63 protein-coding genes and 2 pseudogenes (1 of these 65 cut by a window edge) are annotated in these 53,122 nt (G+C 70.1%); 38 read left to right on the top strand and 27 right to left on the bottom strand.

What is annotated here, in order from left to right:
- The 7 genes from AB0I06_RS18995 to AB0I06_RS18965 form a co-directional block, all read right to left on the bottom strand.
- Positions 1-360 carry the 5' portion of a CbrC family protein gene (locus tag AB0I06_RS18995; RefSeq protein WP_363119954.1) on the bottom strand. The gene continues 225 nt to the left of window position 1, outside the view, so the window shows 360 of its 585 coding nt (coding positions 1-360); its start codon is at positions 358-360; its stop codon lies off the left edge, out of view.
- A gap of 109 nt (positions 361-469) precedes the next feature.
- Positions 470-1,939 (bottom strand): HAMP domain-containing sensor histidine kinase, encoded by a 1,470-nt coding sequence (locus tag AB0I06_RS18990; RefSeq protein ID WP_363119953.1) that lies wholly within the window; start codon positions 1,937-1,939, stop codon positions 470-472.
- The gene (locus AB0I06_RS18985) at positions 1,936-2,673 is read right to left on the bottom strand and encodes a response regulator transcription factor (protein WP_363119952.1); all 738 of its coding nucleotides are present in this window, start codon (positions 2,671-2,673) and stop codon (positions 1,936-1,938) included. Before AB0I06_RS18985 ends, AB0I06_RS18990 begins: the two co-directional genes overlap by 4 nt.
- A 250-nt stretch (positions 2,674-2,923) precedes the next feature.
- Complete coding sequence (locus AB0I06_RS18980; protein WP_363119951.1) at positions 2,924-3,109, bottom strand: hypothetical protein; 186 nt, start codon at positions 3,107-3,109, stop codon at positions 2,924-2,926.
- Between the two features lie 40 nt (positions 3,110-3,149).
- Positions 3,150-4,175 (bottom strand): trypsin-like peptidase domain-containing protein, encoded by a 1,026-nt coding sequence (locus AB0I06_RS18975; RefSeq protein WP_363119950.1) that lies wholly within the window; start codon positions 4,173-4,175, stop codon positions 3,150-3,152.
- A 106-nt stretch (positions 4,176-4,281) separates the two neighbouring features.
- Positions 4,282-5,304, bottom strand: coding sequence for a LacI family DNA-binding transcriptional regulator (locus AB0I06_RS18970; RefSeq protein ID WP_363119949.1), 1,023 nt, complete (start codon positions 5,302-5,304; stop codon positions 4,282-4,284).
- Between the two features lie 128 nt (positions 5,305-5,432).
- Complete coding sequence (locus AB0I06_RS18965) at positions 5,433-6,212, bottom strand: response regulator transcription factor (RefSeq protein WP_363119948.1); 780 nt, start codon at positions 6,210-6,212, stop codon at positions 5,433-5,435.
- 172 nt (positions 6,213-6,384) lie between these two features.
- Here AB0I06_RS18965 and AB0I06_RS18960 point away from each other — a divergent pair, with 172 nt between their 5' ends.
- The 9 genes from AB0I06_RS18960 (at position 6,385) to AB0I06_RS18920 (ending at position 11,837) form a co-directional block, all read left to right on the top strand.
- Positions 6,385-7,236: an alpha/beta fold hydrolase gene (locus AB0I06_RS18960; RefSeq protein WP_363119947.1), complete on the top strand. Its 852-nt coding sequence runs from the start codon at positions 6,385-6,387 to the stop codon at positions 7,234-7,236.
- A 39-nt stretch (positions 7,237-7,275) separates the two neighbouring features.
- Positions 7,276-7,530: a MoaD/ThiS family protein gene (locus tag AB0I06_RS18955; RefSeq protein ID WP_010036212.1), complete on the top strand. Its 255-nt coding sequence runs from the start codon at positions 7,276-7,278 to the stop codon at positions 7,528-7,530.
- A 2-nt stretch (positions 7,531-7,532) separates the two neighbouring features.
- Positions 7,533-8,615, top strand: coding sequence for a hypothetical protein (locus tag AB0I06_RS18950; protein ID WP_363119946.1), 1,083 nt, complete (start codon positions 7,533-7,535; stop codon positions 8,613-8,615).
- Positions 8,616-8,768: 153 nt separating this feature from the next.
- Positions 8,769-9,506 (top strand): DUF2993 domain-containing protein, encoded by a 738-nt coding sequence (locus AB0I06_RS18945; RefSeq protein WP_363119945.1) that lies wholly within the window; start codon positions 8,769-8,771, stop codon positions 9,504-9,506.
- 201 nt (positions 9,507-9,707) lie between these two features.
- Entirely contained in the window at positions 9,708-9,788 is an 81-nt protein-coding gene (locus AB0I06_RS18940) for a putative leader peptide (RefSeq protein WP_350310325.1), read from the top strand.
- A 136-nt stretch (positions 9,789-9,924) separates the two neighbouring features.
- Complete coding sequence (locus AB0I06_RS18935) at positions 9,925-10,770, top strand: sulfurtransferase (RefSeq protein WP_363119944.1); 846 nt, start codon at positions 9,925-9,927, stop codon at positions 10,768-10,770.
- 38 nt (positions 10,771-10,808) lie between these two features.
- Positions 10,809-11,096, top strand: coding sequence for a DUF1416 domain-containing protein (locus tag AB0I06_RS18930; protein ID WP_003991226.1), 288 nt, complete (start codon positions 10,809-10,811; stop codon positions 11,094-11,096).
- Positions 11,097-11,182: 86 nt separating this feature from the next.
- Positions 11,183-11,440 (top strand): DUF3099 domain-containing protein, encoded by a 258-nt coding sequence (locus tag AB0I06_RS18925; RefSeq protein WP_358279301.1) that lies wholly within the window; start codon positions 11,183-11,185, stop codon positions 11,438-11,440.
- A 22-nt stretch (positions 11,441-11,462) separates the two neighbouring features.
- A complete protein-coding gene (locus tag AB0I06_RS18920) occupies positions 11,463-11,837 on the top strand; it encodes a VOC family protein (RefSeq protein WP_363120006.1) in 375 nt (124 codons plus the stop codon).
- Here AB0I06_RS18920 and AB0I06_RS18915 read toward each other — a convergent pair.
- Complete coding sequence (locus tag AB0I06_RS18915) at positions 11,831-12,193, bottom strand: DsrE family protein (RefSeq protein ID WP_363119943.1); 363 nt, start codon at positions 12,191-12,193, stop codon at positions 11,831-11,833. The genes AB0I06_RS18920 and AB0I06_RS18915 overlap by 7 nt on opposite strands.
- Before the next feature lie 203 nt (positions 12,194-12,396).
- On the opposite strand from AB0I06_RS18915, the gene AB0I06_RS18910 reads away from it, so the two are divergent.
- The 3 genes from AB0I06_RS18910 to AB0I06_RS18900 all read left to right on the top strand — a co-directional run bounded on the left by AB0I06_RS18910 (position 12,397) and on the right by AB0I06_RS18900 (position 14,588).
- The gene (locus AB0I06_RS18910) at positions 12,397-12,972 is read left to right on the top strand and encodes an FABP family protein (RefSeq protein ID WP_363119942.1); all 576 of its coding nucleotides are present in this window, start codon (positions 12,397-12,399) and stop codon (positions 12,970-12,972) included.
- 202 nt (positions 12,973-13,174) lie between these two features.
- Entirely contained in the window at positions 13,175-13,612 is a 438-nt protein-coding gene (locus AB0I06_RS18905) for a transcriptional repressor (RefSeq protein WP_363119941.1), read from the top strand.
- A 10-nt stretch (positions 13,613-13,622) separates the two neighbouring features.
- On the top strand, positions 13,623-14,588 hold the full coding sequence (locus AB0I06_RS18900; protein ID WP_363119940.1) for a folate-binding protein: 966 nt from the start codon (positions 13,623-13,625) through the stop codon (positions 14,586-14,588).
- 19 nt (positions 14,589-14,607) lie between these two features.
- On the opposite strand, the gene dtd is transcribed toward AB0I06_RS18900, so the two are convergent.
- A complete protein-coding gene (gene dtd / locus AB0I06_RS18895; RefSeq protein WP_363119939.1) occupies positions 14,608-15,033 on the bottom strand; it encodes a D-aminoacyl-tRNA deacylase in 426 nt (141 codons plus the stop codon).
- A gap of 212 nt (positions 15,034-15,245) precedes the next feature.
- On the opposite strand from dtd, the gene AB0I06_RS18890 reads away from it, so the two are divergent.
- The 3 genes and pseudogenes from AB0I06_RS18890 (at position 15,246) to AB0I06_RS18880 (ending at position 17,363) form a co-directional block, all read left to right on the top strand.
- Positions 15,246-15,878, top strand: coding sequence for an aerial mycelium formation protein (locus AB0I06_RS18890; RefSeq protein ID WP_363119938.1), 633 nt, complete (start codon positions 15,246-15,248; stop codon positions 15,876-15,878).
- Between the two features lie 22 nt (positions 15,879-15,900).
- Positions 15,901-16,202: pseudogene (locus AB0I06_RS18885) on the top strand (sterol carrier protein domain-containing protein); the annotation flags it as partial.
- Between the two features lie 258 nt (positions 16,203-16,460).
- Positions 16,461-17,363, top strand: coding sequence for a winged helix-turn-helix domain-containing protein (locus tag AB0I06_RS18880; RefSeq protein WP_363119937.1), 903 nt, complete (start codon positions 16,461-16,463; stop codon positions 17,361-17,363).
- Positions 17,364-17,399: 36 nt separating this feature from the next.
- Here the strand turns inward: AB0I06_RS18880 and AB0I06_RS18875 are convergent, their stop codons facing one another.
- Positions 17,400-17,588 carry a hypothetical protein gene (locus AB0I06_RS18875; protein ID WP_363119936.1) on the bottom strand — a complete coding sequence of 63 codons (189 nt, stop codon included), beginning with the start codon at positions 17,586-17,588 and terminating at the stop codon, positions 17,400-17,402.
- Between the two features lie 147 nt (positions 17,589-17,735).
- Here AB0I06_RS18875 and AB0I06_RS18870 point away from each other — a divergent pair, with 147 nt between their 5' ends.
- The 6 genes from AB0I06_RS18870 (at position 17,736) to AB0I06_RS18845 (ending at position 25,208) form a co-directional block, all read left to right on the top strand.
- Entirely contained in the window at positions 17,736-18,626 is an 891-nt protein-coding gene (locus AB0I06_RS18870) for a GntR family transcriptional regulator (protein WP_363119935.1), read from the top strand.
- The gene (locus tag AB0I06_RS18865; RefSeq protein WP_363119934.1) at positions 18,626-19,369 is read left to right on the top strand and encodes an HAD family hydrolase; all 744 of its coding nucleotides are present in this window, start codon (positions 18,626-18,628) and stop codon (positions 19,367-19,369) included. Before AB0I06_RS18870 ends, AB0I06_RS18865 begins: the two co-directional genes overlap by 1 nt.
- Before the next feature lie 260 nt (positions 19,370-19,629).
- Positions 19,630-21,816, top strand: a complete 2,187-nt coding sequence (locus AB0I06_RS18860; RefSeq protein WP_363119933.1) for an aminoglycoside phosphotransferase family protein — start codon at positions 19,630-19,632, stop codon at positions 21,814-21,816.
- A 45-nt stretch (positions 21,817-21,861) separates the two neighbouring features.
- Positions 21,862-22,485, top strand: a complete 624-nt coding sequence (locus AB0I06_RS18855) for a TetR family transcriptional regulator (RefSeq protein ID WP_363119932.1) — start codon at positions 21,862-21,864, stop codon at positions 22,483-22,485.
- A 40-nt stretch (positions 22,486-22,525) separates the two neighbouring features.
- A complete protein-coding gene (locus tag AB0I06_RS18850; protein WP_363119931.1) occupies positions 22,526-24,562 on the top strand; it encodes an AAA family ATPase in 2,037 nt (678 codons plus the stop codon).
- 22 nt (positions 24,563-24,584) lie between these two features.
- A complete protein-coding gene (locus AB0I06_RS18845) occupies positions 24,585-25,208 on the top strand; it encodes an RraA family protein (protein WP_363119930.1) in 624 nt (207 codons plus the stop codon).
- A gap of 19 nt (positions 25,209-25,227) precedes the next feature.
- Here AB0I06_RS18845 and AB0I06_RS18840 read toward each other — a convergent pair whose 3' ends face one another.
- Together AB0I06_RS18840 and AB0I06_RS18835 are read right to left on the bottom strand one after the other, a co-directional pair.
- Positions 25,228-26,406: a GDSL-type esterase/lipase family protein gene (locus AB0I06_RS18840; RefSeq protein WP_363119929.1), complete on the bottom strand. Its 1,179-nt coding sequence runs from the start codon at positions 26,404-26,406 to the stop codon at positions 25,228-25,230.
- A gap of 177 nt (positions 26,407-26,583) precedes the next feature.
- Complete coding sequence (locus tag AB0I06_RS18835) at positions 26,584-27,093, bottom strand: DUF2269 domain-containing protein (RefSeq protein ID WP_363119928.1); 510 nt, start codon at positions 27,091-27,093, stop codon at positions 26,584-26,586.
- Positions 27,094-27,224: 131 nt separating this feature from the next.
- Here AB0I06_RS18835 and AB0I06_RS18830 point away from each other — a divergent pair, with 131 nt between their 5' ends.
- A complete protein-coding gene (locus AB0I06_RS18830) occupies positions 27,225-27,872 on the top strand; it encodes a class I SAM-dependent methyltransferase (RefSeq protein ID WP_363119927.1) in 648 nt (215 codons plus the stop codon).
- A gap of 156 nt (positions 27,873-28,028) precedes the next feature.
- On the opposite strand, the gene AB0I06_RS18825 is transcribed toward AB0I06_RS18830, so the two are convergent.
- Positions 28,029-28,328 (bottom strand): hypothetical protein, encoded by a 300-nt coding sequence (locus tag AB0I06_RS18825; RefSeq protein ID WP_363119926.1) that lies wholly within the window; start codon positions 28,326-28,328, stop codon positions 28,029-28,031.
- Here AB0I06_RS18825 and AB0I06_RS18820 point away from each other — a divergent pair.
- The 5 genes from AB0I06_RS18820 to AB0I06_RS18800 all read left to right on the top strand — a co-directional run bounded on the left by AB0I06_RS18820 (position 28,314) and on the right by AB0I06_RS18800 (position 30,979).
- On the top strand, positions 28,314-28,673 hold the full coding sequence (locus AB0I06_RS18820; protein ID WP_363119925.1) for a DUF6817 domain-containing protein: 360 nt from the start codon (positions 28,314-28,316) through the stop codon (positions 28,671-28,673). The two genes, AB0I06_RS18825 and AB0I06_RS18820, sit on opposite strands and share 15 nt — an antisense overlap.
- Positions 28,670-29,041, top strand: coding sequence for a VOC family protein (locus AB0I06_RS18815; RefSeq protein ID WP_363119924.1), 372 nt, complete (start codon positions 28,670-28,672; stop codon positions 29,039-29,041). The genes AB0I06_RS18820 and AB0I06_RS18815 overlap by 4 nt, the downstream gene beginning before the upstream one ends.
- An 81-nt stretch (positions 29,042-29,122) precedes the next feature.
- Complete coding sequence (locus AB0I06_RS18810; RefSeq protein WP_363119923.1) at positions 29,123-29,770, top strand: helix-turn-helix transcriptional regulator; 648 nt, start codon at positions 29,123-29,125, stop codon at positions 29,768-29,770.
- 90 nt (positions 29,771-29,860) lie between these two features.
- Positions 29,861-30,532, top strand: a complete 672-nt coding sequence (locus AB0I06_RS18805) for a hypothetical protein (protein ID WP_363119922.1) — start codon at positions 29,861-29,863, stop codon at positions 30,530-30,532.
- Positions 30,533-30,646: 114 nt separating this feature from the next.
- A complete protein-coding gene (locus AB0I06_RS18800; protein ID WP_363120005.1) occupies positions 30,647-30,979 on the top strand; it encodes a DUF2516 family protein in 333 nt (110 codons plus the stop codon).
- A 27-nt stretch (positions 30,980-31,006) separates the two neighbouring features.
- Here the strand turns inward: AB0I06_RS18800 and AB0I06_RS18795 are convergent, their stop codons facing one another.
- The 4 genes from AB0I06_RS18795 to AB0I06_RS18780 form a co-directional block, all read right to left on the bottom strand.
- Positions 31,007-32,356 (bottom strand): SpoIIE family protein phosphatase, encoded by a 1,350-nt coding sequence (locus AB0I06_RS18795; RefSeq protein WP_363119921.1) that lies wholly within the window; start codon positions 32,354-32,356, stop codon positions 31,007-31,009.
- Positions 32,357-32,655: 299 nt separating this feature from the next.
- Positions 32,656-33,744, bottom strand: a complete 1,089-nt coding sequence (locus AB0I06_RS18790) for an NlpC/P60 family protein (RefSeq protein ID WP_363119920.1) — start codon at positions 33,742-33,744, stop codon at positions 32,656-32,658.
- A gap of 198 nt (positions 33,745-33,942) precedes the next feature.
- Positions 33,943-34,761, bottom strand: a complete 819-nt coding sequence (locus AB0I06_RS18785) for a class I SAM-dependent methyltransferase (RefSeq protein ID WP_363119919.1) — start codon at positions 34,759-34,761, stop codon at positions 33,943-33,945.
- Positions 34,762-34,790: 29 nt separating this feature from the next.
- Positions 34,791-35,207, bottom strand: a complete 417-nt coding sequence (locus AB0I06_RS18780; RefSeq protein ID WP_363119918.1) for a CPCC family cysteine-rich protein — start codon at positions 35,205-35,207, stop codon at positions 34,791-34,793.
- A 214-nt stretch (positions 35,208-35,421) separates the two neighbouring features.
- Between AB0I06_RS18780 and mshA the strand changes: the two genes are divergently transcribed.
- Positions 35,422-36,759, top strand: a complete 1,338-nt coding sequence (gene mshA, locus AB0I06_RS18775; RefSeq protein WP_363119917.1) for a D-inositol-3-phosphate glycosyltransferase — start codon at positions 35,422-35,424, stop codon at positions 36,757-36,759.
- Positions 36,752-37,285: a YbjN domain-containing protein gene (locus AB0I06_RS18770; RefSeq protein WP_363119916.1), complete on the top strand. Its 534-nt coding sequence runs from the start codon at positions 36,752-36,754 to the stop codon at positions 37,283-37,285. The genes mshA and AB0I06_RS18770 overlap by 8 nt, the downstream gene beginning before the upstream one ends.
- Here AB0I06_RS18770 and AB0I06_RS18765 read toward each other — a convergent pair.
- Entirely contained in the window at positions 37,258-38,076 is an 819-nt protein-coding gene (locus AB0I06_RS18765) for an AraC family transcriptional regulator (RefSeq protein WP_363119915.1), read from the bottom strand. The genes AB0I06_RS18770 and AB0I06_RS18765 overlap by 28 nt on opposite strands.
- A gap of 49 nt (positions 38,077-38,125) precedes the next feature.
- Here AB0I06_RS18765 and AB0I06_RS18760 point away from each other — a divergent pair, with 49 nt between their 5' ends.
- Positions 38,126-38,551: a DUF2000 domain-containing protein gene (locus tag AB0I06_RS18760; RefSeq protein ID WP_363119914.1), complete on the top strand. Its 426-nt coding sequence runs from the start codon at positions 38,126-38,128 to the stop codon at positions 38,549-38,551.
- 130 nt (positions 38,552-38,681) lie between these two features.
- Positions 38,682-39,434, top strand: a complete 753-nt coding sequence (locus AB0I06_RS18755; RefSeq protein WP_363119913.1) for a hypothetical protein — start codon at positions 38,682-38,684, stop codon at positions 39,432-39,434.
- 15 nt (positions 39,435-39,449) lie between these two features.
- On the opposite strand, the gene AB0I06_RS18750 is transcribed toward AB0I06_RS18755, so the two are convergent.
- Entirely contained in the window at positions 39,450-39,869 is a 420-nt protein-coding gene (locus tag AB0I06_RS18750) for a nuclear transport factor 2 family protein (RefSeq protein WP_363119912.1), read from the bottom strand.
- A 183-nt stretch (positions 39,870-40,052) separates the two neighbouring features.
- Here AB0I06_RS18750 and AB0I06_RS18745 point away from each other — a divergent pair, with 183 nt between their 5' ends.
- Both AB0I06_RS18745 and AB0I06_RS18740 read left to right on the top strand, forming a co-directional pair.
- Positions 40,053-40,388, top strand: a complete 336-nt coding sequence (locus AB0I06_RS18745; protein WP_363119911.1) for a DUF6233 domain-containing protein — start codon at positions 40,053-40,055, stop codon at positions 40,386-40,388.
- 285 nt (positions 40,389-40,673) lie between these two features.
- Complete coding sequence (locus tag AB0I06_RS18740; RefSeq protein WP_363119910.1) at positions 40,674-41,210, top strand: GNAT family N-acetyltransferase; 537 nt, start codon at positions 40,674-40,676, stop codon at positions 41,208-41,210.
- Positions 41,211-41,287: 77 nt separating this feature from the next.
- On the opposite strand, the gene AB0I06_RS18735 is transcribed toward AB0I06_RS18740, so the two are convergent.
- Positions 41,288-42,565: an MFS transporter gene (locus AB0I06_RS18735; protein ID WP_363119909.1), complete on the bottom strand. Its 1,278-nt coding sequence runs from the start codon at positions 42,563-42,565 to the stop codon at positions 41,288-41,290.
- A 183-nt stretch (positions 42,566-42,748) separates the two neighbouring features.
- Between AB0I06_RS18735 and AB0I06_RS18730 the strand changes: the two genes are divergently transcribed.
- On the top strand, positions 42,749-43,510 hold the full coding sequence (locus AB0I06_RS18730) for a phosphoglyceromutase (RefSeq protein WP_363119908.1): 762 nt from the start codon (positions 42,749-42,751) through the stop codon (positions 43,508-43,510).
- A 94-nt stretch (positions 43,511-43,604) separates the two neighbouring features.
- Here the strand turns inward: AB0I06_RS18730 and AB0I06_RS18725 are convergent, their stop codons facing one another.
- The 3 genes from AB0I06_RS18725 to AB0I06_RS18715 form a co-directional block, all read right to left on the bottom strand.
- Entirely contained in the window at positions 43,605-43,784 is a 180-nt protein-coding gene (locus AB0I06_RS18725) for a hypothetical protein (protein WP_031113743.1), read from the bottom strand.
- A 479-nt stretch (positions 43,785-44,263) separates the two neighbouring features.
- Positions 44,264-45,517 carry a tyrosine-type recombinase/integrase gene (locus tag AB0I06_RS18720; protein ID WP_363119907.1) on the bottom strand — a complete coding sequence of 418 codons (1,254 nt, stop codon included), beginning with the start codon at positions 45,515-45,517 and terminating at the stop codon, positions 44,264-44,266.
- Positions 45,517-45,732: a DNA-binding protein gene (locus AB0I06_RS18715; RefSeq protein WP_363120003.1), complete on the bottom strand. Its 216-nt coding sequence runs from the start codon at positions 45,730-45,732 to the stop codon at positions 45,517-45,519. Before AB0I06_RS18715 ends, AB0I06_RS18720 begins: the two co-directional genes overlap by 1 nt.
- On the opposite strand from AB0I06_RS18715, the pseudogene AB0I06_RS18710 reads away from it, so the two are divergent.
- The 3 genes and pseudogenes from AB0I06_RS18710 to AB0I06_RS18700 all read left to right on the top strand — a co-directional run.
- A pseudogene (locus AB0I06_RS18710) lies at positions 45,641-45,930 on the top strand (ATP-binding protein); the annotation flags it as partial. The gene AB0I06_RS18715 and the pseudogene AB0I06_RS18710 overlap by 92 nt on opposite strands.
- A gap of 62 nt (positions 45,931-45,992) precedes the next feature.
- Positions 45,993-46,271, top strand: a complete 279-nt coding sequence (locus AB0I06_RS18705; protein WP_363119906.1) for a hypothetical protein — start codon at positions 45,993-45,995, stop codon at positions 46,269-46,271.
- On the top strand, positions 46,268-46,654 hold the full coding sequence (locus AB0I06_RS18700) for a hypothetical protein (RefSeq protein ID WP_363119905.1): 387 nt from the start codon (positions 46,268-46,270) through the stop codon (positions 46,652-46,654). The genes AB0I06_RS18705 and AB0I06_RS18700 overlap by 4 nt, the downstream gene beginning before the upstream one ends.
- Positions 46,655-47,319: 665 nt before the next feature.
- Here AB0I06_RS18700 and AB0I06_RS18695 read toward each other — a convergent pair.
- The 4 genes from AB0I06_RS18695 to AB0I06_RS18680 are packed head-to-tail and all read right to left on the bottom strand — an operon-like array spanning position 47,320 to position 51,602.
- Positions 47,320-48,237 carry a hypothetical protein gene (locus tag AB0I06_RS18695; protein ID WP_363119904.1) on the bottom strand — a complete coding sequence of 306 codons (918 nt, stop codon included), beginning with the start codon at positions 48,235-48,237 and terminating at the stop codon, positions 47,320-47,322.
- Between the two features lie 60 nt (positions 48,238-48,297).
- Entirely contained in the window at positions 48,298-50,031 is a 1,734-nt protein-coding gene (locus AB0I06_RS18690) for a diadenylate cyclase (RefSeq protein ID WP_363119903.1), read from the bottom strand.
- Positions 50,032-50,082: 51 nt separating this feature from the next.
- A complete protein-coding gene (locus AB0I06_RS18685; protein ID WP_363119902.1) occupies positions 50,083-50,718 on the bottom strand; it encodes a hypothetical protein in 636 nt (211 codons plus the stop codon).
- Positions 50,715-51,602 carry a nucleotidyltransferase gene (locus tag AB0I06_RS18680; RefSeq protein ID WP_363119901.1) on the bottom strand — a complete coding sequence of 296 codons (888 nt, stop codon included), beginning with the start codon at positions 51,600-51,602 and terminating at the stop codon, positions 50,715-50,717. The genes AB0I06_RS18685 and AB0I06_RS18680 overlap by 4 nt, the downstream gene beginning before the upstream one ends.
- A gap of 726 nt (positions 51,603-52,328) precedes the next feature.
- On the opposite strand from AB0I06_RS18680, the gene AB0I06_RS18675 reads away from it, so the two are divergent.
- Positions 52,329-52,640: a hypothetical protein gene (locus AB0I06_RS18675; RefSeq protein ID WP_363119900.1), complete on the top strand. Its 312-nt coding sequence runs from the start codon at positions 52,329-52,331 to the stop codon at positions 52,638-52,640.
- Positions 52,641-53,122 lie beyond the last annotated feature (482 nt).

The raw sequence follows: 53,122 nt of genomic DNA, 5'->3' as shown, positions 1-53,122 counted from the left end.
GAGCCAGCGCGGATCCTGCCAGGCATGGAAGCCGGGGGTGCGGCGGGTGACCTCGTGCAGGACGTCCTCGCTCACACCGCCGAGCCCGCATGCGTCGGCGAATTCACCGGTGAAGCGTGCGGCCGCGCTCCCGTCCGCGATGCACCACGGGCAGAACCGTCCGCTGACGTCCTGGGCGGTGTAGAAGGTGGCCGTGTAGATCCATCCCCTGTCGCGCTCGCAGCAGGCGCACGTCTCGGCGGCCGCGCGGATGGACCCACTGGCGAGGGGATCCGGGTGGTAGCGGAAGAAGGGCAGACCGGCACTCGTCGGCACCTTCCGGTCCGCGTCCTGGCGGCCACGCCCTGAATCGGAATCCATGCAGGGCAGTCTGTCCGCGGGCACTTCCTCGATCAAGCGAGGGGCCGGCGTCGTCCAGGTCGCCTTCTCCTGCCGATGCCGGCCCGCCCCGTGCGGGCGCGATCGTCCGTCAGTCGGAAGGGGGCAGCTCCTCCGGCGGAGGCACCGCCGCCCCCGGCAGCCGTACCGTCGCCACCGTGCCGCCACCCTCGGCCCGGGACAGGGACACCTCGCCGCCGGCCTGCTGCACCGTACGCGCGACGATCGACAGGCCCAGGCCCGAACCCGGCAGCGCACGGGCGCTCGGGGAGCGCCAGAAGCGGTCGAAGACGTGGGGGAGTTCGTCGGCGGGGATGCCCGGGCCGTGGTCGCGGACCGTGAGGACGCCCTCGGACAGACGGACCTCGATCGTGCCGCCCGCCGGGCTGAACTTGACCGCGTTGTCCAGGATGTTGACCACCGCCCGTTCCAGGGCGGAGGGTTCCGCCCGGACGAACCAGGGCTCGATGTCGGCCGTGATCGTCAGCTCCGGGCCGCGCAGCCGGGCCCGCCGCAGCGCCGACTCGACCGTGTCCTGCCAGGCGACGATCTGTGCCCGGCCCGCGTGCTGGCCCGTGTCCGGGCGGGACAGTTCCTGGAGGTCGCCGATGAGTGCGGCCAGCTCCGTCATCTGCGCCTTCACCGACGCGAGCAGTGCCTTGCGGTCCGCCTCGGGAAGGGGCCGGCCCGTCTCCTCGCTGCGGGTGAGGAGTTCGATGTTGGTGCGCAGGGAGGTGAGCGGGGTGCGCAGCTCATGGCCGGCGTCCGCGATCAGCTGCTGCTGGAGGTCGCGGGAGCTGGCCAGGGCCGAGGTCATGGCGTTGAAGGAGTGGGACAGACGGGCGATCTCGTCCTCGCTGTCGTCCTCCACGGGGATGCGGATGTTCAGGTCCTCCGTGCGGGCCACGTGCTCGACGGCGTCCGTCAGCTTGTCGACGGGGCGCAGCCCGGCCCGGGCGACGGCCAGTCCGGCGGCCCCGGCGCCCAGCACTCCCACGCCGGAGACGAGCAGGAGGATCAGCGCCAGTTCGTTGAGCGTGGACTGCGTTCCCTTGAGCGGCAGGGCGATGACGAGGGAGTAGTCGGCGGCGACGCCCGGAGGCAGGTGGTCGTCCTTGATGACGACCGCCGTCGTCAGGACGCGCAGCCTGTTGCCGTGGTCGTCCGTGCCGTCACGGATGCGGCCCTGGTTCGGGTCGGGGTCCCTGGCCACGGCCTTGTCGTCGCCGGTGACGCGGACCCGGGTCGTGGAGGACGGGAAGAGACACAGCTTGCCGTCGACGCGGACCAGCTGCCCGTAGGTCTTGGGCCGCGACCCCATGCCCAGCGCGTCCGAAGGCGTCTGACGGCAATCGCCGGTGAGCGCCTGGAACTCGTCCGGGCGCAGCGGCGCGACCGACGACTTCAGGTCGTTGTCGATCTCGTCGTACAGCTTGCCCTGCACGATGAACCAGCAGGTCACCGAGACCGCCGCCACGGCGAACGCCACGGCCGCCGCCACCAGCAGGGCCAGCCGGGAGCGGATCGGCAGGGAGCGGAACCGGCGTACGAGCTTGTTCACTCGGTGCCGCCCTGCCGCAGCACATAGCCGACGCCCCGCACCGTGTGCACCAGCCGCGGCTCGCCGCCCGCCTCGGTCTTGCGGCGCAGGTACATCACGTACACGTCCAGGGAGTTCGACGACGGCTCGAAGTCGAAGCCCCAGACGGCCTTGAGGATCTGCTCCCGGGTGAGGACCTGGCGCGGATGGGCCATGAACATCTCCAGGAGCGTGAACTCCGTCCGGGTCAGCTCCACCTGGCGTCCGCCCCGCGTGACCTCGCGCGTGGACAGGTCCATGCGCAGGTCGGCGAAGGTGAGCGCGTCCTCGTCGGCCGGGCCGGCCGCGCCCACGGTCGCCGCGTAGGAGCTGCGGCGCAGCAACGCGCGGATCCGTGCGAAGAGTTCGTCGAGTTCGAAGGGCTTGACGAGGTAGTCGTCGGCGCCCGCGTCGAGGCCGGTGACACGGTCGCCGACGGTGTCACGGGCCGTGAGCATCAGGATCGGCGTGGTGTCCCCGGTGGCGCGGATGCGGCGGGCCGCCGTCAGGCCGTCCATGCGCGGCATCTGGATGTCGAGGACGACCAGGTCGGGCCGGTAGGCCGCAGCCTTGTCCAGCGCGTCCGCCCCGTCGACGGCGACCTCGGTCCCGTACCCCTCGAACGCGAGACTGCGCTGGAGCGCTTCGCGTACGGCCGGCTCGTCGTCGACGATCAGGATGCGCTGCGGGTCACGGTCACCGTCTGCGGGGCTCATGGGTCGGGAGTCCTAGGGGGTGAAGGGGGACGGGGGTGCTGCGTTGACGCTCTCAGCGTCCCACGTCAGCGGGCGGTGACGGGAGGAGCGCCGGCCCGGCGGCGTGCGGCGATGGGGGAGGAACGTCCGCCGGTGGCGCGCTATGCCGGAGGCGCCTCGGCCCGGTGGCGGGCGGTGACGGGAGGAGCGACCCTCGTGGCCCGTGGCCCGTGGCGCCGGATGCGGATCGGTCCGGGCGACGGCAAGCGCGTCAGCCCCGTCCCGCGCGGCGTCGGGCCGTCGCCCTGCCCGACGCCCGGCGGGTCGCTGCCGTCCCCGTCGACGCCACCTCCGCCGCCCGGCCCGTCGGCGGGTGCAGTTCGTGCGCCACCGCCAGGGGCAGCCCGATCCCCGCCGGGTCCCCGCCCGGCTCCGGGTGCGCAACCCGCTCGATCATCGCCCTGCTCCTCGCTGTCGTCGCTGTCGATGGCCGGGACTCAGTCGGTCGCACCCGCCCGCAGCTTCGCGAGGTCGGCCTTGACCGTGTTGATCGGGATGGCGAAGCCCAGGCCGACGCTGCCCGCGTCGGAGGACGAGGAGGCCTGGCTCGTCGGCGAGTACATGGCGGAGTTGATCCCGACGATGTTGCCGTTCATGTCGATCAGCGCACCACCGGAGTTGCCCGGGTTGAGGGACGCGTCGGTCTGGAGCGCCTTGTACGTCGTCGTGCTGGACCCGGTGTCGCCGTTGAACTGGCGTCCGCCGAACTCGAACGGCCACTCGTCGCCCTGCCCCTGCCCCCACTGCTGCTGGCCCTGGCCCTGGCCCTGGTCCTGGCCCTCCTCGGTCGGCACGGTGACGTCGCGGTCGAGGGCCGAGATGATGCCGCTGGTGACGGTGCCGGACAGCCCTTCGGGGGAGCCGATCGCCACGACCTGGTCCCCGACCTGGAGCCCGGCCGAGTCGCCGAGCGTGGCCGCCTTCAGGCCGGAGGCGTTCTCCAGCTTGATCAGCGCCAGGTCCTTCTTGCTGTCGGTGCCGACGACCTTCGCGGTGTACGACTTGCCGTCGCTGGTCGTCGCCTTGATCTGCGAGGCCCCGGCGACGACGTGGTTGTTGGTGACGATCTCGCCGCCGCTGGTGATGATCACGCCGGAGCCGGTGGAGGAGCCGGCGTTGGAGTCGGCCTTGATCTCGACGATGCTCGGGCTGACCGCCTTCGCGACCCCGGCGACCGTGCCCTTCTGGCTGGAGGGGACCACGGTGGTGCTGGTGGAGCTGGAGGCGACGGTGTCGTTGCCGGTCAGTTCCTGGATGCCGTAGGCGGTGCCGCCGCCTATCGCCGCCGCGACGATCGCCACGGCGGCGACCAGGGCGAGCGGGCCACGGCCGCGCTTCTTCGGATGCGGAGCATGCGCCGGGGCGTACGCCGGCGGGGGCGGCCACTCGGGGTTCACCGGGGCCTGCTGCTGACCCTCGTAAGGGTTCTCGTACTCGCCACTGCGGTGGAAGCTCTCGGTCATGGAACAGAGCTTGTCGCCCGACCATGAGAGCTTCCTGAGTGCTCCCTGAGAAGCCCGACAGAACCTCGTATGCCCGATATAAAGAGCCGGGCTCGCCCGCCGGAGGCTACGCGCAGCCGCAGGACTGCCGGGTCACCAGCCGCGACGGGAAGACCTTCAGCCGCTCGCGCCGGGCCCCCGCGACCCGCAGCCCGTCGTCGAGGACGAGGTCCACCGCCGCCCGGGCCATCGCCGGACGGTCGGACGCGATCGTCGTCAGGGGCGGGTCGGTGAGCGCCGCCTCCTTGATGTCGTCGAAGCCGGCCACCGCCAGCTCGCCGGGCACGTCGATGCGCAGCTCGCGCGCCGCGCGCAGCAGGCCGATCGCCTGGTCGTCGGTGGAGCAGAAGATCGCCGGCGGCCGCTCGGGCCCCGAGAGGATCTTCAGGGCCGCCTGGTAGGCGTCGTAGCGGTTGTACAGGGCCTCGAAGAGGCGGCCCTCCGTGGAGATCCCGGCGTCGTCCATCGCGCGGCGCCAGCCCTCGACGTGGTCGGAGACCGGGTCGCCGACCGCGGGGGTCTCGGCTATGCCGCCCATACAGGCGACGTACTCGTAGCCGTGCTCCAGCAGGTGCCGGACGGCGAGCTCGGCGCCGCCCAGGTCGTCCGTGGTGACGGCGACGTCGTCGATGGCCTCGGGCCGCTCGTGCAGCAGCACCACCCGGGCGTCCCAGGCCTCGATCTCGGCGGCGGCCAGGTCGTTGAGCGCGTGGCTGACGAGGATGAGCCCGGAGACCCGCATGCCGAGGAAGGCGCGCAGGTAGTGGACCTCGCGCTCGCCCACGTAGTCGGTGTTGCCGACGAGGACCATCTTCCCGCGCTCGGAGGCGGCCTGCTCGACCGCGTGCGCCATCTCCCCGAAGAAGGGCTGGCGGGCGTCCGGGATGATCAGGCCTATGAGGTCGGTGCGCCGGGACGCCATCGCCTGGGCCACCCGGTCGGGCCGGTACCCCAGTTCCTTGATCGCGGCGAGGACACGCTCGCGCGTGGCCGGGGCGACCGGCCGGGGTCCGTTGTTGATGACATAGCTGACCACGGCAGTGGAAGTCCCTGCCAGCCGCGCCACATCATCCCGAGTCACCTTGGCCACGCGCGGAGTCTACGCGGATATACCCGCTCCGGGCAGGGCGTAAAGGAGGTTCCGTACGATATCCCGACCGCCGTCCGGGGCACCCCGTGCGGGAAGCGATGCCCAGGTCGGCGCCGTTGTACGCCTCGCTATGCCTTGGCGTTGGCGTCGACGGCCTCCCTGGCGACCGACTTGTCCGCGCTGTCCGGCTTTGCCTTGGCGGCCTTGGCCTTCGCCTCCTCGGCGGCCCGCTCCACCTTCTCCGGCGTAACGAATCGATAACCCACGTTCCGGACGGTGCCGATCAGCGACTCGTGCTCGGGGCCGAGCTTGGCGCGCAGCCGCCGGACGTGCACGTCGACCGTGCGCGTACCGCCGAAGTAGTCGTAGCCCCAGACCTCCTGGAGCAGCTGGGCGCGGGTGAAGACCCGGCCGGGGTGCTGCGCGAGGTACTTCAGGAGCTCGAACTCCTTGAAGGTCAGGTCCAGGACGCGGCCCTTGAGCTTGGCCGAGTACGTCGCCTCGTCGACCGACAGGTCGCCGTTGCGGATCTCCATGGGGGAGTCGTCGCCGACGATCTGCTGCCGGCCCATGGCCAGGCGCAGCCGCGCCTCGACCTCCGCGGGGCCGGCGGTGTCGAGCAGGACGTCGTCGATGCCCCAGTCGGCGGTGACGGCGGCGAGGCCCCCCTCGGTGACGACGAGGACGAGCGGACAGCCCGGCCCGGTGGAGCGCAGCAGCTGGCACAGGCTGCGGACCTGGGGGAGATCACGGCGGCCGTCGACGAGGATGACGTCGGCGCCGGGGGTGTCGACGAGGGCCGGGCCCTCCGCGGGGGCCACACGCACGTTGTGCAGGAGCAGGCCGAGGGCGGGAAGCACCTCCGTCGACGGCTGGAGGGCGTTGGTCAGGAGCAGCAGAGAACTCATATGTCTGGTTCCTCCTCGGTCCCTGCGAGGACGTTTGTTGGCACAGCACCGCTCTGCGATCCCGAAGGCCCCGTACACCTGCGGTTTCCCGCGTCGTATACAACGCTTCCGAAAGCACAAAAGGACCCGGGGGCTACGGTGCCCGAGTCCTCTGCCCAGCAGAATAGCCCACATGAGCTCTGGTCCGGCAGGTCATGTGGCGCGTTCCACCGATCGTCCGCATGTCGAGACGGGTGGGGGAAAGCCTGTGCGGATGCCGTCGAGGGCGTTTCTGCGGACGTCGGACGGTGTCGCGATCGACGCCGTGTACGAGCCCGGAGCGGCCGCGTACGACACCTCGGGGACTCCTTCCGCTCACCCCGTGTTCGTCGTCGCCCACGGGTTCACCGGCGCGGTGGACCGCCCGCACGTGCGGCGGATCGCGGAGGCGTTCGCCGTCCACGGAGGCGTGGTCACCTTCTCCTTCCGCGGGCACGGCATGTCCGGCGGGCACTCCACGGTCGGCGACCGCGAGGTGCTCGACCTGGCGGCGGCGGTGGCCTGGGCGCGGAGCCACGGGCACGCGCGCGTGGTGACGGTGGGCTTCTCCATGGGCGGCTCGGTGGTGCTCCGGCACGCGGCGCTGCACCCGGGGCGGACGGACGCGGTGGTGTCGGTCAGCTCGCCGGCCCGCTGGTACTACCGGGGCACCGCGCCCATGCGGCGGCTGCACTGGCTGGTGACCCGGCCCGAGGGGCGGATCGTGGGCCGGTACGGCTTCCGGACCCGCATCCACCACCGCGACTGGAACCCGGTGCCCCTCTCACCGGTGGAGGCGGTGCCGAGGATCGCCCCCACCCCGCTGCTGATCGTGCACGGCGACGCCGACGGCTACTTTCCGGTCGACCATCCGCGGATGCTGGCCGCGGCCGCCGGTGACCAGGGCGAACTGTGGCTGGAGCCGGGCATGGGGCACGCCGAGCACGCGGCGGGCGACGAACTCCTGGCCCGGATCGGGGAGTGGGGCGTCGGCCGGGCGGGCTAGCCTGACGGGGTTCACCGTCGGAATTCATTGAGGAAGCAGATGCCAAAGGTCACGGTGCGCTACTGGGCCGCCGCGAAGGCCGCGGCCGGGGTGGCCGAGGAGCCCTATGAGGCGGCCACGCTCGCCGAGGCGCTCGACGGGGTGCGCGAGCGCCACCCCGGGGAGCTCGAGCGCGTCCTGCGCCGGTGCTCCTTCCTGGTGGACGGTGACCCGGTGGGCACCCGTGGACATGAGACGGTACGGCTGGCCGACGGCGGCACGGTCGAGGTGCTCCCGCCGTTCGCAGGAGGATGACGATGACCGACCAGCCGAACCAGCCGCACCAGCCGTACGACGGCTACGACCCCTACGGGCAGCAGCCGCAGGCGTGGCCCGGGCAGGGCCACCAGGGGTACGAGGACCCGCACGCCGCGCAGCAGTACACGCAGCAGTGGCAGGGACAGACCTGGGAGACGCAGAACCACCAGGCGGTGTCCGCGCAGGCGCCGGATCCGGAGACGGCGATTCTGACGCCGCAGTCGCCCCGGCCGCCGCAGAGTCCCCGGACGCCGCGGGCATCCGGGGCGCCGGCCGCAGCCGACGCCTCCGCCACCGGCTACGGCCCCGCCACCGTCGGCGGGAACGCGCGCGTCACCGACGCGCAGCGGGCGCGAGCCGAGGGGCGCTCCCCGATCATCGAGCCCGGGGCGCAGCCTGCCGCGCTGACGGCGCTGCTCGGGCTGCTGCTGGCCGGTGCGGCGGCCGTCGGGACGTACGCGCTGCTCGTGCCGCTGGTGATCCTCCAGGCCGTCACCGCCGCGGGCTGGTTCCGGCTGAACGGGATGTGGCCGGCCCGGCAGGGCATCGCGCTGGGCTTCGCGGGCGCGCTGGCCGCGGACGCGGCGCTGCTGGTCTCGGGCCGCTCCCCCTCGGCGATCCTCGGCACGATCGGAGTGTGGGTGCTGCTCGCGCTGGTCCTCCAGCTGCGCTCGCACGCCGACCCGGACGAGCGGATGTACGGCCTGATGGCGACGGTCGCGGCCTCGGCGCTGGCGATCGTGGCCGGCGGCTACCTCGCGGCCGACGCGGACGCGGTGACGGTGGGCGCGGTGGCCGTGGCGGTGGCCGTCCTGGCCCGCGCGCTGCCGCTGCCGACACCGGTGTCGGTGGTGGTGTCCCTGCTCGCGGCGGCGGGTGCGGGCATCGCGATGGGCGCGGTCACGGACCTCGGCACCCCGGGCGCCTTCCTCGGCGCGGGGGCCGCCGTCTGCGCCCTGATCGGCCACCGGGTCGCGAGCTACGACTACCCGTCCCGCTTCGTCCACTTCACCGCGGGCGTGGCCCTGCCACTGGCCGCGGCGGCCCCGGCGGTGTACGTCCTGGGCAGGGCGCTGGCGTAGATCCCTCTGTGACAGGACGCCGGGCGCCCGCCCTGTCACAGATGATCAACAATCCTCCGGTTCCTCTTCCCCACAGGGTTACCCTCACGCAAGGGACGGCCACCCGGTCGTCAGGCACCGCCGTCTAACCGACTGGGTGGGGGAAACACCGCAATGCGCGCACTGCGAATACTGCTGATCTTCGTCGTGATCCTGGGCGGGCTCTTCGTGATCGCCGACCGCGTCGCGGTCGGCTTCGCCGAGGACGAGGCCGCCGACCGGCTGAGGACGACGGAGAACCTGTCGGCCACCCCGGACGTGTCGATCAAGGGCTTCCCGTTCCTCACCCAGGTCGTCGGCGGTTCCCTGGACGACGTCGAGGTCGGCATCAAGGACTACGAGGCCGCCGCGGGCAACGGCGAGCAGAAGATCCGCATCGACGACCTCCAGGCCGACATGAAGGGCGTGGAGTTCTCCGGCGACTACCGATCCGCCACCGCCTCCAGCGCCACCGGCACCGCGACCATCGCCTACGACGAACTGCTGAAGACGGCCAAGTCCGAGCCGACCCAGGTCGCCCCGGGCGTCACCGCCAAGGTCGTCGGCCTCTCCGACGGCGGCAACGGCAAGATCAAGGTCACCGTCGAGGCCACGGTCCTCGGCACCAGGCTGCCGGAGCCGGTGTCCGTGCTCAGCTCGGTGAAGGTCGTGGACGGCACGGTCCGGGTGCACGCCGACGGCCTGCCCCAGTTCGGCGGCGTCGACATCGCGGAGAACAAGGTCCGGGCGATCACCGACTTCCAGCAGAAGATCGACGGCCTGCCCGGCGGCATCGAGCTGGACACGGTCCAGGCCGCCCCGGACGGTGTCGAGATCACGGTGAAGGGTTCCGACGTCCGGCTGGCCGGGTAGGCAGGGGCACGGCGGACCCCGCCCTCTGTCCGGTGGGCGAGACGGCTATGTCCGCAGCGTAGATGTGACGGGGGATACGGGCGGCCGGACGCCATGCGGCGACCGGCGCGGCAGGCTCTTCATCCCATATGGCGGATTGTCGTGTCTCAGAATGCGACACACCGGTGACACGCCCGCCCGACCGTCCCTACGATCGACGTTATGAAGCGACAGGCGGACCTCACGAAGCGGCGGGCAGTAGACCTGTGCCGCGTCGCCGCCATGCTCTGTCGCACCTTCTGAGCGATCGCGTCGGCAGTCGCGCCGGCGCGCGCATCCCCGCAGCCCTGCATCCAGGGCACCCGTGCGCCGCCCTGCCTCAAGGGTGCGCCCTGCAGACTCGCACGCCCCGCCGTAACTGCCCCGGAGGAGAAGAAGCATGAGCCGCAACGACGTCCTGGTCGACGCCGACTGGCTCCAGGAGCACCTGGACGACCCGACCATCGCGATCGTCGAGGTGGACGAGGACACGTCCGCCTACGAGAAGAACCACATCCGCAACGCCATCCGGATCGACTGGACGCAGGATCTCCAGGACCCGGTCCGCCGTGACTTCGTCGACCAGGAGGGCTTCGAGAAGCTCCTGTCGGAGAAGGGCATCGGCAACGACCACACCGTGGTCCTCTACGGCGGCAACAACAACTGGTTCGCCTCCTACGCCTACTGGTACTTCAAGCTGTACGGCCACGACAGCGTCAAGCTCCTCGACGGCGGCCGCAAGAAGTGGGAGCTCGACGCCCGCGAGCTGGTCCCCGGCGACGAGGTGCCGGAGCGTCCGAAGACGGACTACAAGGCCAAGGCCCAGGACACCTCCATCCGCGCCTTCCGCGACGACGTCGTGGCCGCGATCGGCTCGCAGAACCTCGTCGACGTGCGCTCGCCCGACGAGTTCTCCGGCAAGCTGCTGGCCCCGGCCCACCTGCCGCAGGAGCAGTCGCAGCGCCCGGGCCACGTGCCCAGCGCCCGCAACATCCCGTGGTCCAAGAACGCCAACGACGACGGCACCTTCAAGTCGGACGAGGAGCTCAAGGAGCTCTACGCCGCGGAGAACGTCGACCTGGCCAAGGACACCATCGCCTACTGCCGCATCGGTGAGCGCTCCGCGCTGACCTGGTTCGTGCTGCACGAGCTCCTCGGCGTGGAGAACGTCAAGAACTACGACGGCTCCTGGACCGAGTACGGCTCCCTCGTGGGCGTGCCGATCGAGCTCGGCGCCAACAAGTAAGCAACCCGACCGACCTTTCCAGACTTCAGGAGTACGACATGTGCGGTGCGAAGGCCGGCGGCCCCGACGCCTCGACGATCAAGCCCGGTGAGACCACCATCCAGGGTCAGGTGACCAAGGACGGCGAGCCCGTGGTGGGTTACGTCCGTCTGCTGGACTCGACCGGCGAGTTCACGGCCGAGGTGCCGACCTCGGCGACCGGACAGTTCCGCTTCTACGCGGCCGAGGGCACCTGGACCGTCCGCGCCCTCGTGCCCGGCGCCACCGCCGACCGCACGGTCGTCGCCCAGCAGGGCGGCCTGGCGGAGGTCGCGATCGCCGTCTGACGGCGATCGGTCCCTGAAGGGCCGCACCCCTCGGGTTGGACGCCTGGGGTGCGGCCCTTCGGCCTGGCCGGACCTACGCTGGACGTATGTACGCACGGCGGCGTCACACGTACTTCGCGATGATGGGCCTCTGCATCGGCCTCTTCGTGCTGGCCTGGGGTGTCGTGCGCCTGTGGTCCGTCCCGGTCGCCGTCGGGATGTGCGTCGTCGCCATGGTCATCCCGCCCGTGGCGGCCATGGTGGCGAACCGGCGCGGACCGGAGGACCGGTGGTGGGACGACCCCTCCGGGGACCCGCAGTCCGACGAGTGGTGGGACGAGCTGGACGGCAAGAAGCGCCGGTGATGAACCGGCCCGGGGGATGGCCATGCGCTTGGCGGCGGCGACTCTGGACGCACCGGACGCCCGTGAACTGGCGGACTTCTACCTGCGGCTGCTGCCCGGCTGGCAGGTCCGGCCGGGCGAGGACGGCCCCGACTGGGTGCACATCCGGCCCCCGGACGGCGGCACGGGGCTGTCCTTCCAGACCGAGCCCGCGTACGTGCCGCCCCTGTGGCCGGCCACTGCGGAGCGGCAGCAGATGATGATGCACCTCGACATCGAGGTCGACGACCTGGAGCGGGAGACCGCGCGGGCCGTCGCCGCCGGGGCCCGGCTCGCCGGGTTCCAGCCGCAGGACGACGTGCGGGTGCTGCTGGACCCCGCCGGGCATCCGTTCTGCCTGTACACGGACTCTCAGTAGACGAGCGCCTGCGTCCCGGCCGCCATGGCCTCCTGGACGAAGACCTGCGCGCCCGCGATGCGGACCCCCTTGATGACGTCCTGCTCCGTGATCTCGCGGCGGGCCGCGCACTGTGTGCACAGGGTGACGCGGCCGGCCGTCAGGAGGGAGTCCAGCAGGTCGGGCAGGGGAGCCGCGTGCGGCAGCTCGAACTCGGCGGCGCGGCCCGGCAGGGCGAACCAGGCGGACTCGCCGGTCAGCCACAGGGAGACGTCGACACCGCTGGCCACGGCCACCGCCGCCACCGTGAACGCCTGGGAGCACCGCTCGGGGGCGTCCGCCCCGGCCGTCACCTTGATCACCAGCTTCTTCGCCATAGCCGGAATCGTAGTGCCGAAGGGGCCCGCGTAAGCTGGTCCCGGCCCTGTGCAACCGTTCGCACCCCGCTCAAGGAGCACCCCGTGGAGATCTTCTTCGAAATCCTGTTGGTCCTGGTCGCCCTCGGCGTCCTCGCCTTCGCCGGACTGACCGTGAAGAAGCTGTACCAGGGCCAGCGCTGACCCCCCTCTAGGAAGTTCTGATGATCGAGATCCCGTCCGACCTCCACAAGGACCTCGTGCCGCTCGCCTTCCTGCTCGGCAACTGGGCGGGCGCCGGAGTGCACGACTTCCCCGGCTCCGAGAAGTGCAACTTCGGGCAGGAGGTCGCCTTCACCCACGACGGCCGGGACTTCCTGGAGTACCGGTCCCACACGTGGGTCCTGGACAACGACGGCAACAAGGTCCGCCCGCTGGAGTCCGAGCACGGCTTCTGGCGGATCGACGCCGGCCGCAAGGTCGAGGTGACGATGACCCGCGACGACGGCGTCATCGAGATCTGGTACGGCGAGCTGGCCGACAAGAAGCCGCAGATCGACCTCGTGACGGACGCGGTGGCCCGCACCGCCGCCTCCCAGCCCTACACCGGCGGCAAGCGCCTGTACGGCTACGTCAAGAGCGACCTGATGTGGGTCGGTGAGAAGCAGACCCCCGAGGTCGAGCTGCGCCCCTACATGTCGGCCCACCTCAAGAAGGTCGTCACCCCGGAGGAGGTCGAGCGCTGGGCCAAGGCCCTGCCCGACGACATGCCGGACGACGGCATCGCTTTCTTTAAGTAGTCCTAGGGCCTGTCGTTTGGATCAGGTCGGCCGGGAGTGACTGGGCCTCTCGGCCGAGCCGAGCGGGGCGTGGTGCGTGCAGCTGCAAGGCGGAGGAGGGCGTCAACGCGGAGCGTTGACAACCGACGACAACGCGGCAGATGCGCGTACCACGCCCCGCGACGCCGGCATGATCCAAACGACAGGCCCTAGACTCTGGGGTGTGGTGAGCACCGACTGGAAGAGCGATCTGCGGCAGCGCGGCTACCGGCTGACCCCGCAGCGGCAACTCGTGCTCGAAGCCGTGGACACCCTGGAGCACGCGACCCCCGACGACATCCTCGTGGAAGTGAGGAAGACGGCGTCGGGGGTCAACATTTCCACGGTGTACCGGACGCTGGAGCTGCTGGAGGAGCTCGGCCTGGTCAGTCACGCGCATCTGGGGCACGGCGCGCCGACCTACCACCTCGCCGACCGGCACCACCACATCCACCTGGTCTGCCGCGACTGCCAGAACGTGATCGAGGCGGACGTCTCGGTGGCCGCCGAGTTCACCGACAAGCTGCGCGAGACGTTCGGCTTCGACACCGACATGAAGCACTTCGCGATCTTCGGCCGGTGCGAGGACTGCACGCTCAAGGCTTCAACTACCGAGTCGTAGGCTTACGGACATGAAGAGCCCTCTGCTGACCCTGCCCGGTGCCGTCCCCGCCGAGGGCGTGGACGAAGGTGTCGCCGCCCACTACGGCGATCTGTTCCGTGAGCAGCGTGCCCTCGCCGAGGGCACCGGATTCGTGGACCTCTCGCACCGCGGGGTCGTCACCGTCACCGGCGAGGACCGGCTCGCCTGGCTGCACCTGCTGCTCACCCAGCACGTCAGCGAGCTCCCGCCGGGCCGGGCCACCGAGGCGCTGATCCTCTCCGCGAACGGGCACATCGAGCACGCCCTGTACCTCGTCGACGACGGCGCCACGGTCTGGGCCCACGTCGAGCCGGGCACCGAGGAGGCGCTGATCGCCTACCTGGAGTCGATGAAGTTCTTCTACCGGGTCGAGGTCGCCGACCGCACCGCCGACATTGCGCTCGTCCACCTCCCGGCGGGCTCCATCGCCGAGGTCCCCGAGGGCGTCGTCGTCCGGGAGACCTCGTACGGCCGGGACCTGTTCCTGCCGCGCGCCGACCTGGAGTCCTACGCGGCGCAGGCCGGGCCGCCCGCCGGGGTCCTCGCCCACGAGGCTCTGCGCGTGGAGCAGCACCGGCCCCGGCTCGGCTTCGAGACCGACCACCGCACCATCCCGCACGAGCTGGGCTGGATCGGCTCGGCCGTGCACCTGCAGAAGGGCTGCTACCGGGGCCAGGAGACGGTCGCCCGGGTGCAGAACCTGGGCAAGCCGCCGCGCCGGCTGGTCTTCCTGCACCTCGACGGCAGCGAGGTCCACCTGCCCGCGGCCGGGACGGAACTGCGGCTCGCCGAGGAAGGCCCCGACGGCCGCAAGGTCGGCTTCGTCACGACGTCGGCCCGCCACCACGAACTCGGTCCGATCGCCCTCGCCCTGGTGAAGCGGAACGTGGCGGTGGACGCCCCGTTGATGGCCGGGGACACCGCGGCGGCCCAGGAAGTCGTCGTCGAGCCCTGACGCTTGTAGACCTTTCGGGTCAGATGTCGATCTGCACGGTGAACGGGCCGTCGTTCGTGAGCGATACCCTCATCGCCGCTCCGAAGCGGCCCGTGGCCACCGTCGCGCCCAGGGAGCGCAACTGGGCGACGACCTCGTCGACGAGGGGCTCGGCCACATCGCCGGGGGCGGCGGCGTTCCAGGTGGGGCGGCGGCCCTTGCGGGCGTCGCCGTAGAGGGTGAACTGGCTGATCACCAGGAGCGGGGCGTCGATGTCGCTGCAGGACTTCTCCCCGTGCAGCATGCGGATCGACCAGAGCTTGCGGGCCAGCTGGGCCGCCTTCTCCTTGGTGTCCTCGTGGGTGACGCCGACGAGGACGCACAGCCCCTCGCCCTCGATCGCGCCCACCGTCTCGCCGTCCACGACGACGCTCGCGCCGTCCACCCTCTGCACCACTGCTCGCATGTGTCCATCATGCCGGGAGGTGACGTCAGGGCCGCGCGTGGTGTGCGCATGGCCCGAAAGGGTGGTTTGCCCCGGACGCCAACGGCCCCTGCTGGACCGTATTTTGCTGCTTAACCGCCCATCTGGGGTCTATCGGGACCACTCGTTCCCATAGGGACCACTTGGGGTGGCACGATGCATGCACACACCGGTCGAGGGGACGGTTGAGGCACATGAGCACATCAAGCACCGGACAGCAGCAGGCGGCTTTCCGGTCGACGTACACGGGGATCGGCGCGCCGGAATACCACCGGCCGCCCACGCAGCGCACCGACAGCCCGCGGCTGCCCTCGGACAGCCCCGAGGACCGGCTGTCCGCGCTGAGCCTGCCCGAACTGCGCACGCTGCGCCGCGAGACCCAGCGCGACGAGGCCGACCTCAGCTATCTGCGGCGGCTGCTCCAGGGGCGGATCGACATCCTGCGCGCCGAGGTGGCCCGGCGTGCCCCGGCGGGCGCCGCCTGTGTCACGGCACCCGGGGAGACGTCGGTGGTGGAGCGGCTGGCGGACATCCTGCGGGACGCCCCGGCCCGGCACCGCTCCTCGGCCCGGCACCTGACCCTGGGCACCCCGAAGGGCGAGGAGTTCCGGCGGCTGGCCACGGAGATGCTCGACGAGGTCGAACTGTCCGACCTGGACGCGCGCACCGACCTGGAGCTGAACACCGCGATGGGCCGGCTCGAGCGCTACGAACAGCAGGTCTCCCGGCGCCGCCGGCGGCTCCAGCGCACGGCCGACGAGTGCGGCGCGGAGATCGCGCGCCGCTACCGCGAGGGGGAGGCGCAGGTCGAGGACCTGCTGGTGTGAACCGCCCCGGGGGAAGAGGGTGGCAGCCGGGATCACCACGCCGGCCCACTGGCTGTGGGTGCGGATCCTGGACGCCGACCGGGCGCTTGAGGCCCGGACCTACGACGGCCACGGATCGCTGGTGCCGGAGATCGCCGGGGTGGACGGGCTGACCGGCGGGCGCTACCGCGGGCCGGGCGAGCTGGCCGCGCTGTGGCTCGGGGACGAGTCGGCGGTGCGGCTGGCGGCGCTGGGGCGGGTGCGCGAGGAACGAGCGGGCGCCGCCCGGAAGGCCGACGCCCTGCCGCGTACGCCGGGCGGCCGTGGTGCCCGGACATGTTCTGAGCCGCTCCCTTCTGCCGGCGTGCTGGGACCCGCATCCGTAGCGAGCTGTTCAGTTGTGGTGGTGCGGCGGTGCCGACGGGCGGGACTCCCGGCTCCCCTCCGGAAGGGAGTCCCCTGGCGGGTGGCCAACCTTCCGAAGGTGTGACCATGTCCCCGAAGTTGGTGACCAACTCACTGTCTTTATCTCCGCCCCGAACCGGCTCATAACCACCTTTCCCTGAACTGCCGCAAGATGGCGGGAAGTTGTAGTGTTCGGCTGTGGACCCGGAACACGACTCCGCCACTGGGCGGAAGAGGTCGCAACGGCCACAGAGGACACATCACGAGGTGGCCGACGAGCTGCGCGCCCGGATCAGGTCAGGGGTGCTGCGGCCGGGTGCGCGCATGCCCACCCAGGCCCAGCTGGCCCACGAGTTCGGTGTGGAGCGCGGTGCCGTGCGGCAGGCGCTGCGCATCCTTCAGTCCGAGCGGCTGCTCACCAACGTGTCCAAGGGCAGCCCGGCGACCGTCGCCGCGGACCCCGTCGGCGCGCTGACCGGCCCACAAGCCCCGCCGCTGCCCACGACGGTGGCGCTGGCGCCCCGGATCGCGACGGCGTTCGCGGCGGAGCACGTGGAGATCGACGCCGTGTGCCTGACGTCCATCTCCCTCACCCTGGCCATCGGCGAGCCGCTGCGGCAGATCCACGCCGGACGGCTGAAACCGGCCAAGGTCGACGTCCGGGTGCTGTTGCCGAGCCGGGACATCGACCTCGCCTTCCCGGTGCCGGTCGAGGGGCGCGGTGCCGACTCGGTGCACGAGCGGTGGCTGGCGATGCGCAACGCCCAGGGGCAGGTCCTGGAGCACAACCTGCTGGCCCTGCGCGCCACGCACGGCATCGACGTGCGTGTCACGTTCCGCGCGCTGCCCTTCACCCCGCCGGTGAAGCTGTACCTGCTCAACGGCACGGAGGCGCTGTTCGCGTACTACACGCTGACGCGCCGGGAGGCCGAGATCGATCACGAGCGGCGGGCGATGTACGACGCCCAGGGCACCCGGTCCATGCTGTTCGCCTTCCGGCAGGGCGCCGGGCTGCGGGACACCACGTTCGTGGAGCAGTCGCACCTGTGGTTCAACGCGTTGTGGGAGACGATCAGTTCGGAGCTGGTGCTTACGGGCTGACGTCTCCCACGGGTGGTGCCGGGGCGGTGCGGTGACTCAACGGGCGGGCCCCGTCATCAGCAGCGCGAGCACGACCGCTCCGGCGGAGCTGACGGCCGGGCTCTTGGCCTTGACGCCCACGGTGAGAAGGACCAGGCCCACGATGCCGGCCGGGCCGTACTTCCACTGGACGAGCTGTTCGAAGGCGACGACGAAGGCGGCGGAGAGCAGAGCGAGGGCGGGCATCGGGGTTCCCCCTTCGGAAGTCCGGAAGCAAAACTTCCGCCAACTTCGAGAAGTTGGCAACCAACTCTGATTAAGTTGTCCCCACTTGGTCCCTAGTTATAAACAACTTTCAAGCAACTCCCGTCAGATGGATCAGAGTTGTAGCGTTTGGTCGTGGCCCAGGAGAGCGTGGCGGAGAACGTGGCAGTGAACGGCAGCAAGAGGTCCTCACCCCAGGAGATCGCCGGCAACCTGCGGGAACGCATCCGTTCCGGCGAGCTCCGGCCGGGAGACCGCCTGCCCACGCAGGCCGAACTCGCCGAGGAGTTCGGCGTGGAGCGCGGCGCCGTCCGGCAGGCCCTGCGCATCCTCCAGGAGGACGGCCTCCTCGCCGACGTCAGCAAGGGCAGTCCGCCCCGCGTCGCCGTCCCGGCCCCCGTCCGCGGCGAGCCCCAGCCGACCATGGTGGGCCTGGCCCCGCGTCTGGCGGAGGCGTTCTCGGTGCCGCATGTCCGCGTCGACGTGGTCTGCCACACCGCGGAGACGCTGATGGTCGCCCTCGGCGAGCCGCTGCGCCTGATCCACGAGGGCCGCATCCGCCCCGAGTCGATCGACGTCCGCATCCTGGTCCCCTCCCGGGACATCGAACTGGCCTTCCCCGTCCCGGTGGAGGCTCACGGGAAGGACAACCCGGTCCACACCCGCTGGCTCGCCATGCGCAACGCCCAGGGCCAGGTCCTCCAGCACAACCTGCGGGCCCTGCGCTCGACGCACGGCATCGACGTGCGCGTCACGTTCCGCGCGCTGCCCTTCACCCCGCCGGTGAAGCTCTACCTCCTCAACGAGCAGGAGGCCCTGATCGGCTACTACATGCTGACCAGGCGCGAGGAGGAGTGGGGCAGCCAGACCCTCGACATGTTCGACGTCCTCGGCTCCCAGTCCCTCCTGTTCGCCTTCGCCGGAGGAGCGGGCCGCCGGGACGGGGCGTTCGTGGAGGAATCCCAGAAGTGGTTCAACGCCCTCTGGGAAACCATCACGACGGACCTGACACTCTCCTAGTGACCTCTGATGCAGCGCAGACCGGTGCGGTGACCACCGAGAGCGAGAACGATCCGTACGGACTCCGCGATCTGACCGGACGCGCGCGCGTCGTGCTCTGGGACTTCGACGGGCCCATCTGCCGGCTGTTCGCCGGGCACTCGGCGGAGCAGGTGGCGAGCGACCTGGTCTCCTGGCTCGAGAGCCGGGGCCTGCACGGCCTGCTGACCGACACCGAGCGGGAGTCCATGGACCCGCACCGGGTGCTGCGCGCCGTGGACCGCCGGCACCCCGGCAGTGATCTCGTCGCCGAGCTGGAGGAGCGCCTGACCCAGGAGGAACTGCGGGCGGCGGCCTCGGCGATGCCGACGGCGTACGCGGATCCGCTGATACGCACCTGGACCGCGCTGGGTTCCCGGCTGGCCATCACCACCAACAACTCGCCCCGGGTGGTCCGCACCTACCTCGCCGGCCGCGGCCTCGTCGGCTGCTTCGCCCCTCACATCTACGGCCGGACCCGGGAACTGCGCCGGCTGAAGCCGGATCCGCACTGTCTGAACCAGGCGCTGGACGCGCTGGGGGCGGCGCCGGGCGATGCTCTGATGATCGGCGACACGCCCTCCGACCGGGAGGCGGCAGGACGGGCCGGGGTGCCCTTCCTCGGCTACGCGCGCAACGGCCGGAAGGCCAAGCTCCTGCGGGTGGCCGGGGCCGATGTGGTCCTGGACTCCCTGGAACCGCTGCTGCGGCTGCTGCGCGCGTAGGTGGCGAGAGGGCGCCGGAGAGGCGGGAGGGAGCCCAGGGGCGCCGGGTGTAGCATTCCCGCACCGTGCACCGATTGAGTCACTCGCCCGTCCTCGTTCGTATGTGAGAAGGCCGACCGGCCGCCGTCGAACACGTTCGCGCAACCTCACGCAGATGAGTGGCAGACCCCCCGTATCGGCTCACTCCGCCATGCGCGGCCCCGGCCGCGAACCTACGGTGTGCCTTACCGTCCCCCCTTCTCGTACTTCCGGAGCGGCCCGTGGGCGCACCCCCTCTTCCCGGACCTCTTCCCGGGGGACGCGCCTCGCACGACGCCACCTGCCGGGCCTTCGTGAAACGGGCGGCCGAGCTGGGGCGGGAGACCGGCGGCCACCACCGGAACTACGTCCTGCCGCTCACGGAGGGCATGGCCCGCCTGCTCGGGAGGGAAGCGGGGACGCCGGTGATCGTCCGGATCCGGCGTCCGGACACGCTGCCCGTCGCCATCCGGACCTGGCAGAACGAGGCGGACATCCTCGACGCCGTGCGCGGTGTGCTGCCGCACGCCCCGGAGTGCCTGGTCGAGCGGGACGGGTTCGCCATCCACAGCTTCGTGGAAGGCGAACCGCTCTCCCGCGTCTGCGGCGACGGCAAACCCGTCGACACCCTGCTCGTCGAGGCCCTGGCGGAGCTGCTCGCCCGGACGGCCCAGGTCCGGCGCGGGGCACTGCCCGCCCTGCCCGCCGTCTGGCCCCGCAACCACATGGACAGTCAGGGCTTCCTGCGGACGCTGGCCCACCTGGCCGACCGGCAGATCAGACGGCCCGACCAGGCGTCCTTCGGCGGGCTGTTCGCGGCGCTCGGCATCCCGGAGGACGCGCTCGCCGAGCTGGCCGGGCGGGTTCCGGCCATGGCCCGGCGGCCGTACAGCCTGCTCCACACCGACCTGCACCGCGACAACGTGATCGTGTCGTACGCGGGGGACCCGCCCCTGGTCTGTGTCGGCTGGGAGCTCGCCAGCTACGGCGACCCGTTGCACGACCTGGCCACGCACCTCGTCCGTATGCGGTACCCGGCGGACCAGTGGACCCAGGTGGTCGACGCGTGGGCCCGGGCCATGCAGGAGACCCGTCCGGCCGCCGTCAACGGCCTGGCCGGCGACCTGCGGCACTACCTGGCCTTCGAGCGGGCCCAGTCGGTGTTCCCCGAGGTGATGCGGGCCGCCCGCGCCCTTGAGGAATCGTTCACCCGGACGAGCCTCGCCGAGGCGGCCGCGCGGGTGCGCCGGGCCCTGGAGGCGGCGACGGAACCGCTGCGCCTCACGAGGGTGCCGCGCGAGGGCGAGATCGAGAGGGCCCTGTCCCGGTGGCTGGTGTCGCGCGTGAACGGGGATATCGGCGGCCGGGCCTGGATGGCGAAGGCGCTCGACTGGAGGCCCGACCGGCGTGTTCCGGAGCGCCCCGGCTTCCCGCCCGCCGCGGTGCGCGAGGCCCTGCTGGCGGAGGGGGCCGCTCCCGCGGGCAGGGTGTTCAAGGGGACCGCTCACCTGAACACGGTGGTGAGTGTGCCGGGCGTCGACACGCCCGTGGTCGTCCGGCGGAAGCTGCCCGACATGTGCCGCCGGGAGCGTGGCTTCCTCAGCGAGCACGCCGTGCTCAGGGCGATCGAGGAGTCGTCCACCGAGGTGGCGGCGCCGAGGGTGCTCGCACTGGGCGAGACGGCGCGGGGCGACACGGTCGCCTTCCACACCTACGTCGGGCCGCGGAACGTCGGCAGGCCCCCCGACCACCCCGTCCACGGCCTGCTGCCGCACGAGGCCGACAGCCTGGTGGACCAGCTCTGCGCGCTGACCCGCGTGCGGTACGAGCAGGTCGACCCCACGGCCGGCGAGGGACGGTTCCACCACTGGCTGCGGGAGCAGCTCATCGCCCTGGTGCGGGACCTGCCGGAGGAGTCGCAGCGACTGGCCCGGCATCTCGGCCTGCCCGACGCCGACCGCCTGCGGCTGATCCTGGCCCGGCACGAGCTGAGCGAGCGTGAGCCGGCCCTGCTGCACGGGGACCTGAACCCCTGGAACCTCGTCCGCCGCGAGGACCACCTGGCGCTGACCATCATCGACTGGGAGATGGCCGTCGTCGGCGACCCCCTGTACGACCTCGTCCGGCACCTGCACCTCACGCCGACCCGGCCGGAGATCAGGGACCGGATGTTCCGCCGCTGGGAGCGCCGGCTTCCGCCCGAGTACACCCACGACTGGCGCAAGGACCGGCAGGTGTACCGCTGGCTGGAGATCGTGCGCTCCGCCTACGTCGACCTGGACCGCATCGTGACGGGGGCGGGCCTGGACGCCCCGAACGTCCGCAGAGCGGTGGACTCCTACGCGGTGACCCTCGCCGCCGCCACCGCCTCCCTCGGCCTGCGCACCCGCTCCACGGCGAACCCGTCCCTCGGCCGCGCCTTCGCCTAGAGGCTGTTCCGCTGCCGCCTCCCGGCACTGCGTAGGCTCCCGGGCATGAGCACCCCGGGCCTGCGCGAGCGCAAGAAGCGGCGGATGTACGAGACCGTGTCGGACATCGCCGTGCGGTTGTTCCTGGAGAAGGGGTTCGACGCGGTGTCGGTCGCCGAGGTGGCGGCGGCTGCCGAGATCTCCAAGCCGACGCTGTTCCGGTACTTCCCGGCCAAGGAGGATCTGGTGCTGTACCGGATCGCCGACCACGAGGGCGAGGCCGCCCGGGTGGTGGGGCAGGCGCAGGAGCCGCCCGTGGAGGCGTTGCGGCGGCACTTCCTCCAAGGGCTGGAGCGGGGCGATCCCGTGACCGGGCTCAACGACCACCCCGACGTGCTCGCCTTCCACGCCCTGCTCTACGGCACGCCCTCCCTGGTCGCCCGGGCGTACACGCATCAGGAGCGGTCGGAGGCCGCGCTCGCCGAGGTGCTCGGGGGCGATCTGGACGCGCGGCTGGCGGCCGGGCAGATCATGGCCGTGCTGCGGGTGCTCGCGCTGGAGAACTGGCGGCGGATCGCGGCGGGGGAGCGAGTGGCGGACGTGCGGCCGGACGCGGTGGCGGTGGCGGAGCGGGCGTTCGGGTGGCTGGCGGCCGGGCTGCCCCCGCGCCTCCGGAGCGAAACTCGGTAATTTATTTAACTCAGTCACGTTTTCGCGTACGCTCGGTGGAATGACCTCCACCGAGCCTGCCCTCCAGCACGTCCTCGACCGCGAACGCGCCCACCACGAACGCTGCCGGACCGCCCTCGCCGCGATGGTCGAGGGCGCCGGTGAACAGGTCGTCATCGGGGAGGACGTCTCCGCGTCCGGCGCCGACGCCGAAGTCCTCGGACACCGGCTGCGCAGCCGGGCGAAGGCACTGCGCGAGCTGCCCGAGGGTCCGTTGTTCTTCGGGGCCCTCGTGGGCGGGGAGGCCGTCCGGGGCGGGGAGGGCCGGCTGCACATCGGGCGGCTGCGCATCTCCGAGCACCCGGCCGAACCACCCCTGGTGGTCGACTGGCGCGCCCCGGTCTCGCGGGCCTTCTACCAGGCCTCGGCCCGGGACCCGCAGGGCGTGGCGGTGCGCAGGCGGTTCGGATGGGCGCCCGGCAGCCGGGGTGACTCCGCCGATCTCACCGGCCTGGAGGACGAGCACCTGGAGCAGGGGGAGACGCGGGAGAGCGCGATCGTCGCCCGGGAGATCGAGCGGCCCCGGGTGGGGCCCATGCGGGACATCGCCGCGACGATCCAGCCCGAGCAGGACGACCTCGTACGGGGGGATCTGACGCTGTCGGTGTGCGTGCAGGGCGCGCCGGGCACCGGCAAGACCGCCGTCGGGCTGCACCGGGCCGCCTACCTGCTGTACACGCACCCGCAGCGCATCCGGCGCGGCGGGCTGCTGATCCTCGGGCCCAACCGCACCTTCCTTTCGTACATCGCCGAGGTGCTGCCGGCCCTCGGTGAGACGGGGGTCCGGCAGTCGACCCTGGGGGAGGAGATCGCGCGCTGCCCGGTGCGGGGCGTCGACGACGAGCGGGCCGCCGTCGTGAAGCACGACACCCGGATGGCCGAGGTGCTGCGGCGGGCGCTGTACGCACGGGTGCGGATCGAGGCGGACGGCGCGGAGCTCGCCCTGCCGGACGGGGCCTACCGGTGGCGGGTGCCGGCGCGGGAGCTCGCGCGGATCGTGACCGAGGTGCGCGAGGAGGAACCGCCGTACGGGGTCGGGCGGGAGCGTGTGCGGGCGCGGATCGTGCGGTGTCTGCGCGAGCAGGTGGAGCGGCGGGCGGGGCCGCCGCCCCACTCCTGGGTGCGGCGGGTCGAGCGGTCGCGGCCGGTGTCGGCGTACGTCGACGCGGTCTGGCCGCGGGTGCGGCCCGAGGAGGTCGTGGCCGCGCTGCTGGGCGACGAGGAGGCGCTGGCGTCGGCCGCCGAGGGGCTCCTCGACGACGGCGAGCAGCGGGCGCTGCGGTGGGTGCGGCCGCCCCGGTCGTGGAAGTCGGCGCGCTGGTCGGCCGCCGACCTGGTGCTGCTGGACGAGGTGGCCGGGCTGATCGGGCATCCGGAGGGGTACGGGCATGTCGTCGTCGACGAGGCGCAGGACCTGTCCCCGATGGAGTGCCGGGCCATCGCCCGCCGGGCCCGCTTCGGTTCGCTGACGGTGCTGGGCGATCTGGCGCAGGGGACGACGCCGTGGGCGGCCCGGTCCTGGCACACCGTCCTGACGCACCTGGGGAAACCGGACGCGGCCGTGGTCGCCCTGACCACCGGGTTCCGGGTGCCGAAGGCGGTCGTGGGGCTGGCCAACCGGCTGCTGGAGCGGCTGGACGTGGACGTGCCTCCGGCCCGTTCGCTGCGCGGGGACGGGGAGTTGCGCATGCGGGAGACGACGGTGGACGGCGTGCCCGGGGCGGTGGTGGCCGCCGTGGAGGACGCGCTGGGGCGGGAGGGGTCGGTCGGGATCGTCGCGGCGGACGCGGATGTCCCGCGGCTGCGGGCGGCGCTGGAGGCGGCCGGTATCCCGGCGGCGGGCCCGGACGAACCGGGCGCGCGTATCTCCCTGGTGCCGGCGAGCGTGGTCAAGGGCCTGGAGTACGACCATGTCGTCGCCGTCGAGCCGGCGGCGATCGCCGAGGCGGAGGAGCGGGGGCTGCACCGGCTGTACGTGGTGCTGACGCGGGCGGTGTCACGGCTGGAGGTGGTGCACGGGAGGCAAATGCCCTTCTAGGGCGGGGGGTTAGGTTCATGCCATGACCGAAGCAGACGCGTTCACCGACATCCCCACGACCACGCTGGCCGATCTGCTGGGCCGCGGCCGGGTGATGGACATCGGCATCCGGCCGCTGTGGGGCCCGGTGCCCCGGGTGGCCGGACCGGCCTTCACCGTACGGTGCCCTCCCGGCGACAACCTGATGCTGCACGCCGCGATCCACCGGGCCGGGCTGGGCTCGGTCGTCGTCGTGGAGTCGGGCGACCTGGACCACGCCCTGGCCGGCGGCAACGTCTGCGCCGTCGCCCGGCGCCGGGGCATCGCCGCCTTCGTCGCCGACGGGCTGATCCGCGACCTGGCCGAGGTGCGCGACCTGCGCTTCCCGGTGTTCGCCCGCGGTGTCATCCCCATCCCGGGGAGCAAGTCGGCCGCCCTGCCGCTGAACGAGCGGGTGCGCTGCGGCGGGGTCACGGTCGACGCGGGCGACACGGTCGTCGCCGACGAGGAGGGCGTCGTGGTGGTGCCCGCCGCCCGGCGCGAGGAGGTGCTGGACGCGGCCCGGGCGAAGCTGGCGAAGGAGGCCGCGCAGACCCTGGACGCGTGGGAGGCGGACCACCGGGCGCGGATCGACGCGGTCCTCGCGGAGCAGGGGTTCGAGGCCTGACCGACGCCCGGCCCGCTCATCACTCCGCCGCGAAGGGCCCTCCCCCGGTGAACGCCAGCTCGTGGAAGCGGGCGCCGATGTGCCGGTGGGTCGCCGCGTCCGGGTGGACGTGGTCGGGCAGGGGGAGCGCGGCGGCGTCGGCGGCGCCGTAGAGGTCGAGGCCGTCGAGGTAGTGCAGGTTCGGGTCGTCGGCGGCGCGCCGGCGGACGATGCGGGACAGTTCGTCGCGGATCACGGTGAGGGTGAGCGCGCCGGTGGGCGTCTGTGCCGGATCGCCCATGGCTTCGAACAGGAGCCGGCCCTCGGCGAGTTCCCGGGCGTCGGGGGCGGTGGGGCCGGGTGTGTCCTCGTGGATGGCGCAGTGCAGGGGAGAGACCAACAGCAGCGGGGTGTCGGGGTGCCCCTCGCGGATCGTGTCGAGGAAGCCGTGCACGGCGGGACCGAAGGCCCGCAGCCGCATCGCGTCCCGGTTGACGAGGTTGATGCCCACCTTGACGCTGATCAGATCGGCCGGGGTGTCACGCATGGCGCGGGCGGTGAACGGGTCGAGCATCGCGCTGCCGCCCAGGCCCAGGTTGATCAGTTCCACCCCGCCGCGCAACGCGGCGATCGAGGGCCAGACGGCCGTCGGGCTCGCCCCGTCGGAGCCGTGGCTGATCGAGCTGCCGTGGTGCAGCCACACCCGGCGTCCCCGGTCCGGCAGGGGCGTGACGGGGGCGTCCGTGCGCAGGGCGACCAGTTCGGTGCTCTCGTTGTGCGGCAGCCAGATCTCGACGTCCTTGTCACCCCCGGGCAGGCCGTCGAAGCGGACGGTGCCGGCCGGGCCGGGCGCGAACTCGCTCTCCCACGTCGTCAGGTCCACGGTCAGGACGTTGCCGCCGGTGGCGGAGGCCTGCCCGGCCGGACGGCCGTCGACGAGCAGGTCGTACAGACCGTCCGGGCGCGGCGGGAAGCCGGTGTACTCGCGTTTGGTGCGCAGCGTGTCCAGTTCGACGGCGGTCGCGGCGGTACGGAAGGCAAGGCGTACGCCGGAGGGCTGGGCCTCGGCCATCGCCAGCTGCGGATCGGTGTTCTGCGCGCGGGCCCGGGCCGGGAGCCGGTGCGGGAGCAGGCCGTGCTCGGTGCGCTCCACGTCGAGGGCGCCGCGCAGCAGGTCCGCCGTGAGGGGCGTGGTGATCCAGTCGTGCTCGGTGTGCATGGGTGTCAGCCTCGGGGATCGGTCAGGGCCGCGGGCCGGTTCCGCAGCAGCGTGTCGAGGGCGTCGAGGATCCGGGCCCAGGAGTCTCGGTGTCCGGGGTTCCGCCGCTGAAACCGCCGACGGGCCGTGCGGGCCGGACGCGCGGCCGTCCCGGAGGGTGCCGTGCGGGCCGGATGCTCAGCCGTCCCGGAGGGGCCGTCGGGCCGGGGCGCGCAGTCTCGCGCCCCGGCGGGTGAGCCCCCAGGGCTTGAGGACGGAGATCACCGTCATGAAGACGTAGGCCGACAGCGACACGACCGGCCCGAACAGCACGTCACCTGCGTCGGGCAGCGGCCCGCCCGCGGAGACGGCCAGGACCGCGGTGTTCACCCCGGGACGCAGCGCGAACACCGTGGCGGTGGTCGTGGCGAGGGTCAGCCAGAACTTCGTGTACACCCACCGGTACCGGGCCAGGCCCCACTTCGTGCCCAGCGACAGCAGCACGCCGCTGAGGAGCGTGAGGAACGCGACGGGGAGCAGGAGCCAGTCGGCGAAGAGCTTCATGGCCCGGACGGAGGCCTCCACGGTCACGGGGGATCCGGTGGTGGCCGCGGTGGTCCCGAGCGCGAGCAGCCCGAGCCAGCAGGCGGAGACGGTGACGTGCACGACGAGCGCGGCCCGGCGGGCGGGGCGGCTGAGTTTCTGCATAGTGCACACGGTGCCGGGGAGACGAGGGGAGGGCGTCTTACGACGGGAGTAACCAGGTGTACTGGCGTCGGAGTACAGGGCTGCCGCCCGTACCGGAGGGCGGTGTCGGTGCCGTCGGCTAGCTTCGCGGCATGACCGAGCCCCCCTACCTCGCCGCGGTCCGGGAGTCCTACGACACCGTCGCCGCCGACTACACCCGACTCGTCAAGGAACCAGCCGAGCTGGACCCGGTGTCCCGCGCGCTGCTGGCCGCCTTCGCCGAACTCGCAGCGCCTCTCGGGCCGGTCGCCGACCTGGGCTGCGGTCCGGGGAAGGTGACGGCGCACCTGGCCGCTCTGGGCGTACCGGTGTTCGGCGTCGACGTGTCACCGAGGATGATCGAACTGGCCCGGGCGGCGCACCCGGACCTCCGTTTCACCGTCGGCTCGATGACCGCCCTGGACCTCGCCGACGGCGAACTCGGCGGCATCCTCGCGTACTACACCACCCACCACACGCCGCCGCAGTGGCTGCCGACCGTCTTCGCCGAGTTCCACCGCACCCTCGCGCCCGGTGGCCGGCTGATGCTGGCCGGCCATGTGGGCAACGGCGAGCACCTGCGCCCCACGCGCGCGTACGGCGACCATCCGGTGTCCTACGAGTCCCACCTGCTGCCGTCGGACCGGATCGCGGAACTTCTGCACCGGGCGGGGCTGGTGGTCACGACGCGTGTGGTGCAGGAACCCGAGGGAGGAGCGAGGCGGCAGTCGGGCACATTCCTGGCGTACAAGCCGGAGTAGCGGAACGGGGCGGGCGGCCACGCCCCCGTCAGGCGTTCGGCTCGCTCTCCCCGGGCGCGTCGCCGGCCGGCTCCGACAGCCCGATGACATACGTGCCCTTCGCGGGCAGGGTGGCGACGAGACCTCGTTTGCGGTGTCCGCGGAAGGTAACCCCTGCTACCTGGTGACCGACGACAACGGCGCTACCTCTCCCGTCTCGCCGACGACCTGGAGGCCGTCCAGCTCGCCACCGGCGCCGACGTGCTCGGCCCGGCCCGCGAGGTGCTGGACGACCCGGCCTCGCCGTACGGGGAGGTGCGTTTCGCCGGCCTTCGTCTCGCCGAGTGCCTGAGCGACGCCCTGCGGGTCGCCGAGTCCCGGGGGATCAAATCGATGGCCGGCCCGGCCGGGCACCGCTTTGATGGTTGCCGCCGCCGACCACTGCTGGAAGGACTTCACCCTGTGACTGCTTCCCATGCCGAGTCCGGCCCGGCCGTCGCGCTCCTGAGCCGGCTCGGCGCGGCGGACATGGACCACCCGGGCGGCACCCTCCTCGCCCACCTCACGCGGGTGCGGAGGCAACTCGCCGCGTGGGGCGCCCGCCCTTTCCGCGACCGGTTCACCGGCCTGAGCCACAGCCCGGAGCCGCAGTCGCGGCGGGACTTCGCCGAGTTGTCCGCCGCCAGCGAGATCGACCTCGCTCGCCTCGACCCCGCCCTCCGTGACCGGTGGGGCCCCGAACTCCTCAGCCTCTTCACACGCATCCGTCCCCTGCCGAGCCGACCGGCCTGGTCGGACTGCCGGGAGGTGCTGGCCGGATGAAGTTGAGCGCGATCACCCTGGACTGCGCCGATCCGCTCGCCCTGGCGGCGTTCTACCAGCAGGCGACCGGACTGGAGCTGCATCCGAGGTCGGACGCCGACTTCGCCGCGCTGGAGGGTGCGGCCGGGCTTTCCCTGTGCTTTCAGCGAGTCGACGACCACCGGCCTCCCAGCTGGCCCGACCCGGTCGTACCCCAGCAACTGCACTGCTGCTTCCGTGTCGAGAACCTGGACGAGGAGGAGGCCCGGTTGCTGGAGCTGGGTGCCGGGAAGCCGGAAGGGCAGCCGAACGAGGAAGCGTGGCGTGTGCTCACGGACCCGGCCGGGCACCCGTTCTGCATCGTGAGGGGACGCGCGGCGCAGGGGTGAGGCGGTCGCCTCGCGGGTGGCGTGGCGCACTTTTGCAAGCGGGTGCTTGCAATAGTTAGCGCCGTGTTGCAGGGTGGAGCCATGGCATCGCTCAACGTCGGCAATCTCGGTGACTATCTGCGCGAGCAGCGGCGCACCGCGCAGCTGTCGCTCCGGCAGCTCGCCGACGCCGCCGGGGTGTCGAACCCGTACCTGAGCCAGATCGAGCGCGGGCTGCGCAAGCCGAGCGCGGAGGTGCTCCAGCAGGTCGCCAAGGCCCTGCGGATCTCCGCCGAGACGCTGTACGTGCGGGCCGGGATCCTCGACGCCGAGCGGGACCGGGACGAAGTGGAGACGCGGGCCGTCATCCTCGCCGACCCGACGCTGCACGAGCGGCAGAAGCAGGTGCTGTTGCAGATCTACGAGTCCTTCCGCAAGGAGAACGGATTCGGGACCGGTGAGGGCACCGGCGACTCGGACGGCGAGGGCGTCGCGGGTGTCGTCGGCCTGGTCGCCGGGGACGGCGCGGCGGGCGTCGACGGGGACGCTTCCCACACCGACGCCGGCACCGGGATACCGCGGACCGGCCCGGCCGACGGCGCTCCGCCCGCACGGCGCCGCGGCGGCGGGAAGACCGTCAAGAGCGCCGGCCGTGGCACCGGCAAGAACGACGGCGGTACGACCGCCGGCCGTCGGGCCCGCGAGGGCGCCGACGGCAGTGACACCGATCCGCAGCAGACGGCCGGCTGAGCCGGACCAGGGCACCGGCCGTACCGCCACGGATCACCGAACCCTCAGCCGAACCCCTCAAGCGAGACTGAATCCGGGAGGACCCCCACCATGGCCATCACCGACGACCTGCGCAAGACCCTCAGCAACCCCACCCCGCTCTACTTCGCCGCAGGCACCGCCGACCTCGCCCTTCAGCAGGCCAAGAAGGTGCCGGCCCTGGTGGAGCAGCTGCGCTCCGAGGCCCCCGCGCGGATCGACGCCGTACGCAACACCGACCCCAAGGCCGTCCAGGAGAAGGCCTCCGCCCGGGCCAAGGAGGCCTCCGCCCGCGTCAAGGAGACGCAGGAGACCCTGCAGACCAAGGTCACGCACTTCATCGGCTCCATCGACGTCGACATCAAGAAGCTCGGCAGCACGATCGACGCGGACCTGAAGAAGATCGGCGAGAGCGCCCAGGACTTCGCGCTGCGCGGCGTCGGCGTGGCCGCCGAGTACGCCGTCAAGGCCCGCGAGACCTACGAGAAGGTCGCCGAGCACGGCGAGCAGGCCGTGCGGACCTGGCGCGGTGAGGCAGCCGACAGCATCGAGGACGTCGCCGAGGGCGTCGAGGAGCTGGCCATCGCCGTCGAGCCGAAGCGCCAGCCGGTCGAGGTCAAGGAGGAGCCGGTGAAGCCCGCCGCTGCCGCCGCCCCCGCCCCGGCCAAGAAGGCGCCCGCCGCCAAGAAGGCCCCGGTGCGCAAGCCCACCACCGCCAAGAAGACCACTCCGCCGGCCAAGTAGGACCGCGGGGCGATCACCCGCGACGGGCCGGGCACCCTGGGGGTGTCCGGCCCGTTGGTACGGGTACGGTGACCGCGTAGGGACGAGCCGAGTCAGGTGGTGGGCGTTGTGCTGATGCAGGGCTTCGCGGGGTTCATGTGGCTTTTGAGCATGGCCCTGATCGTGTTCAGCGGTTTCGCGTTGTTCGACGCCGCCCTACGCCGGGAGGACGCCTACCGCGCGGCCGACAAGAAGACCAAGCCCTTCTGGCTGATCATCCTGGCGATCGCCTTCGTGGTGAACCTGCTGTTCCCGATCCTGTCGTTCCTGCCGATCATCGGCCTCATCGCGACGATCGTGTACATGGTCGACGTACGGCCCGCGATCCGCGCGCTCCCGGGCGGCGGCCGCGCCGGGCGCGGCTCCAGCAGCGACGGCCCCTACGGCCCGTACAACGGCGGCCGCTAAGCGGCCCGAGCGGCCGGGCGCCCGAGGCTAGGGCACCCGGTCCAGCAGCAGGACGGCCACGTCGTCCGTCAGCTCGCCGCCGTTGAGGTCGCGTACCTCGTTCACCGCCGCCCGCAGCAGCTGCTCGCCCCGCAGACCCTCGGCGAACTGGCGGCGGACCATCTCGGTCATGCCCTCCTGGCCGAGCCGCTCCCTGCCCCGGCCTATGTGGCCCTCGATCAGGCCGTCGGTGTAGAGCATCAGGCTCCACTCGGCTCCCAGCTCCACCTGCGTCCGCGGCCAGCGGGCGCCGGGCAGCAGCCCGAGAGCCGGTCCGTTGTTGTCGTACGGCAGCAGGCGGGCCGGCTTGCCCGGCCGGGCCAGCAGCGGAGAGGGGTGGCCCGCGAGGCACAGGGCGGCGCGGCGGCCGTCCGGCGCGATGTCCACCATGCACAGCGTCGCGAAGATCTCGTCGTCGGACCGCTCGTGCTCCAGCACCTGCTGGAGGGTGCCCAGCAGCTGGTCGCCGCAGAGTCCCGCCAGCGTCAGCGCCCGCCACGCGATCCGCAGCTCCACCCCGAGGGCGGCCTCGTCCGGGCCGTGCCCGCAGACATCGCCGATCATGGCGTGCACGGTGCCGTCGGGCGTCCGCACGACGTCGTAGAAGTCACCGCCGAGCAGCGCGCGCGAGCGGCCCGGGCGGTACCGGGCGGCGAACCGCAGCGAAGAGCCCTCCAGCAGCGGCGTCGGCAGCAGGCCGCGCTCCAGGCGGCGGTTCTCCTGCGCCCGCAGCCGGCCCTCGGCGAGCCGGCGCTCGGCCGACTCGGAGCGCTTGCGCTCCACCGCGTAGCGGATCGCGCGGCTCAGCAGCCTGCCGTCCAGCTCGTCGCGGAAGAGGTAGTCCTGGGCGCCGACCCGCACCGCCTCGGCGCCGCGCTCGGCGTCGCCCGACGCGGTCAGCGCCAGCACGGCGTGCCGGGGCGCGAGCTCCAGCACGTGCCTGAGCACGGCGAGCTCGTCCTCGGAGTCGCCGTGGCCCGGCGCGGGCAGCGCCAGGTCCAGCAGGATGCAGTGGACGTCGTCGGTCAGCAGCCGTCCGGCCTCGGTGAGGTTGCGGGCCGTGCGGACGCGGATCGGCTTGCCCGCCTGGTCGAGCATGTCCGGCACGATCGGCGAACCGGCCGGGTCGTCCTCGATCAGCAGCAGCGTCAGGTTCGTGTGGGCGGTGTGGTTCTCCACCTTGTCCGTGGTGTTCCCGGCGGTGTCCGGCGTGCGGCCCGCGGGCGAGGTGTCCTGCGCGGACTCCTGTGCGGATCCGCCGCGCGGGGACGCGGCCTGCTGCGCCTGACCACTTTCCGCGGCCGGGATCGCTCTCTGCCGCGGTATGGGTACGGGCATCGTCTTGGGTTCCTTCCCTCCCCCCGAGGGCATGGCGGGGGCGAGGGACCTCGACCCACCGACGGGGACCATAGCGGGTGCAGGCACCGCATAGGAATGGTGTGAGCCATGCCGCTGCGCCACCGGCCAGTGTCATATGCCGCGATTTGCCCCGCAGTTGGACAGCTCGAAGATGCTGCGGGGATGACGAACGTCACGTCGGCGTGCGGTGGGTGCGCCGCGGGGCGTGCGCTGGGTCACGTGGGCCGGGTCACCCGTGTCCGCTATGCGGTGGCTCCCGTCCGGCCGGGCGCCGCGATCTAGTCAGGGCCGGCGTCGGCGTCCGGCCGTACCACTCCGAGGATGGGCATCGTCCCGGCCCCCGCGATCGTCACGGTCCGTCCGGGCCGGGGCGCGTGGACGATCGCCCCGTCGCCGATGTACATCGCGACATGGCTGGCGTCGTCGAAGTAGATGACGAGGTCGCCGGGCCGCATGTCCTGGACGTCGATGTGCCGCAGCTGTTTCCACTGCTCCTGCGAGGTGCGCGGGATGCCGCGGCCGGCCGATATCCAGGCCTGTGACGTCAGCCCCGAGCAGTCGTACGTCTCCGGGCCCTCGGCGCCCCACTGGTACGGCTTGCCGATCTGGGCCGTGGCGTACTGCACGGCCTTCTTGCCCTGCGCGGAGGCCTTTCCGTCGATCTCGTCCAGGACACCGGAGCCGAGCCAGGCGGTCTGCGCCTTGTTCGCCGCCTCCTTCTCCAGCTCGGCGAGGCGCTCCTGCTCCTCCTTCTGGAGGGCGGACTCGAGCTTCTCCGCCTGCGCGATCTGCTTCTCGATCTTCTTCTGCGCGGCGGCCTTGGCCTTGCGGCCCGCCTCCAGCTTCTTCCACTGTGCGGAGGCGTCCTTGGCGTACTGCTCCAAGTCCTCCTGGGTGCGGGTCAGTTCGCCGAGCAGGCCCTTGGTCGCGTGGTGGCCCTCGCGGACCCGGCCCGCGCCGTCGAGGAAGTCCTGCGGGTCGTCGCTCAGCATCAGATGGGCCTCGGGCGGCAGCCCGCCGCCGCGGTACTGGGCGGCGGCCGCGGCGCCCGCGCGGGCCTTCAGCTTCCGCAGCTTCTCCTGGCCTTTGACGATCTTCTCGGCCAGTTCGACGACCTCGGCGGACTGCTTCTCCGCCTTCTCCTCGGCGGTGTTGTACTCCTCGGTGGCGCGGCCGGCGGCGCGGTAGAGCCTGTCGAGCTTCTTGCGCACGGCTTCGAGGTCCTTGGCGGGTGCGAGCGCCGGTCCCGCGCTCGGGGTGGGGGAGGGGGTGGGACTCGCGAACGCCGTGCCCGGTGCCGCCAGCACCGTGACCGCGCAGACCACGGCCACCGCCGTCGCGATCAGGCCACGCTTGCCCGTTCCCATACTCCGGCCCCCCAACTGATTAACCGTCAGTAACATGCGGTTCGCCTGGGGATGCTGCCATGCCGGCCCGGAAAGCGACAGGGGTAGTACTTCCCACCGCCCCCTCGCCGGTATGCCCCCCGCACGACGATCTCCCCGCCTGTGTGACGAAAGACTCAGGGAGATCGTTCCCTCGCGGGCCTGTCGAGGGCGGAGGGGTCAGGCGCGAGGGGCCAACGCCTCCCACCGGAGGGTGACTTCCCCCTGCCGCCATCGCGCGGGGCCGTCCGTCACCGGCCAGTCGGCCGAAAGGTCGCGCACCGCCCGGATCCAGCGCTGCCGGGCGCCGTAGGAGGCGTAGGGCGCGGCGGCCGCCCAGGCGCGGTCGAAGTCGCGCAGGAAGGCGTGCACCGGCTCGCCCGGGACATTGCGGTGGATGAGCGCCTTGGGCAGGCGTTCGGCCAGGTCGGAGGGGTGTTCCAGGGAGCCGAGCCGGGTGGCGAAGGTGACCGTGCGCGGTCCTTCCGGGCCGAGCGCGACCCATACGTGCCGGCGCCCGATCTCGTCGCAGGTCCCCTCGACCAGCAGCCCGCCGCGCGACCCGGTCGCCGGGTCGGCCGGTGCCAGCCGCCCGCACAGCCGCTCCCACACGGCCGCCACCTCGCCCTCCTCGTACTGCCGCAGCACGTTCGCCGCGCGGACGAGCAGGGGCCGCTGCGGGATCGGGATCTCGAAGCCGCCGTGCCGGAAGACCAGCCCCGCCCGCTCGAAGGGCAGCGCCGCCGCGACCCGGGCCGGTTCGATCTCGACGCCCACCACGCGCGCGTGTGGCGCGACCGTACGCAGGCGGTGCAGCAGCTCGACGGCCGTCCAGGGGGCGGCGCCGTACCCGAGGTCCACTGCCACCGGGTCGGCGGCACGGCGCAGCTCGGCGCCGTGCGTGGCCGCGATCCAGCGGTCCATGCGGCGCAGCCGGTTGGGGTTGGTCGTCCCGCGCGTGACCGTGCCAAGGGGGCGGGTCGCCGCTCGGGATGTCATGCGTACGAGGTTAAGGGCCTCGGCTCCGGTCAGGGGGCGAGGTGCCGCCGCCAGTAGGTGGGACGCCAGTAGTAGAGGACGGTCAGGTCGCCGGGCATCGGATCGTGGGCCGGCCCCCGCTCGAACGGGTCCCGGTCCGGGTCGGCGGGCCGGAAACCCGGGTCCAGCGGCTCGTCGTCGCGCGGTGGCCGTACGTGGCGCCGCATCTCCTCGGTCACGGCACCGATCCGCCGGTAGTTGGCCTGCGCCTCGATCAGGCTCAGGCCGTGGTTGGGGCCCCAGCCGGCCGTCGGATGGCGGAGCTGGAAGGGATCCTCCTCCCAGTAGCAGACCGGGCAGATCTCGTAGGCCCACAGCTCGCCGAGAGTCTGGTGGCCGCAACAAGGGCAGGGGAGGAACTCCTCGAGCGGAGGCTGCGGTGCGGGGCGGTGCCGTGTGCCTGTCATGCCCGTGAGGGTAGGGATCCCGTGCCCCCGCCGCCCTGTCTTTTCCGCCGCGCGGCCGCCGGTGCCCTCGTCCTCGAACGGTTGAGCGACAAGCGGTAATGATTCGGTAAAACTGGCGAATCAGGAAATGGAGCCCATCCCTCCGGTGTTGGACCTCGTCGGAGGCCTTCGTGCGCCCTGCGAAAGGCATGCCCCGAGCGAGGAGGAACGCCACGTGAGCCAGTACATCGGCAGGCTCGGTCGGCGCTCCGCGTCGTCCTCCGCGCGTCTGCGGCTGCACCGCAGGCCACGCCGCGTCGCCATGCTCTCCGTGCACACCTCCCCGCTCCACCAGCCGGGCACCGGCGACGCCGGCGGCATGAACGTCTACATCGTGGAGCTCGCGCAGCGCCTGGCCGCGCACGGCGTCGAGGTCGAGATCTTCACGCGCGCCACCGCGGCCGCCCTCCCGCCGACCGTCGAACTGGCCCCCGGCGTCCTCGTCCGGCATGTCGACGCCGGCCCCTACGAGGGTCTCAACAAGGAGGACCTGCCCGCCCAGCTGTGCGCCTTCACCCACGGCGTGATGCAGGCCTGGGCCCATCACCGCCCCGGCCACTACGATCTGGTGCACTCCCACTACTGGCTCTCCGGCCACGTCGGCTGGCTCGCCGCCCAGCGCTGGGGCGTCCCCCTGGTGCACGCCATGCACACCATGGCCAAGGTCAAGAACGCCAACCTGGCCGACGGCGACACCCCCGAACCGGCCGCCCGCGTCATCGGCGAGACCCAGATCGTCTCCGCCGCCGACCGCCTCATCGCCAACACCACCGAAGAGGCCGACGAACTGGTGCGCCACTACGCGGCCGAGACCGGCAAGGTCGCCGTCGTCCACCCCGGGGTGAACCTCGGCCGCTTCTCGCCCGCCGACGGCCGCGCCGCCGCCCGGGCCCGCCTCGGCCTGCCCAGGGACGCGCTGATCCCGCTCTTCGCCGGCCGCATACAGCCCCTGAAGGCCCCGGACGTGCTGCTGCGCGCCGTCGCCGTCCTCCTCGACGAACGCCCCGAACTGCGTTCGCGCATCCTCGTGCCCGTCGTCGGAGGCCCCTCCGGCAGCGGCCTGGCCAAGCCCGAGGGCCTGCAGAAACTGGCCGCGCGCCTGGGCATCGCGGACGTCGTACGGTTCCGCCCCCCGGTCGGCCAGGAGCAGCTCGCGGACTGGTTCCGCGCCGCCTCCGTGCTGGTCATGCCCTCCTACAGCGAGTCCTTCGGCCTGGTCGCCATAGAAGCGCAGGCGGCGGGCACCCCGGTGCTCGCGGCGTCGGTCGGCGGCCTCCCGGTCGCCGTGCGCGACGGGCACACCGGCTTCCTGGTGAGTGGGCACGATCCGGCCGACTACGCGCGCGTGCTGGGCCGTTTCGCCGACGACCCGCGGCTGGCCGACGAGCTGGGCGGCCAGGCCGCCCGGCACGCCCAGTCCTTCGGCTGGGACACGGCGGCCGCCGCCACGGTGGACGTCTACACGGCCGCGATGCAGGCCCATCGCCGTCGCGTACGCTCGCTGCATGGGTGAAACCGATCAGGAACAGCGCGCGGTCCAGGTCGTCGAGGCGGTGCTGAAGGACGCCGAGCTGGAGTGGGAGAGCCCCCGGCCGGGCACCTACGTCGCCCAGCTCCCCGGCACCCGCAAGCTCAAGACCACGGTCTCCCTGATCGTCGGCCGCCACTCGCTGTCGCTGAACGCCTTCGTCATCCGCCACCCCGACGAGAACGAGCAGGGCTTCCACCGCTGGCTCCTGGAACGCAACCTGAAGCTCTACGGCGTCAGTTACGCCGTCGACCAGCACGGCGACGTCTACCTCACCGGCCGCCTCTCCCTGTCCGCCGTCACCGCCGACGAGCTCGACCGCCTGCTCGGCCAGGTCCTGGAAGCGTCCGACGGCGCCTTCAACACGCTGCTGGAACTGGGCTTCGCGTCGGCCATCCGCAAGGAGTACGAGTGGCGGGTGGCGCGGGGGGAGTCCACGCGCAACCTGGACGCGTTCGCCCACCTCACCCAGCGCCCCGAGCGTCAAGACCTGCCCGGCGCCGGGGCCTGACCCGCCCGGTAACGCCCCGGCGGCACCCCCACCAGCCTGCGGAAGTGCCGCGTCAGGTGCGACTGGTCGTAGAACCCGGCCGCCACCGCCACCTCGCCCGGTGAACGTCCCTCCAGAAGCAGCCGCCGGGCGCGCCCCACCCGCAGGGACGTCAGGTACTGGTGCGGCGCGATGCCGTACGCGGTGCTGAACGCCCGTACGAGATGGGCCGGATGGGCGCCGAGCAGCCCGGCGGCCTCCCGCAGGACGACACCCTCGACGACCCGCTCGTCCAGCAACTCGCGCAGCCGCCGCGCGAGAACGGGATCGGCCGGCCGAGGGGACACCGGGTCGCCTCGCAGATGCCCGCGCAACCGCTCCCCGACGAGCATCAGCCTGCTCTCGGCCTCCAGTTCCTCCCCTTGCCGCCCCAGTGCGCCGTGCAACTGCCCCACACGCCGCCGCAGCAGCGGATCGCGCAGATCGGGGCGGTCGACGGCGGCTCCGATGAGCTCCTCCCCGAGGTGCGTCGCGTCCAAATACAGCACCCGCTTGCGAAAGCCGTCCGGGGTGGCCGGGGAGCCGTTGTGCGGGACGTGCGGCGGCAGCAGCGACACGGTGTCGTGCGGGGTGCCGTGCTCGTGCCGGTCGAGGTCGTACCGCACGGCGCCGGTGTCGACGATCAGCAGCGTCCAGGCGTCGTGGACGTGCATCGGATAGGCGTACTCGGTGAACCGGGCGTGGAAGACCTCGACGACACCCTGGACGGCGGGCCGCCAGGCGGAGACGATCCGGGAGGACTCGCAGACCATGCAAAGAACGTACAAGACCCCGGCGGGGGCCGCCGGGCACGCTCGGGGCATGGACACCGAACCGATCCGCTTCGACACGAAGATCGCCGTACTGCTGCGCGCGGACCTTGAGCCCTGGCAGCGCCTCAACGTCACATCGTTCCTGGTCAGCGGCCTGGGAACACAGCTTCCCGAGGTGATCGGCGAACCGTACGAGGACGCGGACGGCGTGCCCTACCTCCCCATGTTCCGCCAGCCGGTCATGGTCTTCGAGGCCACGAAGGAGACCCTGACCACCGCCCACGCCCGTGCCCTCTCCCGCGCCCTGCCCCGCGCGGTCTTCACCTCCGACCTCTTCGCCACGGGCAACGACCGCGACAACCGCGCCGCCGTACGGGCCGTGCCGACCGCGGACCTGGACCTCGTGGGTCTCGCGGTGTACGGCCCGAAGAACGCGGTGGACAAGGTGGTGAAGGGGGCGCGGATGCATCCGTGAGAGCCGGGGGTGGCGGCCGGGGGCGACGGAAGCCGCGGGCGTGCCCGGTGCCCGGGAGGGCGACCAAAGTCGCGGGGGCGTAGACCAACGGCTGACGACAGGGCGGACGGCTCCTCACGAGACTGGCCCCATGGAGGAAGTCAGAAACGTTCCCTTGCGCAAGAGCCCCCGGCCACAGGCGGCCGGGGTGACGGAACTCGCCGAACCGGCCTGGGCCCTGGTGCTCTTCTGCGTCGTCTGCGGTGCGGTGGCCGGCGCGCTGCTCCCGCTCCTCGCCCGCCTGCTGCTCGCCCTGCCGTGGGCCCCGCTCGAAGGCCCGGCCGAACTGCTGACCTCGGTCCCGGAACCCGCCCTCACCCTCGGCACGACCGGGCTGGGCGCCCTGGGCGGACTGCTGCTCGGCTTCATGGCGGTGCACGAGTCGCTGTCCGTCCGCGTCCATGACGCCCAGGTGACGCTGACCGTCAGGGACACCGCGCAGGAGTTCACCCGCGAGGAGATAGCCGCGTGCTTCCGGGACGGCAAGCAACTCGTCCTGCTCGCCCCCGGCGGCCTGGAACTCGCGCGGGAGCGCTGCGGCCTGAACTGGCGGCGCCTCGCGGACGCCCTCACCGCGCACGGGTACCCGTGGGAGGAACAGGACCCGTACCGCGCCGAGTTCCGCCGCTGGGTGCCGGGCGCCCCCGGACTGCCCGAGGGCGCGGACGCCCTGCTGCGGGCCCGCGCCCAGACCTGTGAGGACCAGCACGGCGCCGACGCCCGGGAGCTGCGCGGGGAACTGCTGCGGCTGGGTGTGGTCGTGCGGGACGAGGACAAGCGACAGTACGTCCGGGTCGTGACGGGCGAAGCCGACGGGCGCCCGGGGACGCCCGCGCCCCGCTGACTCACGCGGCCGGTGTCAGGGCGTACAGGCAGCGGCGATCGACACGCTGTTCTCGTACAGGTGGTGCCGGGTGATCCGCCCGTCCTCGACCGTGAGCCGCAGCGCGAAGGGGCCCGAGAAGGGCTTGCCGGTCGCCCGCACGGTTCCGGAGAGATGCCCCATGAGCACCGCGTCCGTCCCGTCCACCAGGAACGTGTCGACGGACGCGCGGGCGTCCTCGGGGACGGTGTGGCGGGCCAGCTCCTCGGCCTGCGCCGCGCATTCGGCGGCGGTGGAGCGGGGGCGGATCCAGGGGACGACGGGGTTCTCGGCGAGCATCCAGTCCACCGTGTCGGCGAAGAGCGCGGTGAGTCCCTCGGTGTCACCGGCGAGGCGCAGTTCGAGGAACTTCCGGACGGTGGAACGGGTGGCTTCGGCGGTCTCGGCAGGTGTCATGGGGTTCAGGCTGCCGGGATGCCGGGGGAACGTCGATTACCCCGGAGGTAACCGGTGCCGCCCGCTGCGGGTGGCTCGGATGGCTCTGGGGGACTCTGGGTGGCTTCGGGGTGGCTTCGAGGTGGGGTTGCGCGGATGGCCCGGGGTGGGCCGGAAGCCGAGGCCGCTTCTAGAATCGAACGCATGAACGATCCAGAGTCGCGGCTCGCGCTGCTCCGTTTCCTGGAGCGGGTGCAGGAACGCGATCTGGCACGCACCCGGCGGTGGATCGCGGACGAGGAACGCCGCCAGGCCGAACACCGCCGCGGTCTCCTGGCCCGGCCGCCCGCCCCCGACTGGCTGATCGAACGCGGCCTGTCCGGCCAGGAATCGGTGTACGTCCACGTCGGCGGCTGCTGGAACGCGGGCCGGCGCAGCAAGGGCGTCGACCGCGACCGCGCCCGACGCGCCCTCGCCGAGGGCGTACAGGCCTGCCCCCAGTGCCGCCCGGACACGGAGCTCGGCTTCGTGGACAGGTAGGAGGGCGACTCCGAGGCGGGCGTTGATCGCTTCCCGGCGGCGGAATCCGGGGCGGGTGGCGTTCGCACTCGGCACCCGGAGCTCTGTTGTCAGTGCCGGGGGCTAGGGTCGGGGCGCGCGGCCGGCTTCCGGGGGTTCCAGCTCTGCAGACACGGTTGCATCCCCGTCCTGTCCGGGGGCGGCCCGGAGAAGTCGTCCGGGACCCAACCGACGGTCGGGCTTCGTCGATCGCCACGAGGTGACCTGCCAGCGCCGGCCGCGCGTCCCCGGACCATGATGGCCGCCATGTCTGCGAACCAGCCCGCCCCGGCCCCGGCCGTCACACGGCTCTCCCGCTACACGAAGACCGACCAGGACGAGATCCTAGGCACCGGCGACGACCCCTTCGGCGTGGCCGGGGCCGGCCTGACCTGGCTTCCCAAGGAGGAACACTTCGGCGTCCGGCTCGACGGCCGCCTGGTGGCACACGCCGGTCTGCTGCGGCTGCCCGTCGCGATCGGGGACGTCGAGACCGAGGTGATGGGCGTGGGAGGAGTGGCCGTGGCACCCGACGTACGGGGCCGGGGCCTGGCCCGGCTCGTGCTGTCGGCGGCCCTCGACCACGCTCGGGCGCGAGGCCCTCGGCACGCGCTCCTGTTCTGCCGGCCTCCCCTCGTGCCCCTGTACCAGCGCCTGGGATGGCACCCGCTCGACACGGAGGTACGCGTCGAACAACCAGGTTCCAGGGTGGTCACCATGCCGCTGCGCACGATGGTGACGCCCCTGCGCGACCAGGCGCGCTGGCCGTCGGGGCGAGTGCGGCTGTACTCCCTGCCGATGTGACCGATGTGGCGAGCCGGGGCCACCGTCGCGTCGGGGCGAGGGGCGTCACCGCAGTGAGTGACTCCCGCTCCTCCTCATCACCCCGCCCCGACCTCCGGCTGCGGCCGCACCCCCACCGGGGGCTCGATCACCGTGTCCTCCTTGCCCTCCCCGGGAAGCTGCCGCATCAGCACGGCGTACCCCGCACCGGCCACCGTCCCGACCACGGCGCACAACCCCCACAGCCACTCCGCCCCGAACCGGTCGATGACGACCCCGGACAGCAGCGGAGCGACGAGCGCGGCCACCGACCAGGACATCGTGTACATGCCCTGGTAGCGCCCGCGTCCCTGCACGGGCGACAGCCGTACGACGAGACCCGTCTGGGTCGGCGCGTTGACGATCTCCGCGAGCGTCCACACGCACACCGTGAGCGCGATGACCCCCACCGACCCCGCGAAGGCCGTGAGCGCGAAGCCGTACCCCGCGAGGACGGACGAGACGACCAGCAGCCGACGCGGATCCCGGTGTTCGATGAAGCGGGTGACCGGGATCTGGAGGACGACGATCAGCACGCCGTTCACGGCGATCGCCATGCCGTACTCGGCCGGGGCGAAACCGGCCTCGCCCATCGCCACCGGCAGCCCCACCGACCCCTGCTGGAAGATCAGCGCGACGAGGAAGGACAGTCCGACGACGCTCATGAACCGCCCGTCACGCAGGACGGTCCGCAGGCTCACGGAGTCCTCCCGCACGCCCGCCGTCACCGTCGTCTCGGCGGGCTTGGACTCCGGCAGCCGCAGGAAGACGAGGATCGCGCAGAGCATCGTCATCCCCGCCTCGATCAGGAACCCGGCGCGGTAGCTGACCTCGGCGATGAACCCGGCGGCCATGGAGGAGACGGCGAACCCGAGGTTGATGGCCCAGTAGTTGAGGGAGAAGGCCCGGATCCGGTCCTCGGGCCGGACGATGTCGGCCATCATCGCCTGCACGGCGGGCCGCGAGGCGTTGCTCGCCATGCCGACGAGGAAGGCGACCCCGGCGATCGCGACCGGGTCGCGCACGAAACCCAGCAGCGCGACGGACACGGCGGTCGAGGCCTGCGCGATCAGCAGGGTCGGCCGCCGGCCCAGCCGGTCGGTCATCACGCCGCCGCCCAGCGAGGAGATCACCCCGCCGAGCCCGTGCAGGGAGGCGACGAGACCGGCGTAGGTGGCGGAGTAGCCACGGTCGACCGTCAGGTACAGCGCCATGAAGGTGGCGACGAAGGCGCCGAGCCGGTTGACCAGCGTGCTGGTCCACAACCACCAGAACTCACGGGGTAGACCGGAGACCGTCTCCCGGACGGCACGTCGGGCACGCAGGGCGTACGGCATGGATCCCCCCGGAGGTGACAAGTGTCGGCACTGCTCGAAGCCGGCGCGTGTAAGCAGCGCAGGCTGCTAGCGCAAATTACAAGCCGCCGGTCGCCGGAAGCCACTCGATTAACAGATCCCGTCAAACGTCCGCCAGCCGGGCAGCCACGCGAACGGGCGAAAGCGTGGATTACGCTCTGAGGCATGGCCGACGCACCGTACAAGCTGATCCTCCTCCGCCACGGCGAGAGCGAGTGGAACGCGAAGAACCTGTTCACCGGCTGGGTGGACGTGAACCTCAACGAGAAGGGCGAGAAGGAGGCAGTCCGCGGTGGCGAGCTCCTGAAGGACGCCGATCTCCTGCCCGACGTGGTCCACACCTCCCTTCAGAAGCGGGCGATCCGCACGGCCCAGCTGGCCCTGGAGGCCGCGGACCGCCACTGGATCCCGGTTCACCGTTCGTGGCGCCTGAACGAGCGCCACTACGGCGCCCTTCAGGGCAAGGACAAGGCGCAGACCCTCGCCGAGTTCGGCGAGGAGCAGTTCATGCTGTGGCGCCGCTCGTACGACACCCCGCCGCCGCCGCTGGACATCGACGCCGAGTACTCCCAGTTCGCCGACCCGCGCTACGCGACCCTGCCGCCGGAGCTGCGCCCGCGCACGGAGTGCCTGAAGGACGTCGTCGTCCGCATGCTCCCGTACTGGTTCGACGCGATCGTCCCCGACCTGCTGACCGGCCGCACGGTCCTGGTCGCGGCCCACGGCAACTCGCTCCGCGCCCTGGTCAAGCACCTGGACGGCATCTCCGACGCGGACATCGCGGGCCTCAACATCCCGACGGGCATCCCGCTCTCCTACGAACTGGACGCCGAGTTCAAGCCCCTGAACCCGGGCGGCACGTACCTGGACCCGCAGGCGGCAGCAGCGGCCATCGAGGCGGTCAAGAACCAGGGCAAGAAGAAGTAACGCGACGCCGAAAAGCCCCCCACCTGCGGTTTCCCTGCGGGTGGGGGGCTTTCCGCTGCCTTCGGCCTGGCCCGTCAGCTGCTGGATCGGGCCGTCAGGGGCGTCGGCGCCAGCGGCGGATGCGGATGTCGAGGGCGATCAGCAGAGCCGTCGGGATGACGATCTCGGCGGGGGCGCTGGCCCAGAGGGCGAGTGCACCGCCGGCCGTGCCGATGAGCGCGATCGGCAGGTCGCGGGGACAGATGTCGACGGTGACACCTGCGCGTGGGACCATGTGGCCTCCATGTGTGATCGGTTCCTGGCTAGGGTTTCCGAGCGCAGAAATGGAAGCGAATGCCGCCCCGGACCGGGCGGCATTCGCATGCTGCGGAAACTTTCCCATAGCCATCACGCGTGAACCAAACGCACAGCTAGGCGTCCCCTTGTCCGTTTGGATGGACAGATTGTCCGCGATCGTGGACAGTCGGAGCGCTCCGAAAACCTTGGAAGACTTCCCAAACTTTCCAATCTTTTCAGAGGCGTCCCGTGTCGCCTCGTCGGTCTTGTTGCCTCGTCCCACCTCGCTCTCCAGGAGCGTCGCCACCGTTGCTGTGTGCCAGCAGGGTCCCCGCTCCTGCTCCTGGTAAGGGGTAGGGATCTGGTTAACCGCTTAGCGGCGCCGATCGGCTTTACGGCTTCGCTCAGCGGCATTACTGGTTCGTCTTTACTGGTTTGGCATAACTGGTTAGGCATAACTGGTTAGGCGGCTCGGCATTACGGATTCCTTATCTGATCTGCGAGCGCATTGCTCGTCTCGTAGGTGCCCGCGATCGCCTTCCGGGTGCGCTCCTGGCTTGACGGCATGAGGTGCGCGTAGACCCGAAGCGTCAGCCCGGCATCCGAGTGGCCGAGGTACTCGGCCAGGGCCTTGATGTTCTCCCCAGCGTCAAGGAGCACCGAAGCGTAGAAGTGCCGAAGGGCGTGCATGCCGTTCTCACGAGACTCGACGTACGACTTACCGGGCTGCCGCTCGGGGATGACCCCGGCTGCAGCGAGCGCCCGCTTCCACACTTCCTCGTTGAGGGACGTACGACAGACATGCCCGCCACGAGGCCCGGTGAAGATCAGCCGCTTGGTCACCGAAGGCCCGTCGGCCACCTTCCACGGCAAGGTGATCTCGACCGGCGGGAATCGCTTCATGTGCAGCCGGAGCGCATCGCCAACCGGCTTGGGAAGCGGCACATCTCGCAGCTTGCCGCCCTTCGGCGGCGCGAACACCGCCTTGCTACGGCTCAGCTTCAGTTGCTGGACAACGTGCAGCGTGCCCGCCTCGAAGTCGATCGCGTCGACCGCGACGCCCAGGATTTCGCCCTGTCGCAGCCCGCATCCGGCGCCAAGGTCGACCATGGCCTGGAAGCGCTCAGGCATGCCGGCCCGGACGGCGAAGACACGTTCTGGCGTCCACGGGGTGACCCGTCTGTCGTCCACGGTCGGCGGCCGTACGGACCGAGCGGCGCAGGGATTCCGGGGAAGGTGCCCGTCGTCCACGGCGGCACTGAGCGCCGCGCGCACGTTGGAGTAGATCGTCCGGGCGTACGACCCATGGACCCCGTTCTCCTTGAGCCGCCTCAGCCAGTCGCGGATGTGCGCAGGCTGGAAGGAACCGAGAGGCCGCGTACTGAGGTACGGGTACGCGTGCAACCGAAGCTGCGACTCCATCGACGCCTGCGTGTTCGGGTCGGACGCGTGCGTGACCCACTCCTCGGCGTACTGCTGGAAGGTGATCCTGGCCGCGCGCGGGTCGATGTACTGCCCCCGCGCCATGTCCGCCTCGGTGTGCGCCAGCCACTGGTCAGCGAGCCGCTTTTGCCGATCCGGGAAGCTCTTCGACTTCTCCGTCCCGTCGGGCCCCACGTACCGGGCCCGGTAGCGCATGTCCGAGCCGTAACGCTCGGTCTTCACCTTGCGGGTCTTACCGTCCGCGCCGACCTCTGTCTTGTACCAGCGGTCTTGGATGTGTCCGGCCATCAGGCGGCCACCCCTTCACGCCGGGAGTCCACCCAGGCCAGCACATCGGCCGGGTCGAAGCGGAGATGCCGGCCAACACGGAAGCCACGAGGGCCGGTCCGCTTCCATTGCCACTGGTAGACCGTCTCGACGCTGGGCAGCTCGAACATCCATACGGCTAGCGGCACGGCATCCGGCAGCTTCCACCTGGCCTTGGCTGTCTCCCCGCAGGTCATCGCACTGTCCGTCACGGACGCCGGAGGCACCGGAACGTCCCCCAAGATCGAGCACCAGGACCAGGACTCCGAACACGGCCGAGAACTCGGCATGGTCACCGCACTCGCGCACCGGGTCGTGGTCCACAACAGCCAGGCCGCCACACGATCACCGCGGAACTCTTCGCGGTAGCGCGACCGGGAGGGAGCGCATGGTGACCACGGCCTCTCACGAACGCTTAGCCGCAGCAGAAGACAGCACTTGGTACCGCTGCTGGGCAGTGGCATACCCCGCGTACGAGACTCGCTCCATCCCCCTCGGAGCGCACAACACAGCGAGCCCGCGCCTTGCACTGCGCTGGCTGCGCGAGCGGACGAAGAACGTCACCGACCAACTCGACGCGGCGTACGGCCAGCCAGGACGCCACTGGTTGAACGACGAGCCCGAACACGAACGCGCACTCGCCTACCTCACCGAGGAAACCGCCTACCAACTCACCCTGCACGACGAGAACACCCGCTATGTGCTCGTGGCCTACCCACCGGGAGAGACCTCGTGACCGAACTCCCGCGCGGCTACTGGTGCGAGTGCTGGACCGAAGACCTCCCCCAGAGGGAACGGGTACTGCACGCATCGTTCGACGCCTACTCGGCACCGCAGGCAGACAGGTGGGTAGCGGTCGCCCTGCGCACCATCTCGCCAGCGCTCGACAGCGACGCCTGCGACAAGGCCTGGGGCTGGCTCTACAACGGCCGCATCGATACCCGACAAGCCCTCTTGCGCAGGGAACCTTGCGAAGTCTCCGTGACCCACGCCGACACCCGCATCACATGGGCGATCAGGCCAGTCACCTTCCTGCCGTTGGCCCACCGTCAAGGCGTCGATCTCCCAGACTGCGCACACAACTTCAAGCCTCACACCACAGTGTCTAGTCCTAGGTGATGCTTGACGTTCTGGTCCCAGCTGATGCTTGACGGTGGGCCCTAGACAACCCCTCACCACAGACTGAGTTACAACTTTTTCTACTGGTTCAAGGCGGCTCGCTCCGCTCACCGCGCGCGGCACGGCCCCCGGCCGAGCCTGCGCTCTTGTCTCCGCCCCGCTCCAGCCCGGCCGGCGCCCGTGCCGCGCACACAGCAATCAGCCGCCTGATGCCAGAGAAAGGGGTACGTCGTGGCTGGGGCGGTCGGCTCCGCGGCTTTACGGAGCCACTTTGGCGCGAGCCTCGAAGATCATGGCCCCAACGTCGTGCTTTACCGGGGAGGTCCACAGACTGCCCGACGCGCCAGAAGCTTACGGGGCCATGATCACTCGCGCCAAAGCAACGCCACCCCAAAGCCGCTCCACCGACCTCGGTTCGGGAGGTTCCCTTGAGAACACGGAGGTGACCCAGTGGGCCGCACCTGAGCTAAGGCCGTCTGTACGTAGCTGGCTGGGCGATTCGTCGCTGCCAGCGACGACGCCCGGCCATACCCGGCCTGTGTTGGATCCTCTCTTGTTCTCTCGGCTCGCCTTAGCGGCCTGAGCCACGCCTGCTCGGTGGAGCAGGCTTTTTTAATTGGAATCTACAACTTGCCATATCGGTCCACACCTAGGTAGGGGCATGACTAGTCCAGAAAATAGGTAGCCCATCTCGGCCACGGAACCTTTTTCCCGTCCATGCTGACACTGAGCCGATCACCTTCGGCACGCTTACTTGCGAAGGCATCCGCTAGCTCATCGCATGTCATGGGCCGGAAGATGCTAGGCAAGAACACCGTGTGCTCGCCCATAACAACGGCTACACATCGCAGCTCATCGGGATGATCCACCAATAGGACTCGGCGCTCTTCAGAAGGCGCATTGGAGTCACGAAGGATGTACGCCTGCGCAACGCTTATGTCCGGCTGCTGGAGCTGCTTCCTGTACGGCTCCATAACACCGCGGAAGATGTAGCTCCACCCCAGTGCCGCGAAGGCCGCCAAGTACGCTGCGCGAATCCAAGAGATGCGCGCGCGGGTTTCGTCAAAGCGTGTGTGGATCGTGAATGAGTGATTAGGCCTCGGATTCCCACTCTCAACGTATGCATCGAGGGCCTCGATGTGCGCGGCTTGCACCTTGGGATCGTTTTGCTTCGGAATCCCAAAAATCTGGACGCCGCTTTCGGTCCACTGAGCGGTGCCCCTGAGCGGAATGCCGTCGACGTGGGATGTCACCGGCAGCGGGCGGCCAGTCACCCTGCCACGCATGAAGTCCTCGGCGTCAGCCCGGGTTGCTGCGTGTGAGTCGAAGTCCGCGCCGGCGGTGTTGTTGCAGCGTTTACACGTCAGCAAGAGGGGGCGCCCACCGACACTCTTTGGAGGCACATCCTCGATGGTCAAGAGGCCAGCGGATACCGCTTCGCGGGGGTACGCCACCAAGCAGCAAGGGCAAGCGTAGAAGTCCTGACCTGCGGGGAGTACGTCGCCTAGGCCGAGCCGTTCAAGTACCTGTCGCAGCTTGGGCGCACCCTCATCGAACCACCTCAACCGCTTGTCCATGGTCATACAGCTTAGTGCGTCGCACCGACATCACACGGCCGTAACGTACCCGCAGATCAGCAACGGTCACAGCCAGTACGAATCATTCATCTCTGGATCGGACTCAAGGTCTGACTTGATAATTCGCAGGTTCCGGCTCTGCTTTTCCCATTCGTCCACTCGCACCCGGGCGCGATTCAAGGCTTCGCATTGAGCACCCGACAAGTAGAAACGAAACGATTTCACTGTATCCCAAGTCTCGTTACACTCCTTGATATTGAGCGACTCTGCCGAGGCAACAGCAAAATACCGTTCAACAGCCTCCATCACGATCTGCTTTTCGATGCGTGGATGCAATTGCGGCAAGATATTGATTACACCGTCCGAGCTGTAGACGATTACGATCGCCGGGGGGCGCTCACTGTCGAGGTATCGAACGGCATTGTTGAAGCGACTGCCGCGAGCTGGATCGCCTCTGCCATGTGCAGTGCCATCGAGAATTACGCCGATCGCATGACATCGACCTTGCGGGTCAACGAGCACCGCTCCATCCATGTCTGTCAGCTGCGTCAACAGCTGGGAAGTTAGCCGAGTCGGCTCGATTGACCATGACTGTGGCGATAGGCGTTCAGCTTCGCCCGCAGCATCACCCGAGATGATAAGCATCGCCCCATGCCTATGGCTGCTGGCGGCTTGTGCAGCTTCCCGTAGTGCATCCTGGTCGGCTTCAGAAAAGAGGCGACTCACGAGATCTGCCAAATAATCTTCATCAAGCATAGGCGTCGGCAAATGCGGAATGCCGTCCCGCACAATCAATAGCGCTTTACCCGCATGCGAGAACTCCCAAACGCCACGTGCTGTGAAGCTGACGGAAAACACCGTTTCGCTATCAGCGTCATAGTCAGGCTTCACCACCCCAAGTCCGTAGACACTGTCGCCGTCTGACAGCAGGTCCGATTGAGATCCGCTGGCCTCAAGAAGCTTTCGCACGGCCGGCACGTTACGCATCTTCACTGGGTGCTTAAGTCTGAGGAACACTTCAATAGCTGGATCATCCTGCTGCGCGATGACGAGTCGCCCCGCTCCCGGCCGCCCCTCATAAGGCAGAGCAGAGAGACCGCTCATCAGCAAATGGTTCTCGCTACCAAACCAAAAACCAGCGCAATACAGCATGGAGCGGACCATTGATTCAGTGGCACTCCTTACAATCTCGTCCCCGCTCTCCGGCAAAGAACCTGAGCCCGCACCAGGAATATAGAGAACTCGGGCTGAACGTCCAAGGACCTCTCGAATTACAGCATGCACCAACGACTGATACACATGGAAGCGGTCGCGTTCTTCAGTCTTAATCTGAGGAACTTTGTTGAGAGCGGCCTCATCGACGCTTATAACCGTGTGTACTTCGTAGTCACCCACTCGGATTGATCCACTCGCAAAGAATTTTCTCCCTTGCTCTCGCGGCATCGCCTCAAAGGCTTCTTCCAGTGCTTTTGCACGCATCCTGTCGCGTAGCTCCTGATGGCGCTGTTCATGCACATGAGCGACGCTGTGGATCATATTGCGATCTGGATGACTTGCGTACAGCTCGGCCGCTCTTCGCCTTACCTGCGCCAATTCATCGGGCGAGTAGGGGCCATCTTCAGGCTCAATGCATACATCAAATTCATGTTCACCAGCAGCCTTGAAGCCAACGAGTACCACATCAGGATTCCCAGCGAAGCCGATTGCTTCAAGGGCCATCTCGACTCGAACCTTTACCGAGATTCTGAAGTGGGGTTGATAGGCCCACATGAACTGTCTGATGTAAAGTCCTTCCCCCATGATCCATTCACTCCTCAATGCACAATAACCGCAACTTAACGGTGCCCGGCCTCAGGCGGTCTCTCTGAAGAGTTCAGCCGCCTCGGCGAAGTCATCTGCTAGGTTCTTCTTATCCCGCTCCACAAAATCCAGCTCGCCCTTGCTGTCGCGGTCGGTCCAGTAGTGGCCCTTCAGGCGCCTCGCCGGATTGCCTGATACATCAAACACGGTTGATCCATGGTGAATTCGGCTGCGGTGCTCGACACGCAAATCAGGCTTGTTGAGATACATATAGGTCAACATGACAGACCCATCGACCTCCGACACATTGGCCAAGGCGGATGTGGACTTCGACTCGTCAGTCATCAGCTTTATAGAAACCATTGAGGCGGTCTGTTGCACCACAAGGTAGACAGTTTTCGGCGATGGGCTACTTCCAGTTGCCGGATCAACCCAGAAAGACGTGAGAGTCCCCTTCCAAGTCCCACGGAGGCTACGCGGGATTCCCACTCCCGGGATTTTCTGAATCCAAGTAAGTCGCCATAGCCAGAAATCCCATACGTTGAACAAGACCGTGCACGCAAAGACGGCAGTCGAAAAGAGCTTGAGCGTGCTCCAATCAGGCTTCCCGTCATGCACCCATGCGCTAACCATGAAGATTCCGACGACTACCCCAACGATGACGCGTATGGCGATCGTCTTTTTCATGAGGCGTATCCCAGATAGTTCCAAGCAGCTTTCACGAAGTCACGTCCGTCCTGACGGCTCCAGTCCTGAGCGCCGTGGAAGAGATACTTGCATTCGCTTACCTCTAGCCATCGCTCCGATTCTATGGACGGCTCATCGCCCTCAAGCTCCTGCCAGATGTGCAGAATGATGCCTTCAACCGTTTTGATCCAAGTTGCCTCAAGGAAGACACTGTCTGGACAGTTGTACACAAGACACTCAACGAAGAATGAAGGAACCTCGCGGTGGATGCCTTCTGCCACCATTGCGTTCTCGACACGCTTCATGATCCGAACAGCCTTTTTATAATACTGTTTACTGCGGGTGTTCTTCGCCCGACCATTCTCCAGCTGCTGCTTGGGATAGTTCACCAGAGAGTTGCCGTTCTTCTTGAAGACCTTGGCGCCCTCTCGGTAATTGCTCGACGAAAAGTAGTACTGGTAGACGAAGCAAGGCACGACATCGGCATCTACCCTCGCGCTGCTGGAATGGATGCGGAATGCCGTCGATCCCGAGGAGTCGACTTGACTGGGAAACTTAGCCTTCAGTGCCGTTTCCAACTCTGCCCGTAGTTTTGCCGGCGTCCAGATCCCCTCGTAAGACCCGCTCGGCGGATGTGCACCCTTGGTTGCCTCGTCCCAGTACACAGCCTCACCGCATTGCACAGCGATATCAACGTCACTATCAGCCTTGACGTTGGTGTTGTTTGCGTAAGATCCTTTAGCGTAAACACTCAGGTCGCAGCCGTCGAACGCGGCGTGTTCCTTGATTGCCTCACGAATCATCCGCTCAGTGCGGTCTTGCTTATCCTGCTCCGTTGCGCTGGACGGACCAGTCCAGCCGCTCAATTTTTCTTCCAGCGTCATTCAGTCTCCCCGTTAGATTCTGGAATTATAAGACTTGTCGCAATTTCTGCCAAGAGTTACTCAGGTTGAACTCGTGGAACCCGGTGCCCGTGACGGTTCTTGATCGCTGCGGTCGGCGTCCTCATGCGGTAGGCGCGTGGGGGCGGACTGACGCCCAGGGAACAGGAGAAGAGCTGGACATTTCGGAAGCTGGCCGCGCGCAGGTGGACACTATCTCGGGGTACTGACAGACGGCGGCGGTGTGAATGGGAGCCACAGGCGTACTCTCCCGCTCTTCTGGCACGGGACACTGCTGGCGTCGAGGGCCGTGGTCCGGCGCCAACCTGGGGCCGTCCCTGGGCCGGCCGAGACCGGCCAACGCCGACAGATGACAACAGTCGTCCACTCCGAGAGACCTTGCAGCGCGCTGAGGTCGATTGACCGAGCCGGTGCGGGCCGCCCGGCGTGAGTGTCTAACTGCGTGACAACGCCGACGAACACCGGCGGACGAGCGCGGATGCCTGCGGACCACCAGTGCAGGTGACGGGCACTTCAACCCAAGGCGCGACTACCGCCCGAGTTGCTTCGGGACGAAGGGGTCCCGGAGCCAGCGGCACCAGTCCAGACACCTTGGCGTTTAGTGCACGACCGCCAACTTCCACAACCCGTGGTGCTCCGCACCTTCGTCCCCTAACGTTCATTCATGCTCGCGAGCTGGGCGGGCACTTCACGTATGGGGGAGAGTGCGTGATTAGAGATCTGATCTTCGTCGAGACGGCGCGTGCGCAGTTCGATGCGTTGGCCAAGCGACACCAGGTCGATGTCAGCGAGGCGTTACTGAAGATCATTCAGGAGGAAACCCGCAGCGGAGTGTGGCGGCATGCAGACAATCGGCGGCTGACGGTCACTTACTCCGTGCACCCAAGCGGCGCGATCGTGGTGAGGGAGATCAACACGGCCCCCGCCAGCCCGGCCAGACGCGGGCAGCCCTACATGGGGATGGAGATGCGACACGAGGGTGGTGGACGCTGGATCCACATGAATCCTCACGAGGAGTAGTCTTCGACAGCAACCCTTCAGCCGAGGCTTCGGGGCGAAGAAGTCCGTGCCAGACCCGTGCCAGATCGAGGGAACCGCGGGAACACCGGGGAACCAGTCGACCGCCCACCAGGTGCCGACGGCGCTCCGCCACAGGTCAGTGCGGTAGTCGTCCCTAAAAGACCCAAGCTTCCCAAGCTGATGGCTCCATATGCGGAACTCAGCAGCCTTCGCCAGCAGTTGCTCCACAGCCGCCCCTGCCCGCGCACGCTCTGCCAGACTCCCTGCATGGGGCATTGCGCTGGGGTGACACGGCAGGGGCGAGCGTGCGGAAACCCCGCCGGACGGAACGGCTACTGCCATCTGCACGGTGGTGGAGGCCGACGAAACCGAAGCCCACGTGTCTCTACTCCTCCCAGGCTTCCGCGCATGCCGGCGCGTCCGGAACCGCAGCCACAAGGTAGGCGGAGAGGCTGGTTCTGGTGGCTGCGGTGGCTCCTCCT

The sequence above is a fragment of the Streptomyces sp. NPDC050674 genome (assembly GCF_040654575.1).
GTDB lineage: Bacteria > Actinomycetota > Actinomycetes > Streptomycetales > Streptomycetaceae > Streptomyces.
Note: the sequence above shows the minus strand (reverse complement) of the source record. Positions and strands in the feature narration are given on the sequence as shown.

Excerpts from the sequence above, each read along its gene's own strand:
- AB0I06_RS18915 (WP_363119943.1), bottom strand. The coding sequence starts at position 12,193 with ATGGCGAAGAAGCTGGTGATCAAGGTGACGGCCGGGGCGGACGCCCCC.
- AB0I06_RS18735 (WP_363119909.1), bottom strand. The coding sequence starts at position 42,565 with ATGCCGTACGCCCTGCGTGCCCGACGTGCCGTCCGGGAGACGGTCTCC.
- AB0I06_RS18830 (WP_363119927.1), top strand. The coding sequence starts at position 27,225 with ATGACCGAGCCCCCCTACCTCGCCGCGGTCCGGGAGTCCTACGACACC.
- dtd (WP_363119939.1), bottom strand. The coding sequence starts at position 15,033 with ATGCGAGCAGTGGTGCAGAGGGTGGACGGCGCGAGCGTCGTCGTGGAC.
- AB0I06_RS18940 (WP_350310325.1), top strand. The coding sequence starts at position 9,708 with ATGAAGCGACAGGCGGACCTCACGAAGCGGCGGGCAGTAGACCTGTGC.
- AB0I06_RS18725 (WP_031113743.1), bottom strand. The coding sequence starts at position 43,784 with ATGGTCCCACGCGCAGGTGTCACCGTCGACATCTGTCCCCGCGACCTG.
- AB0I06_RS18835 (WP_363119928.1), bottom strand. The coding sequence starts at position 27,093 with ATGCAGAAACTCAGCCGCCCCGCCCGCCGGGCCGCGCTCGTCGTGCAC.
- AB0I06_RS18810 (WP_363119923.1), top strand. The coding sequence starts at position 29,123 with ATGGCATCGCTCAACGTCGGCAATCTCGGTGACTATCTGCGCGAGCAG.
- AB0I06_RS18715 (WP_363120003.1), bottom strand. The coding sequence starts at position 45,732 with ATGACCTGCGGGGAGACAGCCAAGGCCAGGTGGAAGCTGCCGGATGCC.
- AB0I06_RS18765 (WP_363119915.1), bottom strand. The coding sequence starts at position 38,076 with ATGGTCTGCGAGTCCTCCCGGATCGTCTCCGCCTGGCGGCCCGCCGTC.
- AB0I06_RS18750 (WP_363119912.1), bottom strand. The coding sequence starts at position 39,869 with ATGACACCTGCCGAGACCGCCGAAGCCACCCGTTCCACCGTCCGGAAG.
- AB0I06_RS18875 (WP_363119936.1), bottom strand. The coding sequence starts at position 17,588 with ATGCCCGCCCTCGCTCTGCTCTCCGCCGCCTTCGTCGTCGCCTTCGAA.
- AB0I06_RS18815 (WP_363119924.1), top strand. The coding sequence starts at position 28,670 with ATGAAGTTGAGCGCGATCACCCTGGACTGCGCCGATCCGCTCGCCCTG.
- AB0I06_RS18760 (WP_363119914.1), top strand. The coding sequence starts at position 38,126 with ATGGACACCGAACCGATCCGCTTCGACACGAAGATCGCCGTACTGCTG.
- AB0I06_RS18690 (WP_363119903.1), bottom strand. The coding sequence starts at position 50,031 with ATGGGGGAAGGACTTTACATCAGACAGTTCATGTGGGCCTATCAACCC.
- AB0I06_RS18790 (WP_363119920.1), bottom strand. The coding sequence starts at position 33,744 with ATGGGAACGGGCAAGCGTGGCCTGATCGCGACGGCGGTGGCCGTGGTC.
- AB0I06_RS18770 (WP_363119916.1), top strand. The coding sequence starts at position 36,752 with ATGGGTGAAACCGATCAGGAACAGCGCGCGGTCCAGGTCGTCGAGGCG.
- AB0I06_RS18695 (WP_363119904.1), bottom strand. The coding sequence starts at position 48,237 with ATGACCATGGACAAGCGGTTGAGGTGGTTCGATGAGGGTGCGCCCAAG.
- AB0I06_RS18975 (WP_363119950.1), bottom strand. The coding sequence starts at position 4,175 with ATGACCGAGAGCTTCCACCGCAGTGGCGAGTACGAGAACCCTTACGAG.
- AB0I06_RS18720 (WP_363119907.1), bottom strand. The coding sequence starts at position 45,517 with ATGGCCGGACACATCCAAGACCGCTGGTACAAGACAGAGGTCGGCGCG.
- AB0I06_RS18985 (WP_363119952.1), bottom strand. The coding sequence starts at position 2,673 with ATGAGCCCCGCAGACGGTGACCGTGACCCGCAGCGCATCCTGATCGTC.
- AB0I06_RS18965 (WP_363119948.1), bottom strand. The coding sequence starts at position 6,212 with ATGAGTTCTCTGCTGCTCCTGACCAACGCCCTCCAGCCGTCGACGGAG.
- AB0I06_RS18980 (WP_363119951.1), bottom strand. The coding sequence starts at position 3,109 with ATGATCGAGCGGGTTGCGCACCCGGAGCCGGGCGGGGACCCGGCGGGG.
- AB0I06_RS18680 (WP_363119901.1), bottom strand. The coding sequence starts at position 51,602 with ATGACGCTGGAAGAAAAATTGAGCGGCTGGACTGGTCCGTCCAGCGCA.
- AB0I06_RS18740 (WP_363119910.1), top strand. The coding sequence starts at position 40,674 with ATGTCTGCGAACCAGCCCGCCCCGGCCCCGGCCGTCACACGGCTCTCC.
- AB0I06_RS18845 (WP_363119930.1), top strand. The coding sequence starts at position 24,585 with ATGACCGAAGCAGACGCGTTCACCGACATCCCCACGACCACGCTGGCC.
- AB0I06_RS18945 (WP_363119945.1), top strand. The coding sequence starts at position 8,769 with ATGCGCGCACTGCGAATACTGCTGATCTTCGTCGTGATCCTGGGCGGG.
- AB0I06_RS18755 (WP_363119913.1), top strand. The coding sequence starts at position 38,682 with ATGGAGGAAGTCAGAAACGTTCCCTTGCGCAAGAGCCCCCGGCCACAG.
- AB0I06_RS18910 (WP_363119942.1), top strand. The coding sequence starts at position 12,397 with ATGATCGAGATCCCGTCCGACCTCCACAAGGACCTCGTGCCGCTCGCC.
- AB0I06_RS18925 (WP_358279301.1), top strand. The coding sequence starts at position 11,183 with ATGTACGCACGGCGGCGTCACACGTACTTCGCGATGATGGGCCTCTGC.
- AB0I06_RS18855 (WP_363119932.1), top strand. The coding sequence starts at position 21,862 with ATGAGCACCCCGGGCCTGCGCGAGCGCAAGAAGCGGCGGATGTACGAG.
- AB0I06_RS18960 (WP_363119947.1), top strand. The coding sequence starts at position 6,385 with ATGAGCTCTGGTCCGGCAGGTCATGTGGCGCGTTCCACCGATCGTCCG.
- AB0I06_RS18785 (WP_363119919.1), bottom strand. The coding sequence starts at position 34,761 with ATGACATCCCGAGCGGCGACCCGCCCCCTTGGCACGGTCACGCGCGGG.
- AB0I06_RS18795 (WP_363119921.1), bottom strand. The coding sequence starts at position 32,356 with ATGCCCGTACCCATACCGCGGCAGAGAGCGATCCCGGCCGCGGAAAGT.
- AB0I06_RS18900 (WP_363119940.1), top strand. The coding sequence starts at position 13,623 with ATGAAGAGCCCTCTGCTGACCCTGCCCGGTGCCGTCCCCGCCGAGGGC.
- AB0I06_RS18840 (WP_363119929.1), bottom strand. The coding sequence starts at position 26,406 with ATGCACACCGAGCACGACTGGATCACCACGCCCCTCACGGCGGACCTG.
- AB0I06_RS18935 (WP_363119944.1), top strand. The coding sequence starts at position 9,925 with ATGAGCCGCAACGACGTCCTGGTCGACGCCGACTGGCTCCAGGAGCAC.
- AB0I06_RS18780 (WP_363119918.1), bottom strand. The coding sequence starts at position 35,207 with ATGACAGGCACACGGCACCGCCCCGCACCGCAGCCTCCGCTCGAGGAG.
- AB0I06_RS18805 (WP_363119922.1), top strand. The coding sequence starts at position 29,861 with ATGGCCATCACCGACGACCTGCGCAAGACCCTCAGCAACCCCACCCCG.
- AB0I06_RS18730 (WP_363119908.1), top strand. The coding sequence starts at position 42,749 with ATGGCCGACGCACCGTACAAGCTGATCCTCCTCCGCCACGGCGAGAGC.
- AB0I06_RS18955 (WP_010036212.1), top strand. The coding sequence starts at position 7,276 with ATGCCAAAGGTCACGGTGCGCTACTGGGCCGCCGCGAAGGCCGCGGCC.
- AB0I06_RS18850 (WP_363119931.1), top strand. The coding sequence starts at position 22,526 with ATGACCTCCACCGAGCCTGCCCTCCAGCACGTCCTCGACCGCGAACGC.
- AB0I06_RS18825 (WP_363119926.1), bottom strand. The coding sequence starts at position 28,328 with ATGGGAAGCAGTCACAGGGTGAAGTCCTTCCAGCAGTGGTCGGCGGCG.
- AB0I06_RS18920 (WP_363120006.1), top strand. The coding sequence starts at position 11,463 with ATGCGCTTGGCGGCGGCGACTCTGGACGCACCGGACGCCCGTGAACTG.
- AB0I06_RS18800 (WP_363120005.1), top strand. The coding sequence starts at position 30,647 with ATGCAGGGCTTCGCGGGGTTCATGTGGCTTTTGAGCATGGCCCTGATC.
- AB0I06_RS18930 (WP_003991226.1), top strand. The coding sequence starts at position 10,809 with ATGTGCGGTGCGAAGGCCGGCGGCCCCGACGCCTCGACGATCAAGCCC.
- AB0I06_RS18890 (WP_363119938.1), top strand. The coding sequence starts at position 15,246 with ATGAGCACATCAAGCACCGGACAGCAGCAGGCGGCTTTCCGGTCGACG.
- AB0I06_RS18950 (WP_363119946.1), top strand. The coding sequence starts at position 7,533 with ATGACCGACCAGCCGAACCAGCCGCACCAGCCGTACGACGGCTACGAC.
- AB0I06_RS18745 (WP_363119911.1), top strand. The coding sequence starts at position 40,053 with ATGAACGATCCAGAGTCGCGGCTCGCGCTGCTCCGTTTCCTGGAGCGG.
- AB0I06_RS18685 (WP_363119902.1), bottom strand. The coding sequence starts at position 50,718 with ATGAAAAAGACGATCGCCATACGCGTCATCGTTGGGGTAGTCGTCGGA.